A 55852-nucleotide genomic window follows, 5' to 3' on the forward strand; every position below is an offset into this window, starting at 1 on the left:
TGTAGAAATCGCTCTCGATCTGAAAATGGCCAGCGTCGACCGTGAAGGGGTTGAGAATCTTGCTGGGGCGCTCGGGCTCGAAAGCGCGCATGGCGTCGTTGGGCGTCGGATTGAAGAGGCTATACATGCTCTTGTCCGGCGGCGAGGCGTCATCGGCTCGCACATATTTCGTGGCGCTCGAGGCCATAAGAAGAAGCACGCCGATACGGAGCGGCGAACGACGCATTTTCCAAGCCATATTCGCTCCTTTCGCTCCGCGCTCTGGGACGCTCGCGGCGTTTTCGATGCGTCGAGTCTCCCGGCAAGCTTTCGCCTCGACGGCGGCGATTGAAATCGACGGCCGGCTTATTGCGCCCAGAGCCCGATACAGGTCAAAATAATCTGAATTCAGATGATCTGAAATAAGCAGTAAGGCCTGACGCGGAGATCGCGATCCGGTCCGGGAAGGGAGCGGCGCCGAAGCCATGGGCGTTCAATCGACGATTTTGTTCGTTGCCGATCCTTGTCCTCGGGTGCGGGCGGCGGCGGCGAGCCTCGCGCGGGAGCCGGATTATCGCGTCATCGTGGCGGAGCGGGGCGGCGACGCGGCCGAGGCGATCAATGACGCCCATGTGGATTTGATCCTCGCCGATGTCGACATGGCTGATTGCGACGTCATCGCTTTTTTGTCCCGCCTGCGCTTCACCCATCCCAATCTGGTGCGGATCCTCCTGGTCGAGGGCGAGTCTTGCGCGGGTTTGAATGAGGCGCTCACGCGCACCGCCGCCTATCAATATCTGACCAAGCCCCTGCAGGCGGAGCAGGCCTGTCTCGTCGTCAAGCGCGCCTTGGAGACCGGAGAGCTGGCGCGCCGCCACCGCCGGCTCGTTCGGGAGCTGAAGATTGGCGATGATTCGATTTTCCTCCAAAGCAAGCCGCCGGCAGGCGCAAGAGACGAGGCCTCGCATTTCGAGCGCTTGGTCTATGCGAGCGAATCCATGGCCGAGCTTTGCAGCCTCGCCCGCGAGGTCGCCCGCACCGATCTGCCGGTGCTGATCGAAGGCGAGACGGGGACCGGAAAGGAATTGCTCGCGCGGGCGATGCATTTTCATTCGCGTCGGACGTCGAGTCCCTTGATGGCGCAAAATTGCGGCGGCATGCGCGACGAACTGTTGCATTCCGAGCTTTTCGGGCACAAGCGCGGCGCGTTCACGGGAGCGATCAGCGATCGCCTCGGCCTGTTTCGGGCGGCGGACGGCGGAACCGTTTTCCTCGATGAAATCTCCGAAGTGTCGCCCTCGTTTCAGGTGAGCTTGTTGCGCTTTCTTCAGGAAGGCGAGGTCAAGCCGCTCGGCAGCGACAAGACGATGAAGGCCGACGTGCGGATCATCGCCGCCTCCAACAAGCCGTTGAAGCAATTGGTCCGCGCCGGGCAATTTCGCGAGGATCTCTATTTCCGCCTGAAAGGCTTCGACCTCGAGCTGCCGCCCTTGCGGGCGAGGCCTACGGACATTCCCGTTTTGACCGAATATTTCGTGCGCAAGCATGGCGGCCTGCTCAGCAACCGGGTGCTCGGCGTGTCGAATGACGTGATCGAGATCTTCAAGTCCTATCGTTTTCCCGGCAATGTGCGCGAGCTCGAGAACGAGGTGCGGCGCATGGTGGCGCTGGCGAAGGACGGCGAATATTTGACGCGGCGCCATCTTTCCCCCGCGCTCGCCGCCTTGCGGGCCGGCGCGCATGACCGCCTGGTTCTGAAGGCGGATGGCAAGACCTTGAAGGAAATGGTCGAATCGCTCGAGGGCCAGCTCGTCCGCCAGGTGCTGGAAAAGTGCCGCTGGAATCAGAGCAAGGCGGCGCGGGAATTGGGACTGTCGCGGGTCGGACTCGCCAATAAGATCCGGCGCTACGCCTTGGCCGAAGGCGCCGCGCGGGCCGGTTGATTCTCTTCGCTTCGTGTGCGGGATAGGGGCGTTTTGATGGCTGAGCAAGACGAAGGCGAAAAATCCGCGGCGATCCTGCGTTTTCCTCTGTCCCGCGCGACGCCGCCCGGCAGCGCCGGCGGCTTCGTCGATCTCGGCGTCGGCGCGATGGCGCGCCGGTTGGGCATGCGCGAGGGCCAAATGACCGGCCATTGGTGCAGCCGCTGCAAGGAGTCTGGTTCGGCTATGCGTTCGAGGTCGAATGCCCATGTTGCGGCAATAGGCATGGCTGAGAACAATGGTTCTCTATACCTGTAAACTTGATTTGCAAATGGAAACAAAGTTTCTATGCAATTCGGTTTTTTGGAACGGTATTTCTGCAATTAACTAACTGATAAATAGGAATAGTTTTCTCCTTTCCTTGCCGGCATGGCATTTGCGCATTCATTTCCAACGGCGATCTCCGCGACAATGAATGAAGAGACGCCGCGGGAGGAATTCAATGGCCAATCTTTTATGGCTCCAAGGCGGCGCCTGCTCCGGCAATACAATGTCCTTTCTCAACGCCGAGGAGCCGAGCGCCTGCGACCTCGTGACCGATTTCGGCATTAACGTCCTTTGGCACCCGTCCCTCGGGCTCGAGCTTGGCGACAACGTCAAGCAGATCCTCCTGGACTGCATCTCGGGCAAGATCCAGCTCGACATTTTCGTCTTCGAAGGCACTGTCGTGAACGCGCCGAACGGCACCGGCAATTGGAACCGGTTTTGCGGCCGGCCGATGAAGGATTGGGTCAAGGAACTCTCCGACGCCGCGCAATTCGTGGTCGCGATCGGCGATTGCGCCACCTGGGGCGGCATTCCCGCCACCGCGCCGAACCCGAGCGAATCGGTTGGGCTCCAGTTCCTGAAGCGCGCGCCCGGCGGTTCGCTCGGAACGTCGTTCAAGTCTAAGGCCGGCCTCCCGGTCATCAATATTCCGGGCTGCCCCGCCCATCCCGACTGGGTCACCCAGATCCTCGTCGCCGTCGCCTCGGGCCGCGCCGGCGATCTTACCCTCGATGAATTCCAAAGGCCGAAGACCTTTTTCACGAGCTTCACCCAGACCGGCTGCACCCGCAACATGCACTTCGCTTACAAGGTCTCGGCGACGGCCTTCGGCCAGCGCAAGGGCTGCCTCTTCTATGATCTCGGCTGCCGCGGTCCGATGACGCATAGCCCCTGCAACCGCATTCTCTGGAACCGGCAATCCTCCAAGACCCGGGCCGGCATGCCCTGCCTCGGCTGCACCGAGCCCGAATTCCCCTTCTTCGACCTCGCGCCGGGTACGGTGTTCAAGACCCAGACCGTCATGGGGGTGCCGAAAGACATGCCGGCGGGCGTCGACAAGACTGGCTATGTCAAGCTGACGGCGGCCGCCAAAGCCGCCGCCCCGGCCTGGGCGGAAAAGGACATTTTCGTCGTCTGACCAGAGGAATTAAGGCCGCCGGCGGGCCATGGGGTCCGCCGCGCAGCAGTTCGAGCCGAATTTTTGCGACGCGGACAGCCGCTGTCGCCGATCGGGAGGGGCCCAGAGCTCCCCGTCGCGTGTCATTGAGGAGCACCAGCATCATGGCCGAAGCAGCCGTACAGACGCTTGACATATCACCGGTGGGGCGCGTCGAGGGCGACCTCGACGTGCGCGTCGACATCGCCGACGGCGTCGTCGTCAACGCCTGGACCCAGGCGGAGCTTTTTCGCGGCTTCGAGATCATCCTGCGCGACAAGGACCCGCAGGCGGGCCTCGTCGTCACGCCCCGCGCCTGCGGCATTTGCGGCGCCTCGCACCTGACCTGCGCCGCTTGGGCGCTCGACACCGCCTGGGGGACCACGGTGCCGCGCAACGCGATTCTCGCGCGCAATCTCGGCCAGCTCGCGGAATCGCTGCAGAGCCTGCCGCGTCATCACTATGGCCTGTTCATGATCGACTACACGAACAAGGCCTATGCCGGCAGCCCCTATTACGAAGAGGCGGTCAAGCGCTGGTCGCCCTTCACCGGCGCGCATTACGAGGCCGGCGTCACGATTTCCGGCCGTCCGGTGGAGATCTATGCGCTGCTCGGCGGGCAATGGCCGCATTCGAGCTATATGGTTCCAGGCGGCGTCATGAGCGCGCCGACGCTCACGGACGTGACCCGCGCGTGGTCGATCCTCGAGCATTTCCGCCGCAACTGGATGGAGCCTATGTGGCTCGGCTGCTCGCTCGAGCGCTACGAGCAGATCCAATCCTATGACGATTTCCTCGCTTGGCTCGATGAGCGGCCGGAGCACGCCAATTCCGACCTCGGCCTGTTTTGGCGCATGAGCCTCGACATCGGCCTCGACAAATATGGCAAGGGCCTCGGCAAATATGTCACCTGGGGCTATCTGCCTCACGAGGACAAATACAACCATCCGACCATCGAGGGCCGCAACGCCGCCGTCATCATGAAAAGCGGTGTCTATGACGGCAAGACCGACACTCATAAATTGATGGACCAGTCCTTCACCCGCGAGGACACGCTGCACGCCTGGTACGACGAGGCGAGCCCGGTGCATCCGTTCGACCGCACCACCAAGCCGATCTCCAAGAACGATCTCGACCACAACGCCAAATATTCCTGGTCGACCGCCGTGGCCCATGTCGACAACGGCCGGCTCGAGGCCGGCCCGCTCGCACGCCAGCTCGTCGCTGGCGGCAAGCATGGCGAGAGTTGGCAGCATTACGATCCGCTGCTGCTCGACATGTATAAAAAGCTCGGCGGTGCAAGCGTGGTTTTGCGTCATTTCGCCCGCATGCACGAAGGCGTGAAAATCTATCGCGAGATGGAGCGCATCTTGCGCGAGCTGCGCCTCAACGACGAATGGTACATCAAGCCGACCGAGAAAGACGGCCGCGGCTGGGGCGCGACGGAGGCCATTCGTGGCGCGCTCTGCCATTGGATCGAGGTGCAGAACGGCAAGATCAAGAATTACCAGATGATCGCGCCGACGACCTGGAACGTGGGCCCCCGCGCCGAGACCGGCGAGCGCGGCCCGATCGAGGAGGCGCTGATCGGCACGCCGATCAAGGACAAGCACGATCCCGTTGAGGTCGGCCATGTCGCGCGCTCCTATGATTCGTGCCTCGTCTGCACGGTCCATGCACATGACGCCAAGACCGGCGCCGAGCTCGCCCGTTTCCGCACGGCGTGACGCGGGAGGAACCCCCCGCGCCGTTTCATGGCCGACGCCATTGCGCTCCGATCAGCAGCAGCCTGATCCTGGGCGCAATGGCTCGCGTCTTGAAACTGATCTAAACTCCGCCGACAGGATGTTGTATGCTTGCGACTTGCGCGCTGCGAGCGCGCGGTCCGGCTTGTCGGCCCTGCCCCCAATGGCGCGACAATGACAGGCTCGACCTGGTTCTTGAGGCTGGCGCCATGTCTGCTGCGGATACGAATGAAACCCTCGACAAGATCACCAAGCTTCTGGCGGGTGGATTGAAGACCAGGACCGAGGGCATTCCCGAGACCGAAAAGGAATTTGGCGAAATCTTGAACGAGTTGCGGGCGCTCGCCCCAGACGATCTGGAAGGCAAGCTCGTGATTGGCGGCTTCATCAACCATCCTTATGGCGAAGAGCAATATCGATGCATGGAGTGCATGTATTACCTCGTCCATCGGAAATGGTGCGATCTGCCCGAACTCGCCGTGCCGGTCGAGCCGGATTGGTGGTGCCGCCTTTGGCGGATTTAACGCGCTGGCCGAGGCGGCTGGCGCCTCGCGGAAATGTCCCATGTTGGCGGTGATTGGTTGCGGCAATCTCAATCGCTGCGACGACGGCGTCGGCGCGATCGTCGCGCAACGCTTGCTGTCGCGCGGCTATGAGTCTTCGGGTCGGCTAAGGATCTTCGACGCCGGGACCAATGGCATGGAAGTCCTGTTTCAAGCGCGCGGCGCAAAAAAGCTCGTCATTGTCGACGCTTGCGCCAGCGGCGCCGAGCCCGGAGCCGTTTTCGAGGCGCCGGGATCTTTTCTCGAAAACCATCCCGAGCCGAGCTTCACCTTGCATGATTTTCGTTGGGACCACGCGCTTTACGCCGGGCGCAGAATTTGGGCCGATGAATTTCCCGACGACGTGACGGTCTTTCTTGTTGAGGCGCAGACATTGGATTTCGGCCTCGAGCTTTCCGAACCTGTCGCCAAGGCGGCCGAGATCGTCGCCACGCGGGTATCGGCGATGATCGACGCCTATCTGGCGACGGAGCCCGCGCCGTGAGCGACGCGCAAACGGGGATCGACGTTTGGCGGCTGCGCGTCCACCGCGACCATATTTATATCGATGCGGCGGATTTCACCGCGCATTTGGCCAATGCCGGCAATGTGATCTTGCTGCGCGAGGGCGGCGATCTCTTGGTCTTGCCTCTGGTCAGCGCCGCAGCCGGCGGTTTTCTCGTCAAGCAGGTCAATGCGCGCGGCGATCGGGCCATTCATGCGGCGGATTTTTTCCGGTTGAACGGGATCGACGAGCGAGACGATCTCGTTGCGGAGGCCGTTTGGAGCGAGGCGCGCGCCGGCTATGTCATTGGCGGATTTTTCGCCGAGCGCCCCGAGTCTTGATCAGCTAACTAAGTTTGCAGGTCGAAAGTAAACTAGACTCTATCTACGCAAGCGCCTAATCGTGAACATTGGAGAGCCCGAGTTGAATCGGGTCGAGGTTTGGGAAGGAGCGCCGCCATGTCGACGCGCGCGGACGCGGATGTCGAAGCCGCCTTGGCGGCCGTGGAGGCCGAGGACGCGACCCTCGCGGAAAAGGTCGAGATGCTCATGGAAATGGCCATGGGCTTGCAGATCCGGCCGCGCTCTCCCCATGATTTGTTCCAATCCGTCAAGCTTTACGAGACCGCGCTCGGACTCTGCCCGTCCGAGCTAGGTCTTCTGCGCGGCCGGATCCATGCGCGTCTCGCGACTGCGCTCCAGTCCATTCCTTCCGAGGATCTCGAGCCTCTGCAGAGAGCCAAGGAGAATCTGGAGACCGCGCGGGATCTGCTTCAGCTCGGCGGCGCGCCCGAGGAGCTGGCGGAAATCGAGATGAATCTTGGCTTGGTTTTCCAAAGCCTCGCCGCGGCCCATGCGGCGCCGATCACTATGGCGATCTCCGCCTATCAGAGGGCGTTGCGCATATTCGACGCCCATGCGTTTCCGCGCGAATACGCGATCTTGCAGAACAATCTCGCGACCGCCTTTCTATCGATCCCTTTCTCGGACGAGCGCGCGAAAATGCGTGAGGCTCTCGCGGTGCAGGCCTTTCAGGATGGGTTGAAAGTGGTCAATATCATCGACCATCCAACCGAATATGCGATGCTTCAGAACAATCTCGGCAACGCCCTGCAATATGCGTCGTCGAGCCATGCGGTGGAAAATTGCCTGCGCGCGCTCGACGCCTATGACGAGGCGCTCAAGGTGCGCACGCGGGCGACGACTCCGGTCGAATTCGCCAACACGATAGCCAATAGAGCCAATTGCCTGCGCAACCTCCCGGACGACGTCGCTCGCCCTGAACGCGGCAATGCGGCCAATCTCGATGAGGCTCTGCGTTGGTACCGCGAGGCCGAGGACATATTCGCCCAGTTTGGCGAGCGCCAGAAGGTCGCAAGCGTCGCGGAAATGATCGCCGAGATCGAGGCTGAGGCGGCGCGGCAAGACCCGTCCGCAGCCGAGCGCGTCATCGACGCCCAACACATCACAGGCGTTCAATAGATCATGCGACGCTGGAATTCGATGACGGGGGAACGTTTATGATTTGGTCGTTTTTTCTTGGGCTTGTCGCCATCGTGCTCGGGGCCGCCTTTTCAGTCGCGGGAGGCGCGGTCGGAGGGATCGCAGTCGGCGGCAAAGCGCTCGGCAATGAACTCGCCGCCTGGCTCGGCGCCTTCTATGGACCGCTCGCCGGCGCCGTCGGCGTCCTTATCGGCGTCCTCCTCCTCGCCATCCTTTGAGAGGCCGCGTTCATGTTCGAAATGGTGAAATCATCCGCGCTGCTGTTCTTCCAGGGCAAGCTGTTTCAGGATCAGAACCTGGCCCTGCGCCAGCTCGGGATCGGGATTGGAATCACGGTCGTTGTGTTTCTGATCGTCGCATTGCTCTTTAACGTCGTGCTCGCCGGCATTGTGGCGGGCTTCGTTGGGGGAGCGGCGCAGCCCTATCTGTTCAAGGATTTGAAATACCGCTGAAGCGACTCGCCGTCCTGACATCGAGGGCGGGCCGCCTGGGAGACGATCGTGAATGCGCATGCGCAGCCGTCGGAAGAGGAAGCGCGGGGCGTCGATCAGCTCATCGACGATCTGGAGCGGCTTGAAGTTCTAATCGCCGGCTGGGACGAGTCCCAGCGCGTCATTGCGCTCGCTTATCGGCGCGCGATCGACGCTTTGCATGAAGGCGCGCTGCGCAAGCTGATCGCGGAGGTCAAGACGGCGCCCGGAGCGCTCGACGCATTGCGCGCAGCCGCTGCAGATCCGCTTGTTTATGCGGTCCTGAGGCGGCACGGCCTCGTCAAGCCGAGCCTGCAGGAAAGAGTCGAGCGCGCGCTCGCTTCCATCCGTCCGATGCTTGCCGCGCATGGCGGCGACGTCGAGCTCATCGCCTTTGATCCGCCTGACGCGGTCGAAGTCCGTTTTCTCGGCAATTGCGATCATTGCCCGTCCTCGACCCTGACCTTCGTCGCCGGGGTCAAGCAGGCAATCGAGGAGCAATGCCCCGAGATCAAGCATATCCGCCAAGCGAAGAGCGCCGGCGCGGTCGGCGCGAGCCTCGATTTCATTAGTCCCTTCGCCTCGAAGCGCGACGGCGGTTGGCGCTATGCGTCAGCGCTGGACGAGATCCCGGAGCAGGGCGTCAAATCCTGCGCCGTCAATGGCGTCCCGCTGATCTTGAGCCGCCTTGGCCGCGTCGTGGCCTGTTTCCGCGACGCATGCGCCCATCTCGGCTCGCCCATCTCCAGCGGCGCGGTCGCCGAAGGCCGGATCGTCTGTCCCCGCCACGGCTTCGAATATGATCTGATGTCTGGGGAATGTCTGACCGCGCCCCAGGCGCAATTGCAGCCGGTCGCCTGGCGCGTGGTCGGCGAGCGCGTCGAAATCAGGTTCGAGGATTGAAGCGATGCGCGTCTCGCTGAAAGCTCTCGCCGATCCGCCGCCTGCCGCTGCGGCTCCTGCGCCGCCGCTCCTCGACCCCGCCGGTCCCGAGACCGTCCTCGGCGTAATCTCCAGCGGCTTCGATCTCACCATCCCGGTCGCGCCGTCGGCGGCCTCGATGTTCGGCCCGCGCGGCGCCGCGCTCGCCGCGCCCGAGGGGCCGCTCTTCGTCGCCGACACTGGCCACCACCGGCTTCTGGCCTGGCGCCGGCGTCCCGCCGCCGATTTCGCGCCGGCCGATTTCCTCATCGGCCAACCCGATTTCGCGCATGAGGGGCGCAACGCCAAAGGCGAGCCCGGCGCGGCGACGCTGAACGTCCCGACTGGCGTTGCCGCGCGCCCCGACGTTCTGGTTGTGGCCGACGCCTGGAACCATCGGGTTCTGATTTGGCGCGGGCTGCCGACCGCCGACAACCTGCCGGCCGACATTGTCCTGGGCCAAGCTGATTTCACCGGAATGCTGGCCAATCGCGGCGGCGAAGTCCGCGCGGACACGCTCAACTGGTGCTATGGCGTGAGCCTGATCGGAGACGGCCTCGTCGTCTGCGATGCAGGCAACCGCCGTGTGCTGATCTGGCGAGAAATCCCAAGCGAAAACGGGACTCCCGCGGATTTGGTTCTCGGGCAGGCGCGCATGGATTGCCGGGATGAGAACGGCGGACGGGGCGTCGATGCGCGCGGCATGCGCTGGCCCCATGCGGCGGCGCTCGCCGGCGAGGCTTTGCTCGTCGCAGATTCCGGCAATAACCGCATCATGGTCTGGCGGCGCCTGCCTTGCGAAAATGGCGCGCCGGCTGATTTCGTGATCGGCCAGAACGACGTCTTCGCCTCCGAGCATAATCGGGCCCATTATCGGCCGGACGCCGCCTGCCTCAACATGCCTTACGGCTGCGCGGTGCTAGGAGAGAGTTTGATCGTCGCCGATACGGCGAACTCGCGCCTGCTCGGCTTTCCGCTCGACGCGCTCGACATGGGAGCGCCGGCGGAACGCCTCAGCGGCCAGCCCGATTTCACGTCCAAGGGAGACAATCGCTGGAAGGCGCCGGCGCGCGACAGCCTGTGCTGGCCTTATGGTGCGACGGCCATGGGAGATACGGCGGTCGTCGCGGATTCCGGCAATAATCGCGTCCTTCTATGGAGGGCTGCCCGATGAACTCCGCCTTCGGCGAGCCGACGGGCGCCGAGATCCGTGTGCGCGGCCGCGTGCAGGGCGTAGGCTTCCGTCCGACCGTCTGGCGGCTCGCCAATCGCCTGGGGCTCAGCGGCGAGGTGTTTAACGATGGCGACGGCGTCCTCATTCGCATTGCCGCCGGGCTCAAGATGGCTGAGCGCCTCGTCGCCGCGCTGAAGGACGAATGCCCTCCGCTCGCGCGGATCGATTCGCTCGATCTACGCCCCGCTCAAGCGCCTTGCGGCCTCGAGGGTTTCCATATTTCCGTGAGCGGCGGCGGCCCCATGAACACGCAGGTCGCGCCCGACGCGGCGACCTGCCCCGCCTGCCTTGCCGAGATCCGCGATCCCTTCGCAAGGCGCTTTCGCTATCCTTTCACGAATTGCACCCATTGCGGTCCGCGCCTCTCGATCGTCGCGCGCGCGCCCTTTGATCGCGCGCGCACGACCATGGCGCCTTTCGCCATGTGCGAGGCCTGCCGCTCGGAATATGAGAACCCGGAGGATCGCCGCTTCCATGCGCAGCCGATCGCCTGCCATGCCTGTGGGCCGAAAGTCTCCATCGCCAGAATGGGCGGCGGAGCGGTGGAGTTCTCGGCCTTCAGCATGCTTGACGACGCCGACGCCGTCGCCGGCATGCTGCTCAAGGGCCATATCGTCGCGATCAAGGGCATAGGCGGCTACCATCTCGCCTGCGACGCCACGAATGAGGAGGCCGTATCGCGGCTTCGCGCGCGCAAGCGGCGCTATGGCAAGCCCTTCGCCCTCATGGCGCGCGATCTCGACATCATCCGCCGCCATGCTGTGATCGGCGCGCGGGAAGAGGCGGCGCTCGGATCGACGGCGGCGCCGATCGTCCTCCTTGCCGCGCGGAGCGAGCCGCGGCTGCCGGATGCCGTGTCCAATGGTCTTTCGACGCTCGGCTTCATGCTGCCTTACACGCCGCTGCATCATCTGATCTTCCGCCGGCTCGACCGGCCCATGGTCATGACGAGCGGCAATCTTTCCGACGAGCCGCAAGTGACAGACGATGAAGAGGCGCGGGAAAGACTCGGCGCAATCGCGGATTTCATCCTGAGCCATGACCGGGAGATCGCGGTTCGGCTCGATGATTCGGTCGTTCGCGTCGCCAATGGCGAAGAGCGCGTGGTTCGTCGCGCCCGCGGTTTCGCGCCGGCGCCTCTCCCTCTCCCGGAGGGACTGCGCGCGAGGCCGCCGCTCCTCGCCATGGGCGCCGAGCTCAAGAACACGTTCTGCCTCGCCAAGGACGGCGAAGCCATGCTCTCGCACCACATGGGCGATCTCGAAGATGCCGCCGCCCTCGCCGATCTGGAGCAGACGCTTGCGCTTTACGAGACGCTCTACGAGCATCGGTCGGAGGCCGTCGCCGTCGATCTCCACCCCGATTATCTTTCGACCAAATTGGGCCGGCGGATCGCGCGCGACAAAGGCCTGCCGCTGATCGAGGTCCAGCACCACCACGCCCATATCGCGAGCTGTCTCGCCGAGAATGGCGTCGCCGCCGGGGAAGGCCCCGTGCTCGGCGTCGCGCTTGATGGGCTCGGATTCGGCGATGACGGCGCGCTTTGGGGCGGTGAGTTCCTGCTCGCGGATTATGCGGGTTACCGCCGCATAGGCACGTTCAAGCCGGTCGCCCTGCCGGGCGGCGCTCAGGCTATGCGGGAGCCCTGGCGCAACGCGCTCGCCCATATTCTCGCCGCGGTCGGTTGGCCGGCCTTCACCGCGAATTTCGCCGAGATCGAGCTTTACGATTATCTAAAGGCGAAGCCGGTCGAGACCATGGCGGCCATGATCAAGCAGGAGCTGAACGCGCCGCCGGCGAGCTCTTGCGGGCGCCTGTTCGACGCCGTCGCCGCCGCCATCGGCCTGTGCCGAGACGTCGCCTTGCATGAGGGCGAGGCGGCGATGCGCCTCGAGGCGCTCGTCGACGCCGACGCCCTGGCCGCCATCGACGAGGATCTCGCCTATCCTTTCGCTCTTCCTAATCTGAAGGGCTTAGGACTTCCCTATATCGAGCCGGCCGCCATGTGGCAGGCGCTTCTCGGCGATCTTTATGAGAAGGCGCCGCCTTCGGTCATCGCCGCGCGTTTTCACAAAGGGCTCGCGCGAGCGGTCGCCGCCATGGCTTGCAAAGTCGTGCGCGACGCCGGCGTCACAAGACGCGTCGCGCTGTCGGGCGGGGTTTTCCAGAATCGTCCTTTCACCGAAGAGATCGTCCGCCGCCTCGAGGCCGAGAATTTCGAGGTTCTCTTGCAGGCCAAGGCGCCAACCAATGACGGCGGCATCTCGCTCGGCCAGGCGGCCGTGGCGGCGGCGCGGCTCGCCGCAGATCGTGGAGGATAGGTCATGTGTCTCGGCATCCCCGGCCGAATCGTCGCTATAACCGACGCAAGCCGCAAATTGGCGACCGTCGACGTCGCGGGCGTCAAGCGCGAGATCAATGTCGCCTGCATCATCGGCGATCGCGCCGTCGAGGATTGCGTTGGCGATTGGGTGCTCGTGCATGTGGGCTTCGCCATGAGTCTGATCAATGAGGAGCAGGCGATCGAAACCCTGCGCATCTTGACCGAGCTCGGCGAGGCGCAACAGGAAATCGCGGCGATGCGCGCCTCAGGGCGAATGTAGCGCGGTCGGAGCGGCAGGAGGTCGGATCATGAAATATGTCGACGAGTTCCGCGATCCGGAAAGGGCCGCCGTCCTCATCGCGGCGATCGGCGATCTCGCGCGATCCCTCGACCGCGCCCGCGAGCGCCCACTCCACATCATGGAGGTCTGCGGCGGCCATACGCATACAATTTTTCGCTACGGCATCGCCAACATGCTGCCGGCGGAGATCGAGCTGGTGCATGGGCCGGGTTGCCCGGTCTGCGTGCTCCCGATGGGCCGGGTCGATGATTGCGTCGCCATCGCCGAGGCGCCGGGCGTGATCTTCGCCACTTTCGGCGACGCCATGCGCGTGCCGGGCTCCAGAAAAAGCCTGTTGCAGGCCAAGGCCGAAGGCGCCGACGTGCGCATGGTCTATTCGCCGCTCGACGCGCTCGCGCTGGCCCACGAAAATCCGCAGCGCGAAGTGGTCTTCTTCGGTCTCGGCTTCGAGACAACCATGCCCTCAACGGCCTTCACCGTGTTGCAGGCGGAGGCGGAGGGCGTCCGAAATTTTTCGCTGTTCTGCAACCACATCACCATCGTCCCGACGATGAAGGCGATTCTCGATTCGCCCGATCTTGAGCTCGACGGCTTTCTTGGTCCGGGCCATGTGTCCATGGTTACCGGCACGAGGCCTTATGAATTCATCGCGAGAGATTATTATAGGCCGCTCGTCGTCGCGGGCTTCGAGCCGCTCGACATTCTCCATTCCCTCTGGCTCGTCCTCAAGCAGATCGTTGAGGGTCGTTGCGAGATTGAGAACCAATATGGAAGAGTCGCGCCGCGCGACGGCAACTCGGCGGCGCAGGATGCGATCGGCAAGGTTTTCGAGCTTCGCGAATTCTTCGAATGGCGCGGCCTCGGCTCAATCGATCATTCGGGCGTGCGCATGCGCGAGGCCTACGCCGCCTATGACGCGGAGCGCAAATTCGCGATTCCCGCGCTTCATGTCGCCGATCCGAAATCCTGCCAATGCGGCGAGGTTCTGAAAGGCGCGATCAAGCCGTGGCAATGCAAGCTCTTCGGCGCCGGTTGCGCGCCGGAAACGCCGCTCGGCGCCTTGATGGTGTCGTCGGAAGGGGCTTGCGCCGCCTATTATCAATATGGCGATTTGGAGGGGTTGCGCGCGAAGCGCGCGGCCAATGCGGCATGAACAAGCCAGAACCCGGCAAGCTTCTGCGGCCCCAACGCAAATTGCGCGACGGCGTCCATGTCGCCAAAGTCACGCTCGCGCATGGCGGCGGCGGCAAGGCGATGCGCGACCTGATCGATGATGTCTTCGTCTCGGCCTTCGACAATCCGGTCCTGGCGCCGCTCGAAGATCAGGCGCGGATTTCTTTGGCGGATCTCGCGCTCCACGGCGACAGGCTCGCATTCACTTCGGACTCCTTCGTCGTCGATCCGCTCGAATTTCCCGGCGGAGACATCGGCAAGCTCGCAATTTGCGGCACGGTCAACGATCTCGCGGTCGGCGGCGCCAAGCCGCTCTATCTCTCATGCAGCGCGATCATCGAGGAAGGCGTCGAGGTCGACCTGTTGCGCAAGCTCGCGCGATCCATGGCCGAGGCTGCTGCTGCGGCGGGCGTCGCGATCGTCACTGGCGACACCAAGGTCGTCGGTCATGGCTCTTGCGACAAGCTCTTCATCAACACTGCTGGCGTCGGCGTGATCCGCGCCGGAATCGATCTCGGGGCTCATCGGGCCGAGCCCGGCGACGCGATACTGGTCAACGGCCTTCTCGGCGATCATGGCGCGGCCATTCTCGCCGCGCGGGGCGATCTGCGCCTCGAAACGCGGATCGAGAGCGATTGCGCGCCGTTGAATGGCCTCATCGACGCGCTGCTCGACGCCTGCCCCGAGGTCAAGTTCATTCGCGACGCCACGCGCGGCGGTTTGGCGACCGTGTTGAACGAGATCGCGGAGGCCTCAGGCGTCGGCGTGGAGATCGACGAGAACGCGCTGCCGCTGCGCGCGGAAGTCGCGGGCTTTTGCGAGATCCTCGGGCTCGATCCGCTCTATCTCGCCAATGAAGGTAAGATCGTCGTTGTCGCGCCGGCTGCCGTCGCCGAGAAGGCGCGAGCCGCGCTCACCGCGCATCCGCTCGGCCGGGAGTCCGCGATCATCGGGCTTGTTACAGATGGACCCGCAGGCCGCGCCTCGATGCGCACAAAGTTCGGCGGCAAGCGCGTGGTCGATATGCTGGTCGGCGAGCAATTGCCGAGGATTTGCTGAGTGTTTGACAGACGAGACCGGGCGATGCACGAGATGGGAATCACGCAATCGATCGTCGCCATCGTCACGGAGCAAGCCGCCGGCCGAAAGGTGACGCGGGTGACGCTCGAGATCGGCAAGCTCGCGGCGATCATGCCCGACGCGATCCGCTTCTGCTTCGATGTTGTCGCGCGGGGCGGTGCGCTCGACGGCGCGGCGCTCGACATTATCGAAGTGCCGGGTCGCGCGCATTGTCTCGATTGCGGCGGCGAGGTCGCGCTCATGGAAATTTTCGGCCGCTGCGCCTGCGGCTCTCGCCGACTCGAAAGATTGAGCGGCGAGGAGCTCAATATCAAAAGCATGGAAGTGGAGACGGTCTGATGTGCGGCACCTGCGGATGCGGCGACGACGCCAAGGTCACGATCACAAATCTCGAGACCGGCAAGGCGGAGCGAGCGGATTCCCTGCGCGCGCCGCATGAGCATGGCCATGACCACGATCATTCACATGAGCACGGGCATGGTCATCATCACGATCACGGACATCATCATCATGGCGATCATGCCCATAGCCATGCCGAACCGGCGCCGGTCGCCGCCTTGGCGGCTATGCACGCGGTCAACATCGACGTCGAGCGCGCTATCCTCGCCAAGAATGACGCGCTCGCCGAGCGCAATCGCGCCTGGTTCGACGGCCGCGAGATTCTGGCGCTGAACCTCGTGAGCTCGCCCGGCGCCGGCAAGACCTCATTGCTGGAGCGCACGATCCGCGACCTCGGGGCGGAGATGCCGATCTTCGTGATCGAAGGCGACCAGCAGACGTTGAACGACGCCGAGCGTATCAAGGCGGCCGGCGCGCCGGCCGTGCAGGTCAACACCGGCACGGGATGTCATCTCGAGGCGGATATGGTGCGCCGTGGCCTCGACGCTTTGCGGCCGGCCTTCGGCGCGGTTGTGATGATCGAGAATGTCGGCAATCTCGTCTGCCCGGCGCTGTTCGATCTCGGCGAGCGGGCCAAGGTCGTGGTGTTGTCGGTGACCGAAGGCGAGGACAAGCCGCTCAAATATCCGCATATGTTCAGAGCCGCCGAATTGATGATCCTGAGCAAGATCGATCTTTGTCCGCATGTCGATTTCGACATCGACCGCTGCGAGGCCTTGGCGCGCGAGGTCAATCCTGGCATTCGCGCGATCAGGCTCTCGACGCGCTCGGGGGAAGGCCTCAACGAATGGTATGATTGGCTGCGCGCCGCCCGCGCCAGTCGTGGGCAAGAGGCCGCGCAATAGGCCCGCCCGTCGGCCCTTTGTAGAATGCTGGAGTCGGATTTCTCCATTCAACTCACGGCGAGCCTGATCGACGAGACGGACTCGGCTCCGTCAAGGATGCGGAGCGCCGGTTGTGCCGGCGCAAGCAACGTTCGCATTCTAAACATGGTCGATCCGCTCGCCAAATTCTCCACCACCTGTTTAGGTCCGCTCATTTCACGACTGAAACTTCCTTCCCCCGCGGAGATTCCTTGCCCTGCAAGATCTCAGCGAGCTCGCGAAACGCATCCTTGCTCAGGCCTGAGCGCGGCGATTGCTGCAAGGCTTCGTAGATTTTTGGGACGAGCGCGACCGCCTGGTCGAGCTCGGGGTCTCCGCCTTCCTTGTAGCCTCCGATGAGCCGCAGATCGCGCGTATCCTCGTAGCGCGCGATGAGGCCGCGCAGCTGACGGACCAGCTTCTGTTGCTCGCCAGACCAGACCCATTGCGCCAAGCGTGAAATCGACGCCAAAACGTCGATCGCGGGGAAGCGTCCCTGATCGGAGATCGCGCGATCGAGCACAATATGGCCGTCGAGCGTGCCGCGAATGGCGTCGGCGACGGGTTCATTATGATCGTCGCCATCGACCAGGACAGAAAAGACGCCGGTAATGGAGCCCTTGCCTTCCTCGCCCGGCCCGGCCCTTTCGAGAAGTTTCGGCAGATCGCCGAACACGCTCGGCGCATAGCCGCGCGCGACCGCCGGCTCTCCGGCCGCGAGCGCGATTTCGCGCGCCGCATGCGCGAAACGGGTGATGGAGTCGACTACGAGGAGCACCGATTCGCCGCGGTCACGGAAATATTCGGCGATCGTCATCGCCGTCTTAGGCGCCAGACGCCGCATCGTCGGGCTTTCGTCTCCGGTCGCCGCTACGGCGACCGAAAGCGAGCGATTCGCCGCCAAGGCGTCGTCGAGAAATTCGCGGACCTCGCGGCCGCGCTCCCCGACGAGAGCGATGACGACGGCGTCGAAATCACGCGAAGCGGCCAGCATCGCCAAAAGGGTCGATTTGCCGACCCCGGATCCGGCGAAGATTCCGATTCTTTGACCGGCGCAAAGCGGCGTAAAGAGGTCGATCGCGCGCACGCCTGTTTTCAATGGCGCGTTGACGCGCGCGCGCCGCATTGCCGGCGGCGGCGCGGCCTCGATCGGATAGGCATTCTCGCCTTTTCGCAAAGGTCCGGCGGCGTCGATCGGAACGCCGAGCGCGTTGAGCACGCGGCCCTTCCAGCTCGGATGCGGGGCGAGGCGCAAGGGACCGACCCGATGGACTCGGTCGCCGAGCCGCATCGGAACGCCAGTCTCGAAGGTCTTGACGGTCACGGCTTCGGCGTCGATCCGCACGACTTCGGCGAGCTGACGTCGCTCGCCCGTCGCGAATTCGACGCACTCGCCGAGCCGCACGAAGCGAGAAAGGCCCCTCACCCTCGCAAAGGTCGGCGCAACCTCTGCGACGCAACCGGAAATGCGGAGTGGCGCCACCTCTTCCCGCGCCCGCTCGACGGCAAGCTCAAGGCGTTCTAAAGCGTTCTTCGAGCGAATGGGTTCGTTCGCTCGACCAGAAATCGCGCCGACCTCGAAGCCTTGGACATCTGGCCGACCCGGCTGGTTCGATCCGTTCGAATTATACTCCAGGGCGTCCGGCTTCATGACGTCGAGCCGAGAGTCTTGATCGCGTCCTTGAGCGAGGATTCAGATCCCGTCAGCGCTGTGTTGATATTGTCGAAGGCGCGCGAGATCGTGATCAACTTAGCCATTTCGAGCACCGGATTGACATTCGCGCCTTCGACATAGCCTTGCGCGACCCCATTGCGGGAAAAGTCGAGAACCGGCGTCCCCGCCTTGTTGGAAATGACCCCGGAATTGGAATAGCGCTTGAGCGTCGCCGACTCGTCGAGGTCGAACAAGCCGAGGGCCCCGATCTGCCGGCCGCTCTGCGAGATCATCCCGTCTTGCGCGATGGTCGGCGGCCCGCCGTCCGGCTCGAGCAAGATGGGGGCGTTGCCGACGTCCATGACCGGAAAGCCGTCGATGCTCACGAGGGCGCCGTTTTCCAACATGCGCATGCGTCCGTCGCGCGTGTAGACGGTTCCCGCCGGAGTCTGAAGAGCGAGCCAGGCGTCGCCTTGGACCGCAACGTCCAAAGGAGCGTCCGTCTTGGTCGGCACGCCGGCCCGACGGGAGAGATAAGTCTCGCCCTGCGAGGCGAAAGACACCGGGCTGTCGCCCGCGCGCGAGACGAGGGTCTTGAACTGGACCTCCTCGGCCCTGTAGCCCGGCGTGCTCTGGTTGGCCACATTGGCGGCGATGGTCGACAATCGACGCTCCAGCGAGATCTGAGCCGAAAGGGTGACATAGAGCCCGGATTGCATGGATTTAAGAGCCCCCAAGCTTCAGGGTTGCGAGTTGGAGAAGAAGGTCGAAGCTGATGCCCGGCGATGAGACGAGCAGAGCCGAAGTCGCCGACGTCGTCTGCGTATTGGCGTTTTGGGAATCATAGGTCGCGGTGTAGCGCTCGATGAACTTTTGTAGCTTGGCCGGATTCTGCAAGTCGCTGATCTTTAATGCTTTTGTGATTGCCTTGGCTTGTGTGTCGAGCGGCTCGGAGGACATGGACGACGAAAGCCCGAGCGCGGTTTGCACGACGTTCAGCAAGGTCTTGTCCGCCAGAATGCTGTAGGCGCTGGTGATGTTCGGCGCCATCCGTTGAAAATACAACGCCTTTTGCACCGCCGGGTTTTGCTTGCCGGCGTCAGTCTCGAGCGTTTGCTCGACATATTTTTCAACCGTGCCCTGTTGCGCCGCCGTCGCCTGCGTGGTCGCCGCGCCATTGGCCGCGAAGTTGAACGCTGTCGCCAGCGCCTTGTAGCGTGGATCGTTCAATGTATTGGCGAGGCTCTTATTGCTCGCGACTCCGCCTTCGAGAACCTTGCGGATCAAGCCTTTGGCGTTCATCATGTCGCTGAGGCCAAAGGCCTTCATGACGTAACTATAAAGCTTCGAATTGTTCAAAAGATCGTTTGCGGACTTCACATTGCTGATATTCGCGAGATAATATTTGGTTTCTCGCGAGACGGTAGGCTCTGCCGCGGTCGAGGCGAGGGTCTTTGAGTAATTTTTTACAAGTAGATTGTAATTTGTGGTGGCGGTAAGCATGGCGGCCCGCGTCGAGAGAGACGATGCGAACTCTCCGCCAAAAAGCTTGCTCGAGCCTTGCTCGAGCCGCCGTGCTTTTAGCAAAAAATTAATTGGTCTCGCGCGTACGACATGCGGCGAATCGCGACTCAGCTTCGCTGATCACGACGCGGAGAAGCGCAATCGAGATCAAACAGAGGAGAGCGCGATTTTGCACGGGAAAACCGAGGCGCTTGCCGCCTCAAGCCGCCGATGCAGGCAGCCGAGCCAAAGGGCAGGCCCCGATTGGCTCAGGCGACGAGCTTGTCCGGCATCTCCATCGGCCCGCTATAATAGTTAATGTAGCGCTGTTCGATGTCGGCAAGCGGCATGATGGTGAAAACGTCGGTCGTTCCGAATTGCGCGTCGATCACCGCGCCATCGCCGAACCGCGCCCCCACGCGCAGATAGCCCTTGAGCAAAGGCGGCAGGGCGGCGATTCCCTTGCGTGGATCGACGGCGGCCTTGTCTAAGATCGCCATCTCCACCCGGGCGGCGCAAGGGCGCACGCTCCATTCCTCGGAAGCCGCCGCTTCATAATGGAGGAAGCTCAACGGAAGCGCCAAAGCGAGCGGATTGACTCCGGGCAGGCTCGCGCAGCCGATGAGCACATCAATGCGATGGTGCTTCGCGTAAATCCACAGGCCGCGCCACAACAGCTCAATGACCCGCTTCGAGCGATATTTCGCGTGAACGCAGGAGCGGCCGAGCTCCAAGAATCGCTTATCCGCATGCCGGGCGAGCATCGGCCCGATCTCGAATTCACGTTGGCTGTAGAATCCAGGTCCCTGCGCCGCGACGTCGCCGCGCAGCAGGCGATAGGCTCCGACCACCTTCGGTTTGATGCGGCCGAAGCGATTGCGCGCCTCTTTGTCTATGACGAGCAGATGGTCGCAAAATGCGTCGAACGGACAGATGTCGCGCCGTATCAATGCGGCGCCCTGTTGCGGCGTCGCGCCGCCTTCCTCGTAGAAGACCTGATAGCGCAGGCGCTGGGCCATGCGAATCTCCCGCTTTGTGGCGGCGAGCCTAACCTCGAAGGATCCGAATTGCCCAAGCACGGCGGGCAGGCCGGCAAGATCTCGAATGACGCGACGGCGCTTGATAAGCCGGACCGGACGATGAACGATGCCGCCTAATGGCGCGCCGATGGGCCACATGATGATGTTGATCTCTCCGACAAAGCGTGAAGGATCAACGTAGAATGGCTGCGCGAAGCTTTCATGACGAACGCCGCCCGCCAATATGCGTCGAAATGACGTTCTGTTGTCACTAAACTGCAAGCTAATCGTATTATTATTAGCGGCGCATCGGGGCGCGGCCCCTCAGGATTTTAAGAGCCTCCGCCCATGGCCTATTGGCGCGCGACGATCATTTGTTTGTCTCTCATCGCCAGCTTCGCCGTTGCCGCGCCGCTGCAATGGGCCGCGAGGCGGCGCGGCTGGACGCTGCGCTTTTGGCTTCCGGTCTTCGTCAGCCGCGCGCTCATGCGCCTGCTGCGGGTCGAGGTTCACGCGCAGGGCGCGGCGAGCGGCGGCGGCGGTCCGCTTCTTCTCGCCGCCAATCACGTCTCCTGGATCGACATTCTCGCGGTCTCCAGCGTCGCGCCCGTCTGCTTTCTCGCCAAGAAAGAGGTGCGGGGCTGGCCGGTGATCTCGGCTTTCGCGCGGGTGCAGGAGACGGTCTTTGTCGATCGCACGCAGCGGCGCTCCATTCCAGGCGCCAACGCGGCAATCGCGTCGCGGATGCTCGCGGGCCGACCCGCGCTTCTCTTCCCGGAAGGCACGACCGGAGACGGACTCGCGCTGCGCAGATTCCACAGCTCGCATTTCGCCGCCGCGCGCGATCTTCTCGCCGAGGCGCAGGAGGTCGAGGCCGTGCGCGTGCAACCTCTCGCGATCCGCTATTCCTCGCCGGCCGCCGCCTGGTATGGGGACGCAACCCTGCTACCGCATCTGTGGTCGCTCTTGAAGGGCAAGCCCTTGCGCTGCGATCTGGTCTTCGGCGCGCCTTTGGCCTATGGGCGCGGGACCGACCGCAGGGCCCTGACGCGACAGGTCGAGGCCTCGGTCGCCGCCATGCTCGCTGAGTTAGGTCCGGCGGGAGAGGCGACGCCGCAACCGGCGGCCGAGGAACTTGAAGCTCTGGCGGCGCGCGCTTAAAGCGCCTTCTTAAATCATCTCCCGCTGCGGCCGCGCCTATGGCAAGATGGGGCGGGGAGCGTCCACGGCATGTCGAAGCGGCAGCGCGAATTTCGTTTGTCTCGCGCGAGGGCGCGAGCGGAGAAGGCCGCGGCGACACCGGACTCGACAGAAGCGCTCGCCGAAAAGGCTCACGATCTCGACGCCGCGCGCAAGACCTTGGAGGACGCGGCGACGGTCAGCGGGACGCTCTGGTTCAGCTATCTGTTCACGCTCTTCTATATCGCCATCGCGGCGGGCGCGGTCACGCAAAAGGACCTGCTGCTTGAAAATCCGGTCAAGCTGCCTTTTCTCAATGTCGAGTTGCCGCTCATCGCCTTTTTTGCTTTGGCGCCGATCCTGTTTGTAATCGCCCACGCCTATACGCTCATGCATTTCGCGCTGCTTGCCGGAAAGATCGGCGCCTATCACGCGCTTCTCAAGGAAAAGCTGCCGGACGAGGCTTCGGCGGAGACGCGGGATGGGCTGCGCCGCCAATTGCCGAGCAATATTTTTGTACAGTTCCTGGCGGGACCGCGCGAGATTCGCGACGGCGGGCTCGGGCGCCTGCTGCAAGCTGTCGCCTGGATTTCGCTCGTCGTCGGGCCGATCCTGCTACTGCTCCTGCTTCAGATTCAGTTCCTGCCCTATCATCTCGAATGGGCGACCACGGTTCAGCGTCTCGCTCTTCTCGGCGATCTCATGCTGTTGTGGCTTTTGTGGCCGGCGGTGCTTGCCGGCCGAAGCAAGATTGTTTCTCCGCCCCTCCGGCGGCATTGGGGATGGGCTTCGGGGAGCTTCGCCGCGCTCGCCTTCGCTTTCCTCGTCGCGACCTTTCCGGGCGAAGGGCTCGATGCTTGGGCGCAGAAGCCAAAATGGATCGCGACCAATTTCTTCGCTGTCGGAAATAAAAAGGAGGGAAAGCGCATTCGCCCCGAATGGGCGTCTTTGCGCGATGTCGTCTTCAACGGTGCGGTGGACTCGGTCACGCGACGGCGCAGTCTATTATCCAACACGCTGGTCTTGCCGGCCTTTGATTCGCTCGAGGCCAAGGGCGTCGACGACCAGAAAAAGCTCGATTGGGCGAAACATGTCCTGAGCCTGCGCGGGCGCGATCTTCGCGGCGCGATTTTCGATCACGCGGATTTGCGCAAGGCGGATTTTGACGGCGCCAAGCTTCAGGGGGCGTCGCTCGAATTCGCGCAGCTTCAGGGCGCGTCGCTCAATGTCGCGTCGATTCAGGGCGCGTCGCTCGATCTCGCGGAGCTTCAGCCGCTCAGCCAAGAGCATTTCGAGGCGCTGAAGAAAGAGATTACAGGCACGCCCGACGGCGTGTTAAAAGATGCCGCCCTGAAGCGCTTCGAGAGCGCCGACCCCAAAGTCGCCAACGGAAATGACGGCAAGATTGCGGATTGGTGGCGCGATCAAGCCAAACGTCCACCGTCCCGCGAAAATTTTGATCAAGTTGCTACCAAAGCCTGGCGCGAAGCTGGATGCAATCCCGACGGCGCGCCCTATGTCATCCGCGCTTTGACTCGACGACTTACGCCGTTCCACTTTGCGCAGTTCGCCAAGGCCTTTCTCGACCCGAAAACCTGCCCCGCCGCCGCCAAGCTCAGCGACGAGGACAAAGCCGCGCTGCAACGGATCGCAGACGAGTTCGCCCAAGCCGCCCCTTCTCCCGCGCCCGCTCAGCCAGTAGCGAAACCCAAAAAATAACCCTGTTTCACGGGAAACATATTGGTCCGGTCGGCGCGCCAAATCGGACAAGGCTCGCGCCATCGCCCTTGACGCGCAAGCTCGGCGCAGGCTTGCTGCTCCATCCTCGCTTCATGAGATGGCGCTCGACTCTTTTGCCTCAACTCGCTTTCCCTCTCCCGCCGCAGGATGGCCGCCAGTCCGAGACGGCGCTTCGTGTCGCGCGGGGAACGCGGCGGCTCTTGCGCCGGCTCCGATTCTCGACCGTCACCGAACTGCCGTTGCTCTCCGGGCGGCGCGCCGACCTTGTCGCCCTCGCCGAGGATGGCGCGATCCATATTATCGAGATCAAATCCTCGATCGCCGATTTCCGCGCCGATCAGAAATGGCCGGCCTATCGGGCCCATTGCGACCGGCTCTTTTTCGCCATCCCTGAATCCGTGCCGGTCGAGATCATGCCGGAAGACGCCGGCCTCATCCTCGCCGACGGCTATGGCGCGGAAATTCTGCGCGAGGCGCCCGAGCACAAGCTCGCCCCCGCCTCCCGCCGCGCCATGCTCTTGCGCTTCGCCCATGCCGCCGCACATCGGCTCCACGGCTTGACCGATCCCGAAATCCTGTCGCACGGTCCGCTCGGCTGAGCTGAAATCCGCCATGGCCGGCGCAAAAGCCGGTGGAACATCTGACGCGGAGCCTTGCAAATAGCTTTGGCCTCGGCACAATCATGATTCGTCGTGGAAACCGTCTGCGACGGCCTCCGGCCGCCACGAAACCCAAAGCCGCGCGCGGCGTTCGAGGCGATCTCACAATCAAGGCTTGACGCCCCGGACGCTCCCCATGGCGAATGACGACATCGGCCGGCTCTCTTCGCCCACGCTCTACCTTGCGCGGATGATCGCCTTTTTGATCCTTGTCGGCGTCTCGGCGCTGATCTTCCACAGCCGCATCGCCCCGGCCTTTTGGGCCAATCCCGCGCTCAATGGCCTGATCATGGTCTTGTTCGGCCTCGGCGCCGTCCTCACGCTGATGCAGGTCGCCGGCCTTTATCGCGAAACCGCCTTCGCCAATGCGCTGCTGCGCCGCGAGACTAAGCTCGCCAAGCCGCCGGCGCTTCTCGCGCCTCTCGCGCGTTTCTTCGGCGACGATCCTTTCGCCCGCGGAGTCTCGCCACAGGGCCTGCGCGCGCTTCTCGACTCGATCGCCGCGCGGCTTGACGGCGCGCGCGACGCCGCGCGCTATCTCGCCGGGCTTTTGATTGTGCTCGGCCTGCTCGGGACCTTTTGGGGCCTCCTCCAGAGCGCGGGCTCTATCGGCGGCGCCCTCAAGTCCTTGCAGGCGGAAGGCGACGCCGCCGCCATGTTCGAGGATCTCAAGGCTGGCGTCTCGGCGCCGATCGCCGGCATGGCGCTTTCCTTCGCCTCCGCCCTTTTCGGCCTCGCCGGATCTCTGGCGCTGGGCTTTCTCGATCTGCAGGCTGGCCAGGCGCAAAGCCGCTTTTTCTGCGAATTGGAAGACCGGCTGACAGAGGCCGCGGCGGCCGCGGCGGCGTCGGATGTGCTCGCAGGGCTCGACGGGCTGCCGGGGGAGCTCCGCGCGGCGCTCGAGAAAATCGCCGCCAGCGCGGACCAGACGCATGTCCGCTCGACGATGATCGCGGTCGCCAATCTCGCCGAGGGCGTTCAGGCTTTGGTTCAGCACATGCGCGCGGAACAGCAGATGCTCCGCGACTGGGTCGAGGCGGAAGCTGAGCAGAAGCGAGAGCTCAAGGCCGTTCTGGAAAGCCTTTCGGCGGAATTGAAGGATCGCGCGGAATGCGCCGCCGAATAACTCATTGCTTCGCGCGGGACATCGACGGAAAGCCGATTCCCGCTTTTCCTCGTCCCGCTTTGCCGAGGCAAATCTGATGGCGCTCGCCAAAGCCAAGCGGCCGCTCCGCCCGATCGATTATTGGCCGGGCCTCGTCAATCTCTTGTCGGCCCTGCTTCTCGGCATGATTTTTCTGCTGTCGGTTTTCATGCTGGCGCAGTTCTATGTCTCGCGCGCCGTGATCGGCAAGGACGCTGCTGTCTCGGCGCTCAACCGCCAGACCGAGGATCTAGCGGCCGCCCTCGCGCGGGAGCGGTCCGATAAAGCGGAGGCCCTAGCGAGCTTCGCGGCCGCCGAGCAAGACAGGGCTCGATTGCAAGCCTATGTCGATCGAGGGAAAGAAGACGGGGCGGCGCCGGAATTGCGCATCGCCAGCGCGGAAGAGAGGCTCGGCGCCGAGAAGCAGATTTCAGCGCGGGCCTCGGCTCAGGCGGAAACTCTAGCGGAGCAGGCCGCCGAGCTTCGCCGTCAGCTTTCAGCCCGCGAAGAGGCGCTCGCCGCGGCGGCGTCGCAGGATCGGGACCAGCAGGCGAAAATTGCCGAGCTCAATGCGAGGCTCGATGCGGCGCTCGAGCAAAAGGCGAAAGCGCTCGCCGCCTATCGCACTGATTTCTTCGCCCGCCTGCAGAGCGTGCTCGGGAGCCAGCCAGGACTCAGCATTGTCGGCGACCGTTTCATCCTGCAATCGGAAATTCTGTTCGGCTCCGGTCAGGCGACTGTCAACCCAGCCGGACGCGGCGAGCTCGACAAGCTCGCGGCCGCCCTGATCGAGCTCGACCATGCGATTCCGCCGGACATTCCCTGGCTCATGCGCATCGACGGCCATACGGACAAAAAGTCGATCCAATCCAAGCATTTCGCGTCGAATTGGGCGCTTTCTTCCGCGCGGGCGATCGCGGTCGTTCAATATTTGATCGGCAAAGGGGTCCCGCCGCAGCGCCTCGCCGCAGCGGGCTTCGGCGAATTTCAGCCGCTGGATCCCGGCGAAGGGGATGAGGCGTTCAAGCGCAACCGGCGGATCGAGCTGAAGATCACCGATAAATGACGCGCAGTTTCTTCGGCGATCGCCGTGCGCCTCTCCAAGTCCGGCGGACGAGGATCAGCCGTTTTCGAGAAGCTTAAGGTCGATCTTCTTCAATAGATCATCAAGCGCATCGATCTCTATCGCGCCTTCTATCCTCTGAACCAGCGTGGCGCTTTGCTTGGCCGCCTCTTCCAAGAGCATTTCGACGCGCTGCTTCAGGCTGCGCAGTTCGTCTAAGCTCATTTTGCCCAGATCCTCATCGCCGATGGACATTGGACTCCCCCATTTATCGTCATGCTTTGTGTTTGCCATAGCATGAGCGATTAGCTTGCGGCGAGCCCGGTCAAAAGGCAAAATTTAAGCTGATGCGCCGTCCGCTCCACGCCCGGACTTGACCCAGAGCGCAGGGTCCTGTCGCGGCGGGAAGCTCTAAAGCGCTTGCGCGAGCGGCGGGCTCGCCGGCGTGATCGCAACCGATTCGCCGCAACCGCAAGAGGAGGTCTGGTTAGGATTTTGGAAGGTGAAGCTCGCCTGAAACTTGTCCGTCTCGAAGTCGATCTTGGCGCCGAGCAGGAACATCAAATCTTTCGGTGCGACGAGGACTTTCACGCCCTGGTCCTCGACGATTTCATCGGCCGACTCGATCGCGTCGGCGAGCTCCATCGTATAGGCCATGCCGGCGCAGCCGCCGCTCTTGACCCCGACCCTGATCCCGGCGACGGGCCGGCCCGCGCCCTCGATGAGGCTCCGCGCCCGTGCGGCGGCGGCCTCGGTCAAGGTCAAGACGGCGAAATTGGACTGTCCCATTGTCTTCCTCCGAGCCGAAAGTTGAGCTTTGGGCCAAGCCCTATATGGCGCCTCGGCGCGAAATGTTTAGGGGGAGGGTGGGTGGGTCGGTTGGAATTTCCGCTTAACGCCGCAAGCGGGTATTCGGCCTGACGGTGAGCGTGGCGGAAATCGCCCGATTCCTGTCGGTCCACTTTTGGGAAACAATTTGGCGGCGGACGTTCGAAGTGGGTCGTGCGGACACAAGACAAGTGACCGCCGCATCCCAAAATCGCTGCGGCTCCGCCGAACGGCCGTGTTTTTGTCTGCGCGCGTCTGCGCGCTCGGACAGGGGACCGACGCCGTCGCCTAGGCCGGCAGGAGGATTACCTTGGTCTTGACCGGCGTGCGCTCATAGAGGTCGATCATGTCTTGTGTCAGGAGGCCGGTGCAGCCGCTGGTGACGCCCCTGCCGATCGACTCGGGATCGCTGGTGCTGTAGATCGTGCAGACCGTGTACTTGCCGTTCTGATAAAGATAGAGCGTGCGGGCGCCGAGCGGATTGTCGAGGCCTCCCGGCATGCCGCCGGCATATTTGCGCGCTTCCGGCTGGCGCTGGATCATCTCCTTGGGCGGGGTCCAGGTCGCCCATTCCGCCTTGCGCCCGACGTAAGCGTCGCCGTTCCACAGGAAGCCCTTGCGGGGAACGTTGGCGCCGTAGCGGGTGGCGTTTCCCTCGCCTTCGATGCGGTACACATAGTAGTTGGCGGGATCGATGATGATCGTGCCGGTCGCTTCCTTGCTGTCGTAGCGCACCGTCCGGCGAACATATTTCGGATCGAGCTTGGCGACGTCGACCGCCGGGATCGGGAATTTCTTGTCGGGCACGGGCCCGTAAAGCTTCGCCGCCGCCATGAGGGCCGCATCGTCGGTCGCGCAACCGGCGAGCCCGAGCGCGCCGAGACTGACGGCGGAGCCGAACAGAAACGACCGGCGGTTGAGAAATTCCGACCGAAGCGAGGGCGAAGCCGCGTCGCCCATCTCACCTTCCATCATCATAGTCTTGGTGTTTCTCATATCCTGTCGCCCGACGAGGGAATGCTCCGGCATATCCCCAACGAAAATCCTTGTTGAGCTGGAAATTGGCGTCAGGTCGCTTGATTGGCAAGCCCAAGCGGCGCTGAGCGGGGCTCGCCATGTGCGAAAGTCCGTCCATGTGGTCCCGCAGCCACACATCGCGCTGGCTTCGACGAAAACATGCAGACGTCCGCTTCGCGGGAGCGGCTCCCGTCGGCTCAACGACTGGTTTGGGCGCAGAGCCGCTATAGCCATTCGCCCCCGGAAATGTCGCTTTCTGGGTCAGAAGCCAAAATTCAGCCTAACCCCTCATCGACGCTTCTTCTCACGCCGCCTTCTTCATCGCGATCGCCGCCAGCGTCTGGAGGATCTGGCGCACGCCGTCGAGCCGCTCGGCCGTCTCGGCGAAGTCGCGGACGAAGACGATCTTCATGTCCTGGCGCACCTTGGCCTCGGAGCCCTGCTGCGCGACATAGCGCACGAGTCCCGGCGGATTGGCGAAGGAATTGTCGCGGAAGGCGATGATGACGCCCTTCGGCCCCGCCTCGACCTTCTCGACATGGGCCTGCCGGCACAGAACCTTGATGGCGACGAGCTTCATCAATTGCTCGACCTCGACCGGCAAGGGTCCGAACCGGTCGATCAACTCGGCCGCGAAGCTCTCGATCTCGGCGTCGGATTCGAGCGAGGCGAGGCGGCGATACAGGCCGAGGCGCAAGGGCAGATCGGCGATATAGGTCTCGGGGATGGTCACCGGCGCGCCGAGCGTGATGGTCGGCGACCAGGCCTCCTCGACGATGTCGTCGACGCCCGCCTTCAGCGCCTCGACCGCCTCTTGAAGCATTTGTTGGTAGAGCTCATAGCCGACCTCCTTGATATGGCCGGACTGCTCGTCGCCGAGCAGATTGCCCGCTCCGCGAATATCGAGATCATGGCTCGCGAGCTGGAACCCGGCGCCGAGCGAATCAAGCGATTGCAGCACCTTCAGGCGCCGCTCGGCCTGAGCCGTCAGCGTGCGGTTCGCGGGCACGGTGAAGAGCGCATAGGCGCGCACCTTCGAGCGCCCGACACGGCCGCGCAATTGATAGAGCTGGGCGAGGCCGAACATATCGGCGCGATGGACGATGAGCGTGTTGGCCGTCGGAATGTCGAGGCCGGATTCAACGATCGCCGTCGAGAGCAGCACGTCGAACCGGCCGTCATAAAAGGCGGCCATCTTGTCCTCGAGTTCGGTCGCCGGCATCTGCCCATGGGCGACGACGAATTTCACCTCGGGAACGTTCTGGCGCAGGAAGGCCGCCGCCTCGTCGATCTGCTCGACGCGCGGACAGACGTAGAAGCTCTGGCCGCCGCGATAGCGCTCGCGCAGGAGCGCCTCGCGCACCAGCAATTCGTCGAAGGGCGCGATGAAGGTGCGCACGGCGAGGCGGTCGACCGGCGGCGTCGCGATGATCGAAAGCTCGCGCACGCCAGTCAAGGCGAGCTGCAAGGTGCGCGGAATCGGCGTCGCCGAAAGGGTCAGCACATGGACCTCGGCGCGCAATTCCTTGAGCCGCTCCTTGTGCTTGACGCCGAAATGCTGCTCCTCGTCGATCACGACGAGGCCGAGATCCTTGAAATTCACCCCTTTGCCGAGCACGGCATGGGTGCCGACGATGATCTCGACGTCGCCGGAAGCCGCCCCCGCCTTGGCCACGCGCAGATCGGCGGCGCTCGCCATGCGCGACATTTGCGCGACCGACACCGGCAAATGGGCGAAGCGGGCGGAGAAATTCTTGTAATGCTGGCGCGCGAGCAGGGTGGTCGGCGCGATCACCGCGACCTGCTTGCCGTTGATCGCGGCGGCGAAGGCCGCGCGCAGCGCGACCTCGGTCTTGCCGAAGCCGACGTCGCCGCAGACGAGCCGATCCATAGGGCGGCCGGAGCCCATATCGTCGAGCACCGCGTCGATCGTGGCCTGCTGATCCTCGGTCTCATCATAGGGAAAGCCGGCGCAGAACTCCGCGTAAAGCCCTTCCGGCGGAACCAGTTTCGGGGCGGCTTTGGTCTCCCGCGCGGCGGCGATCTTGATGAGGCCCGCGGCCATCTCGAGGATGCGTTTGCGCATCCGCGCCTTGCGCTTCTGCCAGGCGCCGCCCCCGAGCCTGTCGAGCGCGACGTCGGTGTCCTCCGAGCCATAGCGCGACAAAAGCTCCAGATTCTCGACGGGCAGAAAGAGCTTCGCGCCCTCGGCGTAATGCAATTCGAGGCAATCATGCGGGCAGCCCGCCGCCTCGATCGCCTGCAACCCGACGAAGCGGCCGATGCCGTGATCGACATGGACCACGAGATCGCCCGCGGTGAGCGCGCCGACCTCGGCCAGAAAGTCCTGCGCCCGGCGCGCCTTCTTCTTGCCTCGCAACAGTCGGTCGCCGAGGATGTCCTGCTCGCTGACGACGGCGAGATCGCCGGCCTCGAAGCCCTGCTCGACGCCGATGACCGCGAGCGCGAGCGTCGCTTGCGGCAGCGCCAGCGCCTGAGCCAGGGAGGCGACAGGCGCGGCTTCGGCAAGGCCGTGATCGGCGAGCACATGGGCGAGGCGCTCGCGCGAGCCGTCCGACCAGCCCGCAACGACGACGCGCTTGCCGCCGGCCTGCAGCGCCCGGACATGGGCCACCGCCGCGTTGAACACATTGGCGTTTTCGTCGGCCCGCTCGGGCGCGAAGTTGCGCCCGGGCTTCGAGCCGCAATCGACGACGAGGCCCTTCGCCTCGCCCGCTTGGCCAAAGGGCGTCGCCCGCACGAGGCAAGCGGCGTCGAGCCGCCGCCGCCATTCCGCCGCCGAAAGATAAAGCAGATCGGGCGGCAGCGGCTTATAGGTCGAGCGGCCGGGGTCGAGATCATAGGCGCTTTTGCGCGCGTCGTAATAATCCTTGATCAGCGCGAGGCGTTCGCCCGCGGCGTCCTCCGCCAGCGAATCGAGAACCAGCGGCGCCGGCCCCGCGTAATCGAACAGAGTGTCGAGCTTGTCGTGGAACAGCGGCAGCCAATGCTCGAGACCCGGATGGCGGCGGCCTTCGCTGACCGCTTCATAAAGCCCGTCGCCCCGCGTCTGCGCGCCGAAAAGGCCGACATAGGCCTGACGAAACCGGCGCATGGTCTCGCTCGTGAGCTGAACCTCGCTCATCGGGACGAGATCGAGGCCGCGCATCTGGCCGATGGTCCGCTGCGTCTCGGGGTCGAAGGTGCGGATCGATTCCAGCGTGTCGCCGAAGAAATCGAGCCGAAGCGGCTGGGGCATGCCCGGCGGAAAGAGATCGAGAATGCCGCCGCGCACCGCATAATCGCCGGCGTCGCGCACGGTCGAGGCCCGGGCGTAGCCATTGGTCTCGAGCCAACGCGCCAGCGCGTCCATGTCTACCGCATTGCCGGGCGCGGCGGAGAACGTGTCTCCGGCGATCGTCTGCAAGGGCGCCACGCGCTGGACCAGGGCGTTGACCGTGGTCGAAAGAATGCGCGGCCGCTCCAGCGCCGTGCGCGTGCGGGCGAGACGCGAAAGAACGGTCATCCGCCGCGCGGAAACAGCGGCGTTAGGCGAGGAGCGATCGTAGGGCTGGCAGTCCCAGGAAGGAAAGTCGAGAATTTCTATATCGGGCGCAGCGAAGCCGAGCGCCTCGCCGAAGGCCCGCGCCCGCTGGCTGTCGCGCGCGACATGGACGAGAACCACGGCGCGGCTTTCGGCGTCGCGGGCGAGGCCGCGCGTGAGATCGGCGACGCAAAAGGCGTCGAAGCCGTCGGCGAGGTTCGAAAGCGTCAGGGAGCCGCCTTTGGCGAGCTCGGCAGTTACCCGTTTGAGATCAGTCACGATTGTGAATTTGGTCCAAAGGTTTTCGCCGGAAAGTGCGCGGGTGGATTGCGACAGATGGAAGCGGCCCGTGGGCGGAAAATCAGTTCCCGCTTTTCCTCATTCCGCGCCAGCCCGGTTCATGCATTTCAGGCGCTGTCGGCGCAGGTTAACTAGCCGCTTCCGCGCGCCGATTCAAATGTTCCCGCCATCCCAAAGCATTGCGCCCAAGCGTCACTCATGAAGCGGGCGGACATGGGTATGAAAGCGGAGGATCTTCTGGAAGACCGGGGTGTCATGGCGCGCCGGCGTTTTCTCCTCGCCCGTCACCCAGCTCAGGACGTCGCGATCCGGCTCGTCGAGCAGAACCTCCAGATCGTCGAGTTCGCCATCGTCGAGAGCGGCGATCTCAGCGTCGACGAAACGGCCGAAGATAATGTCCATCTCCAGCATGCCGCGATGATGCGCGCGGAACACGATGCGGCGGCGGCGGGCGTCGAGCGGCGCGCCGGTCGTCAGCGAGCCAGACATGGTTTAAGCTCCGAAGCTGAGACGATTCAGCTCTTTTGAGCCGACCGCCGCGACGCCCCGCGCGCGGCTCCGGCACTATAGCCTGCGCTCCCGTCCCTGTCAGCTCTCGCTCCCCGAACGCCTTTCCACATGCGGCCCTCTCTCCTCAATCCGCTCTTCGCCTCGGCCGCGAGCCTTCCGGGCGTCGGACCGAAGACCGGAAAGCATCTCGACCGGCTCCTCGGCGAGAACGGACGGGAGGCGCGCGTCCTCGATCTGCTCTTTCACCTGCCCTATGCCACGATCGATCGCCGCAACCGGCCGAAAATCGCCGATGCGCCGATCGGCGCGGTCGTGACGCTCGACGTCACAGTGGTCGAGCACAGGCCGCCGGGACCGCGCTCCAAGGCGCCGCATAAGGTTCTCGTCGAGGACGAGACCGGCGATATTCTGCTCATTTTTTTTCTCGCCAATCCGCAATGGATCGAAAAAAGCCTGCCCGTCGGTGCGCGCCGCTGGGTCTCGGGCAAGCTCGAGCTTTGGGAGGGCCATCGCCAGATGGTCCATCCCGATCGCGTGCTCGACGCCGAAGGCCTCGCCAAAATGGCCCCGATCGAGCCGGTCTATGCGCTGACCGAAGGGCTTTTTCCCAAAATCCTCGCCAAGGCGATCGCCGCCGCGCTTCCGCGAATCCCCGCGCTGCCCGAATGGCGCGACGAGAACCAGCCTTTGCTGCGGGGCCAGCCTTCTTTCGTCGAGGCCTTGCGCGCGATCCATCAGCCGGAAGACCCCGCGAGCGTCGGGCCCGAGGCGCCGGCGAGGCTCCGCCTTGCCTATGACGAATTGCTCGCCGGCCAGCTTGCGCTCGGCCTCACCCGCGCGCGCATGCGCCGGGCGGCCGGGCGTGCAAGTATTGGCGACGGGCGGATCGTGGAAAAAATCCTGGCCGCCTTGCCCTTTTCTCCGACCGCGTCGCAACGTAAGGCGCTGGTCGAGATAAAGGCCGATCTTGCTGGAGAAAACCGCATGCTGCGGCTGCTTCAAGGCGACGTCGGCTCGGGCAAGACGCTGGTCGCGCTGCTCGCAATGGCCTCCTGCGTTGAGGCCGGGCGGCAGGCCGCGCTGATGGCGCCGACCGAGATCCTCACGCGCCAGCACTATCAATCCTTACTGGCCTTCGCCCGCGAGTCCGGCCTGCGGTTCGCCCTGCTCACCGGGCGCGAGAAAGGCGCGGAGCGGGCGCGGATTCTCGAAGGGCTCGCCTCCGGCGCGGTCGATGTCGCGGTCGGCACTCACGCGCTCTTCCAGGAGAGCGTCGCCTTTCACGATCTCGGCCTCGCCGTCATCGACGAGCAGCATCGCTTCGGCGTGCATCAGCGCCTCGCCCTCGGCGACAAGGGCCTCGCCGCCGACATTCTGGTGATGACCGCGACGCCCATTCCGCGCAGCCTGGCGCTCACCTATTTCGGCGACATGGATATTTCGACGCTGACGGAAAAGCCGGCCGGGCGGCAACCGATCGAGACCCGCGCCTTGCCGTTGGAGCGCATGGACGAGCTCGTCGCGAGATTGATGCGCGCCGTCGAGGCCGGCGCCCGCGCCTTCTGGGTCTGCCCGCTGGTTGAAGAGAGCGAGGCGCTTGACGTCGCCGCGGCGCAGGATCGTTTCGCCCATTTGCGCGAGATCTTCGGCGACAGGGTCGGTCTCGTCCATGGCAAGATGAAGGGCCGCGAGAAGGACGAAGCCATGGCCGCTTTCGCCGCTGGCGCGACGCGCATTCTCGTGGCGACGACGGTCATCGAGGTCGGCGTCGACGTGCCCGAGGCGACGATCATGGTCATCGAGCACGCCGAGCGCTTCGGCCTTGCGCAATTGCATCAATTGCGCGGGCGCGTCGGGCGCGGCGCCGGCAAGTCGTCTTGCCTTCTGCTCTACAAGGCGCCGCTCGGTGAGACCGCCAAGGCGCGCATCGAGATCATGCGCGAGACCGAGGACGGGTTTCGCATCGCCGAGGAGGATCTTCGCCTGCGCGGCGAGGGCGACGTGCTCGGGGCGCGGCAATCGGGCCTGCCCGGCTTTCGCCTCGCCGATCTTTCCGCCCATGGCAGCCTGCTGACTTTGGCGCGGGACGATGCGCGCCGCATCGTCGCCGAGAATCCCCGCCTCGAAGGCCCGCGCGGGGAGGCGCTGCGGCTGCTGCTCAATCTGTTCGAGCGCGGCGAAGCGATCAGGCTGTTGCGTGGGGGGTAGCAGACGCCGTCACATGAACCTGCTCAGGTACAAGAAGGCGTCCATGTGGAGCCGGGCCTGTTTCATGCAGCGCGGGCTATTTTGGAAAAGCGGAGTCCGCTTTCAGCTCAATCGAGCTCACGCAGATTGATTCTAGTCAGCCGTCGGGCCTGCTTTGACATATGCGAATTGACGACGTTCATGGCGCTGGATTGATCGATGTAGAGACAATCGCGATCTTGCGGAACGTCACTCGACCGCGTCGACGAGCGCTGCATTGCCGCCGACGGCGGCAGTGTTGATCGTCACCGTCTGCTCGACGCAGAATCTTTCGAGATAATGCGGGCCGCCGGCTTTGGGCCCGGTGCCGGAGAGGCCGAAGCCGCCGAAGGGCTGCGTCCCGACGACCGCGCCAATCATGTTGCGGTTGACATAACAATTGCCCGCGAGGCGCCTCTCCATGATATGGGCGATCGTGGCGTCGATGCGCGAATGCACGCCGAGCGTCAGGCCGTAGCCCATCGCCTCCAGCTGATCGAGCAGGCGGTCGAGCTCGTTCGCCTTGTAGCGAACCACATGGAGAATCGGGCCGAACACTTCGCGGTCGAGATCCGTTGGCTGCGCAAGCTCGAAAATATGCGGCGCAACGTAAAACCCGTTTCGCGGCGCGCTGGTCGGAATCTCGCCTGCGTAACGGACGATGGCGCGCCGGCGCATCGCCGCGATATGCGCTTCGAGGCTCGTCTTGGCGGCGAGATCGATCACCGGACCGACATGAACGCTGAGATCTCGGGGATCGCCGACCAAAAGCTCGCGCGCCGCGCCGGCGATCATCGCGATGATCTTGTCGGCGGCGTCTTCCTGGATGCAAAGAAGTCGAAGCGCGGAGCACCGTTGGCCCGCCGAGCGAAAGGACGAGGCGAGAACGTCGTCGGCGACTTGCTCCGGCAAGGCCGTCGCGTCGGCGATCATGACGTTGACGCCGCCGGTCTCGGCGATGAGAGTGGCGATCGCGCCGTCCTTCGCGGCGAGCGCGCGATTGATTCGCACCGCCGTCTCCATCGAGCCGGTGAAGGCGACCCCCGCGAGCGCCGGCAGCGCGACGAGGCCTGCGCCGATCTCGCCGTCGCCCGGCAGGAGATGTAACGCCTCGACCGGCGCGCCGGCGCGATGAAAGGCGGCGACGATTGCGGCGGCGATCAGAGGCGTTTGCTCGGCGGGCTTGGCCAATACGCTATTTCCCGCCGCGAGCGCGGCGGCGACCTGGCCCGTGAAGATCGAGAGCGGAAAATTCCATGGACTGATGCAGGCGAAGACGCCGCGGCTGCGCCAGGAAAGCCGATTGTCCTCGCCCGTCGGCCCCGGCAGGACGACTGAGGCCGCAAAGAGCCGGCGCGCCTCCTGAGCGTAATAGCGGCAGAAATCGATGGCCTCGCGCCATTCGCCGACGGCGTCGTCGAGAGTCTTGCCGGCCTCGATCTGAAGAAGACGAAGCCATTTCGGCGCCTGCCCTTCGAGATCCTGCGCAACGCGCTCAAGGCATGAGGCGCGCGCTTCGACAGGGGTTTGCGACCAGAGCCGGAAGCCCGCGCGGGCCTCCCGCATCGCTTCGGTCAATATGCGCACGGGCGTTTCGCCAACGACCCCGATCGTTGCGCCGTCGATCGGGGAGGCCAGGCTGCGCAAGACGCCTTCGCGCCGCCGGCCGGAGACGATCGGCGCGGCCTCCGCGAGCGCGGCGGCCTTGCCGATGGCCTGCGTCAGCGCGTCGACCGCGCGCCGATCGCCGAATTCGATCCCCTGCGCGGTCTTGCGGGCGGGGCCGTGAAGATCTTGTGGGAGAGGCAGGCGCGCGGTGCGGGCGCGGCTGGCGTCGCCGATCACGGCTTGCGGCCGGACAAGAAGCGCGCGCGGCGCGACATGTGGATCGCCGAGCCGCGCGACGAAGGAGGAGTTCGCGCCATTCTCGAGCAGGCGGCGCACCAGATAGGCCAGCAAATTGGCGTGCGCCCCGACCGGCGCGTAAACTCGGCTCGAGAGGGTGGGGCGCTCGATGCGTAGCGCCTCGAACAGCTCCTCCCCCATGCCATGGAGGCGCTGGAATTCGAACCCGGCGTCGCCGGCCATCTCGACGATGGACGCGACGGTCAGCGCATTATGGGTGGCGAATTGCGGGAAAATAACGTCTCGCGCCGCGAGAAGGCGCCGCGCGCAGGCGAGATAGTTCAGATCCGTCATCGCCTTGCGGGTGAAGACCGGATAATCGGCGAGGCCGCGCTCTTGCGCGCGTTTGATCTCGCTATCCCAATAGGCGCCCTTGACCAGGCGCAGGGTCAAGCGGCGGTCGCATAGGCGCGCGGTGGCGACGACGTGGTCGATCGCCGCGGCGGCGCGCTTCTGGTAGGCTTGAACCGCGAGGCCGAAGCCATGCCAGCCGGCGAGCGAGCGGTCCGCGAGCAGGAGATCGACGATGTCGAGCGATAGCTCGAGCCGATCGGCTTCTTCCGCGTCGATCGTGAAAATGAGTCCATGCCGCCTGGCCGCGCGCGCGAGCTCCGCCACGCGAGGCGTGAGCTCGGCGAGGACGCGGCCGCGCGATTGCGGCTCGTAGCGCGGATGCAGGGCCGAGAGCTTGACTGAAATGCCGAGGCGCCCCGGCGCGGCGTCGCCGGCGGCTTGCGCGCCGATCGCCTCGATCGCATGGGCGTAGGCCGAAAAATAGCTGTCGGCGTCGACTTGCGTGCGGGCGCCTTCGCCGAGCATGTCGAAGGAAAAGCGCCAATTGCGCCCCTCGCGGGAGGCGGCTTGGCGCAGGGTTTGCTCTATGGTTTCGCCGAAGACGAAATGCGCGCCCATGAGCTGCACGGCCTGGCGCGCGGCGGCGCGCAGCGCGCCCATGCCGATCCGGCGTCCGAGCGCGGCGACGACGCCATGGGCGCTTTTGCCCTTCTCCATGACCTTTGCGGTGGTCCCGAGCGCCCAAGCCGCGGCGGAAACGAGCAACGCCTCCGATCCATCCGCATGGCTCGCCCAATGCGCCGAGGCGAGCCTATCCTCGATCAAGAGATCCGCCGTGAAATCATCGGGCACGCGAAGCAGCGCCTCGGCGAGGGTCATCAGGGCCAGTCCCTCCTCCGAAGAGAGCGAATATTCGCGCAACAGATCCTCGACCCCGCCGATGCGGAATTTTTGTTCGCGCGCCGCCTTGATGAGCCTTGTGGCGAGGGAATCGATTCGCGCCTCAGCCGCGTCCGAAAGGTCGGCCTGCGCCAGAAGCGCGGCGGCGACGCTCTCGTCGGCCGGGGCGTAGGGCGCGGAAAAAGGAGAAAGCGAGAGATCGGCGGTCATGGCGCGCTCCCTTTGGAGGGACGGCGGTCCTTTGAAATATAGGCGCCCCGAGCCCGCCCGCGAGGACCCGCCGGCTTTGCAATCTCAGGCTCAGGCCGGCGTCGGCCTCATAGGGCGTAGCTCGCCGCATGGGCCGGATGAACGTCCGCGAGCGCGTCCTGGAAGATCTCGATCGCCTGCAGCAGATCGGCCTCCTCGATGACGAGCGGCGGCGCGAAGCGGATCACCGTCGCATGCGTCTCTTTGGTGAGGACGCCGCGCCGCATCATGGCGAGACAAACGTCCTTCGCCTTCACTTTCGCGGGGTCCAGCTCGACGCCGACCCAAAGGCCCTTTCCGCGAACCTCGACGATCGCCGGATGATCGACCCTGGCCAGAGTCTCGCGCAGCGTTTTGCCGAGGAGAAGGCTGCGCCGCGCCAGATTCTCGTCCTGCAGAAGGCGCATCGCCTCGAGCGCGACGGCGGCGGCGAGCGGATTGCCGCCGAAGGTCGAGCCGTGGCTTCCAGGGTCGAACACGTCCATGACCGCGCGCCGCGCGACGAAGGCCGAGACGGGCAAAAGCCCGCCGCCGAGCGCCTTGCCGACAATGAGCCCGTCGGGCCTCGCGTTCTCGTGCTCGAAGCAGAAATTGCGTCCGGTGCGGCCGAAGCCGGATTGAACCTCGTCGAAAATCAAGAGGATTCCGTGCCGGTCGCAGATGCGCCTCAGCGCCGCCAGATAGCCTTCGGGCGGCACGATCACGCCCGCCTCGCCCTGCACCGGCTCGATGAGGACCGCCGCCGTATTGGGCCCGATCAGCGCCTCGAGCGCGGCGGCGTCGCCGTAGGGGGCGGCGAGAAAGCCGGGCCCGAAGGGGCCGAAGCCCCGTCGACAGGAAGGCTCTGTCGAGAAGCCGACGATGGTCGTCGTGCGGCCATGAAAATTGCCGGCGGCGACGATGATCTCGGCTTTGTCTTGCGGAATCGAAAGCCGGTCATAGCCATAGCGACGCGCCGCCTTGATCGCGGTCTCGACCGCCTCGGCGCCGGTGTTCATCGGGAGGCAGGCGTCGAGGCCCGAAAGCTTCGCGAGCGCCTCGCAAAACGCGCCGAGATTGTCGGAATGATAGGCGCGGGAGACGAGGTCTACGCGGCCGAGTTGGCGCGTGAGGGCGGCGACGAGGCGCGGATGCGAATGGCCGAAGCTCGCGGCCGAATAAGCGCTCATCATGTCGATGTAGCGCTTGCCCTCGACGTCGAACAGATAGGCGTCGCGCCCATGCGAGAGGACGACGGGAAAAGGCGCGTAATTTTTCGCGCTGAACCTGGCTTCGCGTTCGATGACGCTTTTGACGGGCATGGGAGATGCTCTTTTGGCCGCAGCGCAGCGTTTGCGCCGCCTGCGCCGCCGCTTTGTTTCCCGCATATAAATATCACATATGGGCCACGTTTTTTCTCCGGAAATCAGCAGCTTAGCCGCAGATTCTGCGCCTCCGCGAGGCGTTTGCGCGCAAAAATTCGCCGCGCGCGTTGGGAACGGGCGCCGCCGGGATTATTCTGTCCCGAATCGGGCGATCGCCGTTGGAGCCAGCGTCTCATGCCGCGCCGCCATATGGTCGATGAAATGGATCTCAAGATCATGCGGCGGCTTCAGCTCGACGCACGGATCAGCAATGTCCGCCTCGCGGAGGAGGTGCATCTTTCGCCGAGCGCCTGCCTCGACCGGGTGAAGGCGCTCGAGAAGGAAGGGTTGATCCGGCGCTATGTCGCCGATTTCGATCTAGCGAAAATCTGCAGCACGGTGATGCTGCTCGTCGAGGTCATTCTGGAAAACCACAGGGAGGCGGATTTCGAGCGCTTCCTCGCCGCCATCCGCAAGCGCGACGAGGTGCTCGAATGCTACAAGATCGGCGGTCGGATCGACTATCTGATGCGCGTGGTCTGCCGCGACATCGAGCATTACAACGAGTTGAGCGATTTCATGAGCCGGGGCGAGCTCGGCATAGAGAAATTCCACGGCCATGTCGTGCTGGCCGCGGACAAGAGTTTTAACGGTTATCCGCTCGATCTGCTGATCGAGCCGCAGAGGCGAGGGTGAGGCGGGGCAAGGACGGTGTGGTGGCGGGTCGTGTCTCGGTTTGATTTTTGCTTTTGGCCGGGAGCGGAATGGACGCATTGAACGCAGGATACAGCGATTCCGGACATTCCTGCGGCATCGTTCATTGAGCTGACAGAGCCCTGCCCGTTCCGTCGCGCGCCGCAGCTTGGCCCGGTGAAGGCAGAGCTTTATATTGGGGCGGAACCCCAATCCGGAGAGCGAGGAGTAAAGGATGGCCGAAATTGAAATGTATGCAACGCAGACCTGCGACTATTGCGCGGACGCGAGAGCCTTATTCAAAAAGAAAGGCGTGACATATAAGGAAATCGACGTTACCGGCTCGAAGGAGCTGCGCAAGGAGATGACCAAGCGCGCCAATGGTGGCGACACGGTTCCGCAAATCTTCATCGACGGAAAACATATCGGCGGTTACGACGACATGCGTGCGATGGACAAAAAAGGCTTGCTCGATTCGTTGCTCGGCAAGACCGCATAAACGCTTGCTTGATCGCCTGTTTGCTGATGAACGCAGGCAATGAAACAGTGGCCGACGTGGGCCGACAACGGAATGACGGTTTTCGGGTGGCCCAGGTGAAAAGCGGCCATTCCCCAATTTTTGCCTCTCGGCCCCGACCCCGTCTCCGCGACTCAGCCTTTGCGCTGGGAATGACCCTCCCGGTCCACCTGGAAGACCTGTTCCAGCCGCAGCGCATGCTGCGGCGTCGGAAGAAGATAACCGGTGAGGACGCGGTGTCACGCGACTAGACGTTTTGGTCGGCCTGACCGAAAACTCTGCGGTCGCCAGCAGCGTGCACGTGGATGGCAACGCTGCTCCGAAACCTATTCACCGAGAATTTTGGAAGTAGCTTTACCGCAGCAATAGTAGAGTTTCTTGCGGCGTTGCCGCCACGCCTCTTTGAGTTCGCGGCATTATGATGTCCCGGGTACACTGTGGACACCCAATCACTAATGATTCCGCCTTTAGGTAACGTGAAGTTGGCATCCTCGTCGACCGCGGCGGCCGATGAGGATCTGTCCTCCGAATACTCACGTTGCCGGAGTGTACGCGGTCACCACAGATGCGTTCATGTGTCGTACCGTTTAGCCGTAAGCGACGCCCGGCTTGCTTTGCCCAACTTCTATAATGTAACCATCAGGATCGCGAATGTAGCAGCGTGTCTCGCCGTACTTGTCCTTTGGTTCTGTGATAAACTCGGCTCCTCGATTTCGCCATAGCTCATAGGACGCATGAATATCTGCAACGCGGATATTCATAAAGCTGCTGACTGAATCGGGGTCGACGGGGACGCTAAGCGTTACCGATGGTTTATCGGGTGTCGGACCGCCCCCGACGTTGACGATGAGCCACGTGTTCGCAATCTGGATGTACCCCGGCGCGCCACTGCTGTCGCCACTGCTTAGAATGCGACCTCCAAAGACCGTTTCGTAAAATCGAGCCGATCGTTCTATGTCGGCGACGGTGAGAAAGTGCGCGACGGTAAACCCATCTTGCGGCGGCATCTGATAGCTTTTCTGCTCGACTTGTACCTGGTTCATAGCCGACTCCAATTCGGATATGATATTTCTCCGTTTGTCAGAATACGCCGGGCAGTGTGCTTTAGCAATGAACTGTGACCTACAACTAAAATTGCCAAATTTACCGCGATCCAGAGCTTCGCTTTGGCAATATTGCCGCCATTTGTTCATCCTTGCAGAAATTGTGGGACCGCTTTAGCCTTCTGTCGATGTTCCGCGATTGGCCTGTACCCGCTCCCCTTCACGCTTAGTCTCCAAAGCGGCTCTGGATTGCCACCGGGTCGCCTCCGACGCCAACGACTTTGAGGCTGAGCGCCAGATTTAGCGAGAGGATGCGGTGCTTGAATATCCTGCGCTTCACAGCGCACGGATTTTCCGCGCAGGCGATCTCTGCGTCACCGAATATGTCCTAACCTATGACGGGCGTCCGTCTCACACCGTGAGCATCATGGAGTTCATCGATGGGAAGGTGGCTCGCGAGACCCAGTATTTCGGCGATCCGTTCCAGCCCGGGCCTTCGCGCGCGCAATGGGTCGAGCGGACGCCCTGAAACCTGGCCGCCTTAACGATGTCCATCCGCCGCGTGCTTGCTCGCGTTGAGCTGCCGATTGATACGGTCTCTCTTGCTCGCTATCTCATTGGCAAGCTATTGGTGCGGGAGTTGCCTGAAGGCGTCGCCAGCGGTCGTATTGTTGAGACCGAGGCGTATGTCGTCGGCGACGAAGCCGGGCACGCCTACCGGGGGACGACTCGGCGTAATCGTTCGCTGTTTCTCGAGCGTGGGCGCGCCTATATATATCTCGCTTACGGCTGCTCATACATGCTGAATGTCTCAAGCGAGATCCCTGGGGTCGGAGCCGGCGTCCTGATCAGGGCGCTCGAGCCACTCGAAAGCATCCCGATCATGCGGCTAAATCGCGGCGTTGAGCGCTTGCGCGACTTAGCGCGAGGACCAGGAAGGCTCACTGCGGCGTTGCGGGTTGATCGTTCGCTCGATGGGCTCGATCTTTGCCGAGAAGGCCCTCTATGGCTCGGATGCGGCGACCACGAAGCCGGCGAAATCGGGCAGAGCATTAGGATCGGCATTTCTCGGGACGCGAACCGTCTCCTACGATTTTATCTTCGGGACAGCCCGTTCGTCAGCGGTCCAAAAACGCTGAAGGAATAAGAGACCGCAGTCGTCCTCCTCCTTTCTTAAAGGGAGTCGGAGGTCAAAGCCCCGTTTCCTCCACAGGCGATCCCGTTTCGCTGCATGAACTCCCAGCCGCGTACGAATGCGCCGGGCCTTTAGTGTCGCCCCAATGTCCGTTCATGGTGCGGCATGTGGGTCTGTGGCTCGATCCCAATGGCCGCTGTCCGCCCATTTCGCCGTGAATGCTTTCAGGATGGACATCCGCTTCGGAGCAGAGGCGATAATCGTCCAAACGACCGCCGTGGACGCCAACCTGACTTTGCTAAGCGTCGCCGGGCTTCATCTATCGGTCAAATTGAGACGGCGCCCCACGTAATCGGCGCCAAAATGCGCTATGAGACGCGCAGCTGTAAAATCCAAGCCGGAGAACGCCCGCATGTTCATCGCCATGAATCGGTTCAAGGTCCTCAAGGAGGAGCAAAAGGCCTTTGAAAATGTCTGGCTCACGCGCGACTCGCGGCTCGATGAGGTCAAGGGCTTTGTCGAATTCCACTTGCTGCGCGGCCCCGAGCGCGAAGATCATGTGCTCTATTCGTCGCATACGATATGGGCGAGCCAGGACGATTTCCTCGCCTGGACCAAGTCCGAGCATTTTCGCGCCGCGCATAAAAACGCCGGCGATCGCAAGCCGATGACGCTCGGCCATCCGGAATTCGAAGGATTCGAGGTCCTGCAGACGATCGAGAACCCGAATTTGCGCCGCTAGAGCGCGTTCCGTTTGGATGGACTCACGACAAGAACATGCTCCAAATCAAGAAATTGGAGCATGTTCAAATTGAAAAACATGCACGTTTGAAACAAAACCCGCGCAAGCCTATGAGGCGCTTGCGAATTGGTCGAGCAGAGCGTCCCGCGCCTCCGTGATGCGACGGTAATCTTCATCGCTGCCGCCTGCGTCTGGATGCGCGGTCTTGGCGAGCCGGCGGAAGGCGGCTCGGATTTCCGACGGCTCGAGAGCGCCCTCCATCGGCAGGTTCAGGACTTCGCGATGGGCCTGATCGTCGTCGGAGAAATCCATCCGCAACAAGAAGGCCCGGCGCTTTTCTCGCGCCTCGAGGCGCAGTTTGACTTGATCCTCGGTCCATTTCCGCCGGGACATGACGAGACATGCGCCAAAGGCGATCCGGCCCTCCGCTTCGAGCTCGTCGAGATTGAACGGCCCGACGACGCCATAGGGCGGCGCGAGAAAAGCGCTTCTGCCGCCTTCGCCTGCCTCGACATGGCCGATCGTCACTTTATCGAGGATTCCCAAGGAGCCATTCCAGACGACCCATTCCTCTATGTCTGCCATGCCCGCGCGCTTTCATGCATGAACCGGCGCCGCAACCCTATCTCATGCGTATGGAAGGGTTCGCGACAGCTGGGCCGCCAGCGCGGCTATGCATGTTCAGAGCCAAACGCGCGGCGTCTATGGCGGGGGATTGGGCGTGATGCAGCCGGCGACGCTGTCAAGCGTTTAGAAATCGCTCATCCACAGGCGTCCGATAGCCGTTCGCCAGACGATTGGTCTCGTTGGCGACGCCCGTCACCGCGAGCAGCTCGGCGAGTTGCGCGTCGGTCATGCCCTTGGCGCGCGCGGCCGCCGTGTGGGAGGCGATGCAATAGGGGCAATTATTGGTGACGCTGACGGCGATATAGATCATTTCCTTGGTCAAGGGGTCGAGCGCGCCGGGGGCCATGACCTCCTTGATCGTCGCCCACATGCGCCTCAAGGTCGGCGGATGGACGGCGAGGGCCTTCCAGAAATTGTTGATCCAGTCGATTTGGCGAGTTGCCTTGATGTCCTCATAGACCGCGCGCACCTCAGCCGAGGCCTCGCTTTCCTCGATCAAGCTCGTCATTTCATTCCTTTCCTCTCTTCACTTCGGCGCGTTGGTTCAGGCCGCGCGGCGCTTACGCCTTGGAGGATGGACCGGCGCAGCCGTAGCGAGAGAGAAAAAGGCTGACGGCCTCCTCGACATGGGCTTCGATCTTCGCCTCGCAGAAATCGTCCCGTCCCGGCGCGACAAGCTCCTGGATGACGCGGTTGGCGACGACAGCGCCGAGAAAAAGCCTCGCTGCGAGTTCGGCGTCCGGGCAGGAAAGCTCGCCGCGTCTCGTCGCGGCGGCCAGGTAGCCCGCGAGCTGCGCCGAGACATGCTCCGGGCCCTGCGCATAGAAAAGCTCGCCGAGCCCGGGGGAGCGCGCGCCCTCGCGAAGCACGATGCGAAGCATGGACAGCGAATTCTGTCCAAACAGGCATTGCAGCAGATTGCGGCCGACGCTGAGCAAGGTCTCGCGCGCCGGGCGTTCGGCGGGCAATTCGCCGTCCACTTCGCCGAGGATTTGCGCCGCGCAATTGCGCATGATCTCGGCCATCAAGGCGTCCTTGCTGCCGAAATGCCGGTAGAGCGTCTCCTTGGAGGCCCCGGCCTCGGCCGCGATCATTTGCATCGTCGTTTCGGAGTAGCCGCGCTCGATAAATATCCGCTCCGCGACGGCTGCAATCTCGTCTCGGCGCTTCTCGCCGCGCGGCACGCGGCGGCAAACGTATTCCTTCAAGAACGTTGACACATTGTAATCCTGAATATAACCGTACTCACAGGTTCGCTTAGTTCGGAGTGACGTCGACATGCGCCTTCCCCCATCACAAGGAGGATTTCGCCGCGCTATCGTACGGCCGCCCTTCAATGGACTCAACAGGCGGCCAAAACCATGAGCGATGGGCTATCGGACCAGGATGGCGGCGATGTGGCGCGCGAGCCGGCGCCTAAGAAAAGCGCGCCTTCGGGCGCCGCGGATGCTGAAGCCGTCCGAAAGGGCCGGCGGCCTTTCGTGCAGCGCGCGGCGATCGTCGGCGCCGCCGTGCTTGTCGCAGTCATCGGCTATTTTTGGCTGACGTCGCGCAATGTCGTTTCGACCGACGACGCCTTCATCGACGGCCGCGCCGTGACGATCGCGCCGCAAATCTCGGGGCAAGTGATGTCGCTCGACGTCACGGACAATCAGTTCGTCCGCAAGGGCGATCCGCTGATCCATATCGATCCGCGCCAATATGTGAACGATCGCGAGTCGGCTCAAGGCGCCCTCGACGTCGCCAAGGCGCAGCTCGCCGGCCAAAGGCTCGGCGCCGAAATCGCCCGCAAGAATTTCCCGGCCCTTCTCGAGCAGGCCCGAGCCCAGCTCGCAGCGACGCAGGCCGCGGAAGTCAAGGCGCAGGCCGATTACCAACGCCAGCGAAGCCTTCCCAAACAAGCGACGACTCAGCAAGAGGTGGACGCCGCGACGGCGGCGCTGCGCCAGGCGCAGGCCCAGGTGCGCCTCGCCGAGGCGCAGGTCCTTCAAAATGAACCCGCGCCCGAACGCATCGGCCAGGCGGACACGGAGGTCCATCAACTCGGCGGCCAGGTCGAGCAGGCGCAGGCGAAGCTCGATCAGGCGAATTTGAATCTCGAGTGGACGGTCGTGAGGGCGCCGCAAGACGGCTGGATCACCAAGCGCAATGTCGAGCTCGGCACTTATGTCACGCCCGGCCAGCAGATCTTCTCGATCGTCTCGCCGGAGGTTTGGGTGACGGCAAATTTCAAGGAGACGCAGCTTAACGGCATTCGCCCCGGCCAGCCGGTGAAGATCGGTGTGGACGCCTATCCGCGCCTCGATCTCAAGGGTCGCGTCGACAGCATCCAGCTCGGATCGGGCTCGAAATTCACTGCCTTTCCGCCGGAGAACGCCACCGGCAATTTCGTCAAGATCGTGCAGCGCGTGCCGGTCAAGATCGTCATAGAAAGCGGCCTCGATCCGGCGATTCCGCTTCCGCTCGGCCTCTCCGTGGCTCCAAAGGTCATGATCAAATGAGCGAGACGGCGGCGGCGGCCGACGCGGAACAGTGGAAGCCAGCGCATAATCCCTGGGCGATCGCCGTTGTCGTGACGCTCGCGGCCTTCATGGAGATCCTGGACACGACGATCGTCAATGTTGCGCTGCCGCATATCGCCGGCAGCCTGTCGGCGAGCAATGACGAGGCGACCTGGGCGCTCACGTCCTATTTGGTCGCCAATGGCATTGTGCTGACGATCTCGGGCTGGCTAGCCTCCGTCATCGGGCGCAAGCGTTATTTCCTGATCTGCGTCGCCATGTTCACCGTCTGCTCGTTCCTTTGCGGGATCGCGACCAGCCTGACGCAGCTCGTCGCCTTCCGGTTGCTGCAAGGATTTTTCGGCGGCGGCATGCAGCCGAGTCAGCAATCCATCATTCTGGACACATTCCCGCCGCATCGGCGCGGCGCGGCCTTTGGCGTCACCGCCATCGCGACCATCGTCGCTCCAGTGCTCGGACCGACCTTGGGCGGCTACATCACCGACATCTACAATTGGCGCTGGATCTTCTTCATAAACCTTCCGGTCGGCGCGATTGCGTTCTTTTTCATCTCGGTCCTCGTCGAGGATCCGCCATGGGCCAAGAAAGTGGCGCGCCATATCGACTTCATCGGCCTGTTCCTGATCGTGCTCGGCCTCGGCTGTCTGCAGCTCACGCTTGATCGCGGCGAGGACGAGGACTGGTTCAGCTCGCGCTTTATCCAGATCACGGCCGTGCTGGCGGGGATCGGCATATTGGGCGCGATCGGCTGGCTTCTCACGGCGAGAAAACCGATCGTTTCGCTCGAAGTGTTCAAGGATCGCAATTTCGCGATGGGATGCGTTTGCATCGCGGCCACGGGAGGCATTCTCTACGCCGGCGCGGTCGTCATTCCGCAATTCAGCCAGTCGTTGATTGGCTATGACGCGACTTGGTCCGGGCTTATCCTCTCGCCGGGCGGCGTCGCGATCATTATCCTGATCCCGATCGTCACCAGACTGATGCGATATGTCCAGACCCGGATTCTGATTGCGGTCGGGTTCCTGATCATGGGCGCGGCCTTCATCTATTCGAGCAAACTTACCCTGAGCATCGATTTCAACACGCTGGTCTTGATGCGGGCGGCGCAAACGGCGGGCCTCGCCTTTCTTTTCGTGCCGGTTAGCACGATCGCCTACACGACCTTGCCGCGCGAGCTGAACGGCGACGCGACCGCGCTTTTCGTCATGTTCCGCAATGTCTTCGGCTCGATCGGAATCGCGCTCGCGAGCAGCATGATCATCGAGCGCGGGCAAATCCACCAGGCCTATCTCTCGCAATGGGCGACGCCTTTCCATCAGCCCTACAACGATCTTGTCGAGCGCTACGAAAAGGCGCTGATCGCGATGGGAGAGGCGGCCCATTCCGCGCATGACGCCGCGGTCGGCAAGGTCTATCAGGCATTTCAAGCGCAGGCGGCGGTCCTCGCCTACTCTGACGTCTTCTTCTACGCCGGCCTTGTGGCGTTTGCGGTGGCGCCTTTCTGCCTCCTGCTTTCCGGCGGCAAAGGCGGCGGCGCCGCCGCTGTTCATTAGGCCTCAAATCGATGAATCTCGGTCAGCCTTCACGCCGCGCGGATCGCCCGAAGCGCGCCCTCTTGGGCGCCTTGGCGCTCGCGTCCATGCTTGCGGCCGCAGGCTGCTCGGTCGGCCCGGATTTCATGTCTCCCGATCCGCATCTGCCGCAGGCGTCTTTCTTCGGTCCGCCGAGTTCGGCGACGGAGACGGGCCTTCCCCCAGGCGGTCCGACCCGGAGCAATTTCGCGCAGGTCGATCCGAGATGGTGGGACAAATTCAACGATCGCGCGTTGAGCACGCTCGCTGACAAGGCTGCGCGCGTCAATCTCGACGTGCGAACGGCCAGCATCAGGCTCGCCGAAAGCCGCTTTCAGCGCGGCGTGACGGCGTCGGCCTTGTTTCCGACAATCAACGCCTCGCCGTCCTATCAGCGCGAGCAATATAGCGAGAACGGCGTCCTGAGCCTGGCCAGCGGCTTCACCGGCCAGCCCATTCATGTGCCGCCGGTCAGCGTCTACCAGGTCGGCTTCGACGCGTCCTGGGAGATCGACCTCTGGGGACATGTCCGGCGCCAGGTTGAGGCCGCTGAAGCCGAAGTGGAGAGCTCCGAGTACCAGCGCCGCGACGCCCTTGTCGCGACTCTCGCGGAGGTCGCGCGCGATTATGTCGAGCTGCGCGGGGTGCAGACGCAGATCGCCATCGCCAACGCCAATCTGGCGAGCTCGAACGACATCTTGCAGCTTACGCGGACCCGCGCGGAAAAGGGCCTGACGACAGGGCTCGACGTCGAGAATGCAGCCGCGCAGGTCGAAAGCGTGCGCGCTCAATTGCCGAGCTTAGAAAATCAGGAATCGGCCTATATCAACGCCCTGAGCCTGCTCCTCGACGAGCCGCCCGGCTCCTTGAAGGCCGAGCTTGCAAAGGCGAAGCCCATTCCTCCGACGCCGCCGCGCGCGCCCGTCGGCCTTCCCTCGGAGCTTGCGCGCCGGCGTCCGGACATTCGTCGGGCCGAGGCCGAGCTGCACGCCGCAACAGCCAATATCGGGGTCGCCGTCGCCGATTTCTATCCGAGCGTGAAATTCAACGGCAGCGCCGGCTTCAACGCGCTCGATCTGAAGAATCTGTGGAAGGGCAGCTCGCTGCAATATCAGCTCGGCCCGAGCATCACGCTTCCGATCTTCGAAGGCGGCCGCCTCAAATCCACGCTGGATCTCGGGGAGGCGCAGCAGCAGGAAGCCTATATCGCTTATCACAAGACAGTGCTCCAGGCCTGGCACGAGGTCGTCAACGCCTTGGTCGCCTATCGAACCGAGCAGGAGCGCCGCGCCCGGCTCAAGGCCCAGGTCGAGCATTCGCGCCAGGCGCTGTCGCTGTCGCGCTCACGCTATAACAATGGCGTGGGCGATTTCCTCAACGTGCTCGACGCGCAGCGGACGGTGTTGCAGGCCGAGCTTCAGCACGCACAGAGCGCGACGGCCGTCTCCACCGATTTCGTCCAGCTCTACAAGGCTTTGGGCGGCGGCTGGGAGCTCGCCTTTCCGGCCGAGGACGCAGCGAGCGTCGCCTCCGCCGCGCAATAGAGAAATGGCGTCTCGAAGGACGAGCGAGGCCCAAAAGCTGACGCCGTCGCAGACCTGGCCGCTTTTGAACAATTTTAGAATCTGATCTCGGCGACAGCCGAGATCAGCGGGACCTCTTGGCAGGAGGGCTTCGCCGCCCGAGCGTGGCTGTCGCCTTAATTCCCCGGCGGGATCGAGCGGAACGGAAGCGGCACGCAACCAGATTGCGAATCCGCGCGTTGCAGAAAGGAAAAAACCAAAGAGCTCGGCGGCGGCTTCAGCTCCGGTTCGCGCGGCGCGGCCGGGAAGGCGGGACCATGAACAAGCCATTTATGGATGAAGAGCTTCCGGTCATCGCGCGCTTCGAGTTGCGTCGGCGCGCCTATTTGGGGCCGGACGGCGTCCTTCACGGCCGGCCGCCGGCTTTCGCCTCGAATGTCGATCTCTTGATTTCTCTTTTGCGCGCCATGGCGCTCACCCGCGCCTTCGACCTGAAGGCCGTCGCCCTGCAGCGGACCGGACGGCTCGGCACCTATCCGGTCTCGCTCGGCGAGGAAGCCGTTTCTGTCGGGGCCGCGAGTGCGATGCGCGAGGAGGATGTGCTCTTGCCATCCTATCGCAACACCGGGGCGCAACTCTGGCGCGGCGTCAAGATGGAGGAGATCCTGCTGTTTTGGGGCGGCGACGAGCGCGGCAACGCCTTTTCCGGGCCTAAGCAGGATTTTCCGCTCTCCATCCCCGTCGCCTCGCAGACGTCCCATGCGGCAGGCGTCGCCTATGCGTTCAAGCTCAGAAAAGAGCCGCGCGTCGCGGTGTGCATGAGCGGCGACGGCGCGACCTCCAAGGGCGACATGTGGGAGGCGATGAATTTCGCCGGCGTGGCGAAGCTGCCTGTGGTTTTCATCGTCGGCAACAATCAATGGGCCATCTCGGTGCCGCGCAAATTGCAGACGGCCTCCGAGACCCTGGCGCAAAAGGCGATCGCCGCCGGCTTCGGCGGCGAGCAGGTCGACGGCAATGACGTCATCGCCGTGCGCGCGGCGACCGAGCGCGCCCTGGCGGCCGCCCGCGCCGGCGAGGGGCCTTTCCTCATCGAGGCCCTGACCTATCGGCTCGGCGACCACACGACGGCGGACGACGCGGCGCGCTATCGGTCGCCCGAAGAGGTCCAGGCGCGCTGGAAGGAAGAGCCCATCGCGCGCCTTCGGGCCTATCTTGTCGGCAAGAAGGCTTGGGGCAAAGAGGACGAGGAGCGCCTGGCCTCCGAGTGCCAGGCGCGCGTCGAGGCGGCCGCCGCAAGCTATCTCGCGACGCCGCCGCGCGCGCCTTCATCCATGTTCGATCATCTCTACGCCGAGCTTCCCCACGCCTATCTCGGCCAGCGCCGAGAGCTCGAAGGAGCCTCCGATGCCTGAGGCGACCCTTGTCGAAGCCGTCAATCTTGCGCTCGCCCGGGCCATGGCGGACGATCCCGACGTCGTCCTGCTCGGCGAGGATGTCGGCGTCAATGGCGGCGTGTTTCGCGCCACCGTTGGGCTGCAAAGCCGGTTCGGCTCCGATCGCGTGATTGACACGCCTCTGTCGGAAGCGCTGATCGGCGGTCTTTGCGTCGGCATGGCGGCCCAGGGCTTGAAGCCCGTCGGCGAGATCCAGTTCATGGGCTTTTTTTACCCGTGCATCGATCAGCTCGCCAATCATGCCTCGAGGTTGCGCAACCGCACGCTCGGGCGCCTCACTTGCCCGATGGTCCTGCGCGCGCCGTTCGGGGCCGGCATTCGCGCGCCGGAGCATCATTCGGAGAGCGCGGAGGCCATGCTCGCCCATATTCCAGGGCTCCGGGTGGTCATACCCTCCTCGCCCGACCGCGCCTATGGTCTGCTGCTCGCGGCGATCCGCGATCCGGATCCCGTCGTTTTTCTCGAGCCGACGCGCATCTATCGCGCCGTGAAGGCCGAGGTCGAGGACAATGGCGAGGCTTTGCCTCTCGACGTCGCCTTCGTCTTGCGGGAGGGGCGCGACGTCACGCTGATCAGCTGGGGCGCGATGCTGAGGGAGACTCTGGCGGCGGCGGAGGAACTGGCGGCCGAAGGAATGAGCGCTGAGGTGATCGATCTCGCCACGCTGAAGCCCTATGACGAGGAGGCCGTGCTGGCGTCGGTCGCAAAGACCGGGCGCTGCGTCATCGTGCATGAGGCCGCCCGAACTGGCGGCTTCGGCGCCGAGATCGCGGCCTGTATCGCCGAGCGGGGGCTTGCGTCCCTGCTCGCCCCCGTCCTCCGCGTGACCGGCTACGACGCCGTCATGCCGCTGCCGAGACTCGAGCAGAGCTATATGCCGTCCGTCGAGCGGATCGCCGCCGCCGCGCGCAAGGTCTGCGCGTATAATTGAAGCAAACCGGGTCCGTTCATGCGCGCATTTCTCCTGCCGGATCTCGGCGAAGGCCTCGAAGAAGCCGAGATCGTCGGCTGGCATGTCACCGAAGGGGATCATGTCGTCGCCGACCAGCCCCTCGTCTCGGTCGAGACGGACAAGGCGGTGGTCGAAGTCCCCTCGCCCGCAAGCGGGCGCATCCTGCGGCTTTTCGGCGTCAAGGGCGACATTGTGAAAGTCGGAGCTCCGCTTGTCGAATTCGCCGAGGGCAAGGAGCAGGATTCGGGCACTGTCGTCGGCGAATTGGCGGCCCCCGAAGCGAAGCGGGCGGAGCCTCCTGGCGCGCCGGGGCGCTCGCAAGGCGTTCAGGCCCTTCCGGCGGTGCGGGCGCTCGCCCGCAAGCTCGACGTCGACCTCAGCCTCGTGCCGGCGACAGGGCCGGGCGGATCGATCACGCGGGCCGATGTCGAGCGCGCCGCGGCGGCCGTCGCCGATGTCGGCCCCGCCGAGCCGTTGCGCGGCATGCGGCGGGCGATGGCGCAGCGCATGGCGGCTGCGCATGCGAGCGTGGTTCCGGCGGGCGTGACGGACGAGGCCGATATTGACGATTGGGCGAAAGGCGAGGACGTCACGACGCGGCTCATCCGCGCCCTCGCGGCAGGCTGCAAGGCGGAGCCCGCGCTCAACGCCTGGTACAGCGCCGAGGCAGAGGAAAGGCGGCTCATCGAGCGCATCGACGTCGGCGTGGCGGTCGATACGGAAGGCGGCCTTATCGTGCCGGTCATGCGCAATGTCGGCGCGCGCGACCCGAGCGATCTCCGCGCCGGATTGGACCGTTTGCGCGCCGACGTGGCGAAGCGCGCGATCCCGCCTGAGGAGCTTCGCGGCGCGACCATCACGCTCTCGAATTTCGGCATGATCGGCGGCCGCTTCGCTTATCTCGTCGTGGTCCCGCCGCAGGTCGCGATTTTGGGCGCGGGCCGGGTCGATCAGCGCGTCGTCGCGCGCCTCGGCCAAGCGGCGGTGCGGCGCGTGCTGCCTCTGTCGCTCACCTTCGACCATCGCGTCGTGACCGGCGGTGAGGGCGCGCGTTTTCTCGCGGCGGTCAAGGCTGATCTCGAGCGCGCCGCATGACGCTGGTTTTTGGGCCCGGCTGGCGATGAGCACGCGAAATTGGCGCGAGGTCAAAGGCGTGCTCCTCGATCTCGACGGAGTCGTCTATGTCGGCAAGCTCGCCTTGCCGGGCTCGCTCGAGGCGATCCGCCGGTTTCGAGACGCCGGCCTGCCGCTTAAATTCATCACTAACACCACGCGCCGTCCGCGCCGCCGGATCGTCGAGGATCTGGCGCGCCTCGGATTGGCCGTCGGCAACGAGGACGTATTCACCCCCGCCGCCCTGGCGCGGGGATTGGTCGAGCGTCGGGGGCTCGCCCCGTTTCTCGTCGTGCATCCGGATTTGCGGGAGGATTTCGCCGGCCTGGTGGAAGGGGGCGCCGAGGCGGTCGTCATCGGCGACGCGGGCGCGTATTTTACTTATGATCTCCTGAACCTAGCCTATCGCAAGATTCATCATGGCGCGGAATTTCTCGCCTTGGCGAAAAACCGCAATTTTCTCGACCATGACGGCGAGTTGAGCCTCGATCTCGGCGGCTTTGTCGCCGCGCTCGAATATGCGACGGGCAGAGAGGCGACCGTGCTCGGCAAACCTGCGCCCGCTTTCTTCAAGCTGGCGATCGAAAGCATGGGCCTTCGCCCGGAAGAGACCGTGATGATCGGCGACGACGCCGAAGCCGATGTCGGCGGCGCTATGGCCGCAGGCCTCGCAGCCATTCTCGTGCGCACCGGCAAATATCGTCCGGGATGCGAGGGCCGCCTCGCTGAGCCGCCCTCCGCCGTCGTCGACGATTTGCGCGCGGCGGCGGATCTGATCTTGGGGTGAGGCGCTGCTGCGTCTCAGCTGGTTCGATGCCGCCAAATGCGCTTGATCAATCCGCGCAGCAGAAAAATCAGTCCGCCGATCGCGAAAACCAAGGGGAAGAGCGTGAAAGAACTCAGCACCGGGATCATCCCGGCCGTGTAGGCGAAAGTTTCAAGGGCCGGCGTCTTGCAGGTCGCAAAGCCTTCGTTGATCGCCGAGCACAGCCCGCTCGATTCGAGGATGATGACCATTGCCAAAGAGCCGGCGAGCACAGCCAGCGCGACATAGCAGAGAATTTTGAAGCCTTGCGCCAGCGCCTTCGCGATCATGCCCTTGATCTCCTAAGCGCCGACGCGTCGAGCAGAAGACGCCCGCTCAAGCCGCCTTCTGCTTCGGCTGCACTTCGGCGGAATAATCGTCGATCAACGCGCGCGAGATCTGGCCCGGCGTGAATTTATAGGGGCCGATCTCGGAGACCGGCGTGACTTCGGCGCCGGTGCCGCAGATGAAGCATTCCTCGAAGCCGGCAAGCTCTTCCGGCAGGATCCGACGCTCGATCACCTCGACGCCGCGCCGCTTGGCGAGGTCGACCACCGTGCGCCTTGTGATGCCGTCGAGGAAGCAATCAGCGATCGGCGTGTGCAGCGCGCCGTTCACCGAGAAGAAGATATTGGCTCCGGTGCATTCGGCGACGCGGCCCTGCCAGTCGAGCATCATGGCGTCGGCGTAGCCGCGCCGCTCGGCGCGATGTTTGGAGATCGTGCAGATCATGTAGAGGCCGGCGGCCTTGGCGCGGCTCGGCGCCGTCGCGGGATCGGGTCGGCGATATTCGGCGATGTCGAGCCTGATGCCCTTCATCTTCTGCTCGATGTCGAACATGCTCGGCCAATCCCAGACCGCGACGGCGACATGGATCGTCGAGTTTTGCGCCGCGACGGCCATCATCTCGCTGCCGCGCCAGGCGACCGGCCGGACATAGCAATTCTGGAAATTGTTTTTTTCCACCACCAGCCGCTTGATGGCGTCCAGCTCGGCGACCGAATAGGGAATCTCGAAATCGAGCAGTTCCGCCGAGGTCCTGAAGCGCTCGGAGTGTTCGGTCGATTTGAAAATCACGCCGCCATAGGCGCGCTCGCCCTCAAACACCGAGGAGGCGTAGTGGAGGCCGTGCGATAGAACATGCAGCTTGGCGTCGGCCCAGGCGACAAGGGCGCCATCCATCCAGATATAGCCGTCGCGCTGGTCGAATGGCAAAGCCGCCATGGATCGCTCCTCCTCGAGCTTGGCATGTGGGCCGCGGTCTTGATCGAAGCGCGCGAACCCGCCCGTCTAGACCGTCTTTTCCCAGTTCCGAACAATTCAATAGGGGACAAGCGTCGCCGTTCGCCCCAAAAACATTGCAGTCCAGGATTGCCGGACTCACGAAATCCTGCAAGACTTCGCAAAGCTCCCTTGAGCCTGCTTTCGTCTTGACGCCTAACAATTTTCCTGAAATATGTCAACGATGCTGCCATAAGGGCCTTGACTTGGACTCGACGCAGACCAGAAGGACGGCTCTTCAAGGCGCCGCGCAGGAGGCGCAACGAATTGCTGATCCTGTGGTTGGCGCCGGCGAGCCTATGTTCGACCTGATTGAGCTCATGTTTTTCGCCTACAGGGATTTTGTCGGCGA

General features: G+C 63.8%; 54 protein-coding genes and 1 pseudogene (2 of these 55 cut by a window edge). 37 read left to right on the plus strand and 18 right to left on the minus strand.

The features are described from left to right. Window positions 1-226, minus strand: partial view of a transporter gene (locus METAC_RS0115825; RefSeq protein WP_198017233.1) — the beginning only. It extends 653 nt beyond the left edge of the window; only the first 226 of its 879 coding nucleotides appear in the window; it begins with the start codon at window positions 224-226; its stop codon lies off the left edge, out of view. A 238-nt stretch (window positions 227-464) separates the two neighbouring features. Between METAC_RS0115825 and METAC_RS0115830 the strand changes: the two genes are divergently transcribed. The 18 genes from METAC_RS0115830 (at window position 465) to hypB (ending at window position 16424) form a co-directional block, all read left to right on the plus strand. After that, on the plus strand, window positions 465-1922 hold the full coding sequence (locus tag METAC_RS0115830; protein ID WP_026607799.1) for a sigma-54 dependent transcriptional regulator: 1458 nt from the start codon (window positions 465-467) through the stop codon (window positions 1920-1922). Between the two features lie 36 nt (window positions 1923-1958). Then, the gene (locus tag METAC_RS23995) at window positions 1959-2219 is read left to right on the plus strand and encodes a hypothetical protein (RefSeq protein WP_245257505.1); all 261 of its coding nucleotides are present in this window, start codon (window positions 1959-1961) and stop codon (window positions 2217-2219) included. 184 nt (window positions 2220-2403) lie between these two features. Continuing rightward, window positions 2404-3366, plus strand: coding sequence for an NADH-quinone oxidoreductase subunit B family protein (locus METAC_RS0115840; RefSeq protein ID WP_026607800.1), 963 nt, complete (start codon window positions 2404-2406; stop codon window positions 3364-3366). A 143-nt stretch (window positions 3367-3509) separates the two neighbouring features. Then, window positions 3510-5111 (plus strand): nickel-dependent hydrogenase large subunit, encoded by a 1602-nt coding sequence (locus METAC_RS0115845; RefSeq protein WP_036255661.1) that lies wholly within the window; start codon window positions 3510-3512, stop codon window positions 5109-5111. A gap of 227 nt (window positions 5112-5338) precedes the next feature. Beyond that, entirely contained in the window at window positions 5339-5653 is a 315-nt protein-coding gene (locus METAC_RS0115850) for a hypothetical protein (protein ID WP_026607802.1), read from the plus strand. 40 nt (window positions 5654-5693) lie between these two features. Next, window positions 5694-6176: a hydrogenase maturation protease gene (locus METAC_RS0115855; protein ID WP_026607803.1), complete on the plus strand. Its 483-nt coding sequence runs from the start codon at window positions 5694-5696 to the stop codon at window positions 6174-6176. Beyond that, window positions 6173-6517, plus strand: a complete 345-nt coding sequence (locus tag METAC_RS24000) for a hypothetical protein (protein WP_051335623.1) — start codon at window positions 6173-6175, stop codon at window positions 6515-6517. The genes METAC_RS0115855 and METAC_RS24000 overlap by 4 nt, the downstream gene beginning before the upstream one ends. A gap of 117 nt (window positions 6518-6634) precedes the next feature. Continuing rightward, window positions 6635-7657, plus strand: a complete 1023-nt coding sequence (locus METAC_RS24005) for a hypothetical protein (protein ID WP_036255664.1) — start codon at window positions 6635-6637, stop codon at window positions 7655-7657. A gap of 38 nt (window positions 7658-7695) precedes the next feature. Next, complete coding sequence (locus tag METAC_RS0115870) at window positions 7696-7896, plus strand: hypothetical protein (protein WP_026607804.1); 201 nt, start codon at window positions 7696-7698, stop codon at window positions 7894-7896. A gap of 12 nt (window positions 7897-7908) precedes the next feature. Further along, window positions 7909-8130, plus strand: a complete 222-nt coding sequence (locus METAC_RS0115875; RefSeq protein ID WP_026607805.1) for a hypothetical protein — start codon at window positions 7909-7911, stop codon at window positions 8128-8130. A 48-nt stretch (window positions 8131-8178) separates the two neighbouring features. Then, window positions 8179-9051 carry a NifU family protein gene (locus tag METAC_RS0115880; RefSeq protein ID WP_026607806.1) on the plus strand — a complete coding sequence of 291 codons (873 nt, stop codon included), beginning with the start codon at window positions 8179-8181 and terminating at the stop codon, window positions 9049-9051. A 4-nt stretch (window positions 9052-9055) separates the two neighbouring features. After that, window positions 9056-10243, plus strand: coding sequence for an NHL repeat-containing protein (locus METAC_RS0115885; RefSeq protein ID WP_026607807.1), 1188 nt, complete (start codon window positions 9056-9058; stop codon window positions 10241-10243). Continuing rightward, the gene (hypF, locus tag METAC_RS0115890; protein WP_026607808.1) at window positions 10240-12624 is read left to right on the plus strand and encodes a carbamoyltransferase HypF; all 2385 of its coding nucleotides are present in this window, start codon (window positions 10240-10242) and stop codon (window positions 12622-12624) included. The genes METAC_RS0115885 and hypF overlap by 4 nt, the downstream gene beginning before the upstream one ends. A 3-nt stretch (window positions 12625-12627) precedes the next feature. Beyond that, a complete protein-coding gene (locus METAC_RS0115895; RefSeq protein ID WP_026607809.1) occupies window positions 12628-12906 on the plus strand; it encodes a HypC/HybG/HupF family hydrogenase formation chaperone in 279 nt (92 codons plus the stop codon). A gap of 28 nt (window positions 12907-12934) precedes the next feature. Beyond that, complete coding sequence (gene hypD, locus METAC_RS0115900) at window positions 12935-14080, plus strand: hydrogenase formation protein HypD (protein WP_026607810.1); 1146 nt, start codon at window positions 12935-12937, stop codon at window positions 14078-14080. Then, window positions 14077-15159 (plus strand): hydrogenase expression/formation protein HypE, encoded by a 1083-nt coding sequence (gene hypE / locus METAC_RS0115905; RefSeq protein ID WP_026607811.1) that lies wholly within the window; start codon window positions 14077-14079, stop codon window positions 15157-15159. The genes hypD and hypE overlap by 4 nt, the downstream gene beginning before the upstream one ends. Then, window positions 15160-15519 (plus strand): hydrogenase maturation nickel metallochaperone HypA/HybF, encoded by a 360-nt coding sequence (locus METAC_RS0115910; protein ID WP_342446950.1) that lies wholly within the window; start codon window positions 15160-15162, stop codon window positions 15517-15519. Continuing rightward, window positions 15519-16424 (plus strand): hydrogenase nickel incorporation protein HypB, encoded by a 906-nt coding sequence (gene hypB / locus METAC_RS24010; RefSeq protein ID WP_036255665.1) that lies wholly within the window; start codon window positions 15519-15521, stop codon window positions 16422-16424. Before METAC_RS0115910 ends, hypB begins: the two co-directional genes overlap by 1 nt. Before the next feature lie 190 nt (window positions 16425-16614). On the opposite strand, the gene fliI is transcribed toward hypB, so the two are convergent. The 4 genes from fliI to olsB all read right to left on the minus strand — a co-directional run bounded on the left by fliI (window position 16615) and on the right by olsB (window position 20861). Beyond that, window positions 16615-18093 carry a flagellar protein export ATPase FliI gene (fliI, locus tag METAC_RS0115925; RefSeq protein ID WP_084143699.1) on the minus strand — a complete coding sequence of 493 codons (1479 nt, stop codon included), beginning with the start codon at window positions 18091-18093 and terminating at the stop codon, window positions 16615-16617. After that, entirely contained in the window at window positions 18090-18815 is a 726-nt protein-coding gene (gene flgF, locus METAC_RS0115930) for a flagellar basal-body rod protein FlgF (RefSeq protein WP_026607814.1), read from the minus strand. Before flgF ends, fliI begins: the two co-directional genes overlap by 4 nt. A 4-nt stretch (window positions 18816-18819) precedes the next feature. Next, window positions 18820-19599 carry a DUF1217 domain-containing protein gene (locus METAC_RS0115935; protein ID WP_026607815.1) on the minus strand — a complete coding sequence of 260 codons (780 nt, stop codon included), beginning with the start codon at window positions 19597-19599 and terminating at the stop codon, window positions 18820-18822. Window positions 19600-19868: 269 nt separating this feature from the next. Continuing rightward, on the minus strand, window positions 19869-20861 hold the full coding sequence (gene olsB / locus METAC_RS24015; protein WP_245257506.1) for a l-ornithine N(alpha)-acyltransferase: 993 nt from the start codon (window positions 20859-20861) through the stop codon (window positions 19869-19871). Between the two features lie 105 nt (window positions 20862-20966). Here olsB and METAC_RS24020 point away from each other — a divergent pair, with 105 nt between their 5' ends. The 5 genes from METAC_RS24020 to METAC_RS0115965 all read left to right on the plus strand — a co-directional run bounded on the left by METAC_RS24020 (window position 20967) and on the right by METAC_RS0115965 (window position 26406). Further along, on the plus strand, window positions 20967-21779 hold the full coding sequence (locus METAC_RS24020) for a lysophospholipid acyltransferase family protein (protein WP_051335624.1): 813 nt from the start codon (window positions 20967-20969) through the stop codon (window positions 21777-21779). A 69-nt stretch (window positions 21780-21848) separates the two neighbouring features. Next, a complete protein-coding gene (locus METAC_RS25305) occupies window positions 21849-23516 on the plus strand; it encodes a pentapeptide repeat-containing protein (RefSeq protein ID WP_051335625.1) in 1668 nt (555 codons plus the stop codon). Between the two features lie 113 nt (window positions 23517-23629). Beyond that, window positions 23630-24136 (plus strand): MmcB family DNA repair protein, encoded by a 507-nt coding sequence (locus tag METAC_RS0115955; RefSeq protein WP_051335864.1) that lies wholly within the window; start codon window positions 23630-23632, stop codon window positions 24134-24136. Window positions 24137-24332: 196 nt separating this feature from the next. After that, a complete protein-coding gene (locus METAC_RS0115960; RefSeq protein ID WP_026607817.1) occupies window positions 24333-25322 on the plus strand; it encodes a hypothetical protein in 990 nt (329 codons plus the stop codon). A 76-nt stretch (window positions 25323-25398) separates the two neighbouring features. Then, window positions 25399-26406 (plus strand): peptidoglycan -binding protein, encoded by a 1008-nt coding sequence (locus tag METAC_RS0115965; protein ID WP_026607818.1) that lies wholly within the window; start codon window positions 25399-25401, stop codon window positions 26404-26406. A gap of 54 nt (window positions 26407-26460) precedes the next feature. Here METAC_RS0115965 and METAC_RS0115970 read toward each other — a convergent pair whose 3' ends face one another. The 5 genes from METAC_RS0115970 to METAC_RS0115990 form a co-directional block, all read right to left on the minus strand. Further along, complete coding sequence (locus METAC_RS0115970; protein ID WP_156898248.1) at window positions 26461-26658, minus strand: hypothetical protein; 198 nt, start codon at window positions 26656-26658, stop codon at window positions 26461-26463. 156 nt (window positions 26659-26814) lie between these two features. Next, window positions 26815-27192, minus strand: coding sequence for a HesB/IscA family protein (locus tag METAC_RS0115975; RefSeq protein WP_026607820.1), 378 nt, complete (start codon window positions 27190-27192; stop codon window positions 26815-26817). 327 nt (window positions 27193-27519) lie between these two features. Next, on the minus strand, window positions 27520-28209 hold the full coding sequence (locus METAC_RS0115980) for a L,D-transpeptidase (RefSeq protein WP_026607821.1): 690 nt from the start codon (window positions 28207-28209) through the stop codon (window positions 27520-27522). 343 nt (window positions 28210-28552) lie between these two features. After that, on the minus strand, window positions 28553-32071 hold the full coding sequence (gene mfd / locus METAC_RS0115985) for a transcription-repair coupling factor (RefSeq protein WP_026607822.1): 3519 nt from the start codon (window positions 32069-32071) through the stop codon (window positions 28553-28555). 213 nt (window positions 32072-32284) lie between these two features. Further along, on the minus strand, window positions 32285-32581 hold the full coding sequence (locus METAC_RS0115990) for an FAD assembly factor SdhE (protein ID WP_026607823.1): 297 nt from the start codon (window positions 32579-32581) through the stop codon (window positions 32285-32287). Window positions 32582-32710: 129 nt separating this feature from the next. Between METAC_RS0115990 and recG the strand changes: the two genes are divergently transcribed. Continuing rightward, window positions 32711-34810 (plus strand): ATP-dependent DNA helicase RecG, encoded by a 2100-nt coding sequence (gene recG, locus METAC_RS0115995; protein WP_026607824.1) that lies wholly within the window; start codon window positions 32711-32713, stop codon window positions 34808-34810. Between the two features lie 228 nt (window positions 34811-35038). Here recG and putA read toward each other — a convergent pair whose 3' ends face one another. Next, window positions 35039-38137, minus strand: coding sequence for a bifunctional proline dehydrogenase/L-glutamate gamma-semialdehyde dehydrogenase PutA (gene putA / locus METAC_RS0116005; RefSeq protein ID WP_026607825.1), 3099 nt, complete (start codon window positions 38135-38137; stop codon window positions 35039-35041). Window positions 38138-38244: 107 nt separating this feature from the next. Then, window positions 38245-39477, minus strand: a complete 1233-nt coding sequence (rocD, locus tag METAC_RS0116010; RefSeq protein WP_026607826.1) for an ornithine--oxo-acid transaminase — start codon at window positions 39475-39477, stop codon at window positions 38245-38247. 237 nt (window positions 39478-39714) lie between these two features. Here rocD and METAC_RS26830 point away from each other — a divergent pair, with 237 nt between their 5' ends. Together METAC_RS26830 and grxC are read left to right on the plus strand one after the other, a co-directional pair. After that, the gene (locus METAC_RS26830) at window positions 39715-40215 is read left to right on the plus strand and encodes an Lrp/AsnC family transcriptional regulator (RefSeq protein WP_026607827.1); all 501 of its coding nucleotides are present in this window, start codon (window positions 39715-39717) and stop codon (window positions 40213-40215) included. A gap of 232 nt (window positions 40216-40447) precedes the next feature. Continuing rightward, the gene (grxC, locus tag METAC_RS0116030; RefSeq protein ID WP_026607828.1) at window positions 40448-40711 is read left to right on the plus strand and encodes a glutaredoxin 3; all 264 of its coding nucleotides are present in this window, start codon (window positions 40448-40450) and stop codon (window positions 40709-40711) included. 605 nt (window positions 40712-41316) lie between these two features. On the opposite strand, the gene METAC_RS0116040 is transcribed toward grxC, so the two are convergent. Next, on the minus strand, window positions 41317-41772 hold the full coding sequence (locus METAC_RS0116040) for a VOC family protein (RefSeq protein WP_026607830.1): 456 nt from the start codon (window positions 41770-41772) through the stop codon (window positions 41317-41319). A gap of 199 nt (window positions 41773-41971) precedes the next feature. Between METAC_RS0116040 and METAC_RS24030 the strand changes: the two are divergent. From METAC_RS24030 to hmuQ, 3 genes and pseudogenes are all read left to right on the plus strand, one after another. After that, a pseudogene (locus METAC_RS24030) lies at window positions 41972-42301 on the plus strand (nuclear transport factor 2 family protein). Window positions 42302-42319: 18 nt separating this feature from the next. After that, the gene (locus METAC_RS0116050) at window positions 42320-42919 is read left to right on the plus strand and encodes a DNA-3-methyladenine glycosylase (protein WP_026607831.1); all 600 of its coding nucleotides are present in this window, start codon (window positions 42320-42322) and stop codon (window positions 42917-42919) included. A 400-nt stretch (window positions 42920-43319) separates the two neighbouring features. Then, entirely contained in the window at window positions 43320-43649 is a 330-nt protein-coding gene (gene hmuQ, locus METAC_RS0116060) for a heme-degrading protein HmuQ (protein ID WP_026607832.1), read from the plus strand. 108 nt (window positions 43650-43757) lie between these two features. Here the strand turns inward: hmuQ and METAC_RS0116070 are convergent, their stop codons facing one another. The 3 genes from METAC_RS0116070 to METAC_RS0116080 form a co-directional block, all read right to left on the minus strand. After that, on the minus strand, window positions 43758-44234 hold the full coding sequence (locus METAC_RS0116070; protein WP_026607833.1) for a J domain-containing protein: 477 nt from the start codon (window positions 44232-44234) through the stop codon (window positions 43758-43760). A gap of 157 nt (window positions 44235-44391) precedes the next feature. Continuing rightward, a complete protein-coding gene (locus METAC_RS0116075) occupies window positions 44392-44784 on the minus strand; it encodes a carboxymuconolactone decarboxylase family protein (protein ID WP_026607834.1) in 393 nt (130 codons plus the stop codon). A 52-nt stretch (window positions 44785-44836) separates the two neighbouring features. Next, the gene (locus METAC_RS0116080; protein ID WP_198017234.1) at window positions 44837-45496 is read right to left on the minus strand and encodes a TetR/AcrR family transcriptional regulator; all 660 of its coding nucleotides are present in this window, start codon (window positions 45494-45496) and stop codon (window positions 44837-44839) included. Window positions 45497-45637: 141 nt separating this feature from the next. On the opposite strand from METAC_RS0116080, the gene METAC_RS24035 reads away from it, so the two are divergent. The 7 genes from METAC_RS24035 to METAC_RS0116115 all read left to right on the plus strand — a co-directional run bounded on the left by METAC_RS24035 (window position 45638) and on the right by METAC_RS0116115 (window position 54201). Further along, window positions 45638-46777: an HlyD family secretion protein gene (locus tag METAC_RS24035; RefSeq protein ID WP_084143705.1), complete on the plus strand. Its 1140-nt coding sequence runs from the start codon at window positions 45638-45640 to the stop codon at window positions 46775-46777. Next, window positions 46774-48351: a DHA2 family efflux MFS transporter permease subunit gene (locus METAC_RS0116090; protein WP_026607836.1), complete on the plus strand. Its 1578-nt coding sequence runs from the start codon at window positions 46774-46776 to the stop codon at window positions 48349-48351. The genes METAC_RS24035 and METAC_RS0116090 overlap by 4 nt, the downstream gene beginning before the upstream one ends. Before the next feature lie 11 nt (window positions 48352-48362). Then, complete coding sequence (locus METAC_RS24040; RefSeq protein ID WP_051335626.1) at window positions 48363-49913, plus strand: efflux transporter outer membrane subunit; 1551 nt, start codon at window positions 48363-48365, stop codon at window positions 49911-49913. Between the two features lie 296 nt (window positions 49914-50209). Next, window positions 50210-51307, plus strand: coding sequence for a pyruvate dehydrogenase (acetyl-transferring) E1 component subunit alpha (gene pdhA, locus METAC_RS0116100; protein WP_051335866.1), 1098 nt, complete (start codon window positions 50210-50212; stop codon window positions 51305-51307). Then, window positions 51300-52280, plus strand: a complete 981-nt coding sequence (locus METAC_RS0116105) for an alpha-ketoacid dehydrogenase subunit beta (RefSeq protein ID WP_026607838.1) — start codon at window positions 51300-51302, stop codon at window positions 52278-52280. The genes pdhA and METAC_RS0116105 overlap by 8 nt, the downstream gene beginning before the upstream one ends. Window positions 52281-52298: 18 nt before the next feature. Then, on the plus strand, window positions 52299-53396 hold the full coding sequence (locus METAC_RS0116110) for a dihydrolipoamide acetyltransferase family protein (RefSeq protein WP_026607839.1): 1098 nt from the start codon (window positions 52299-52301) through the stop codon (window positions 53394-53396). Window positions 53397-53421: 25 nt separating this feature from the next. Continuing rightward, window positions 53422-54201 carry a TIGR01458 family HAD-type hydrolase gene (locus METAC_RS0116115; RefSeq protein WP_026607840.1) on the plus strand — a complete coding sequence of 260 codons (780 nt, stop codon included), beginning with the start codon at window positions 53422-53424 and terminating at the stop codon, window positions 54199-54201. Between the two features lie 14 nt (window positions 54202-54215). On the opposite strand, the gene METAC_RS0116120 is transcribed toward METAC_RS0116115, so the two are convergent. Beyond that, a complete protein-coding gene (locus METAC_RS0116120; RefSeq protein WP_026607841.1) occupies window positions 54216-54509 on the minus strand; it encodes a hypothetical protein in 294 nt (97 codons plus the stop codon). Between the two features lie 46 nt (window positions 54510-54555). Further along, on the minus strand, window positions 54556-55443 hold the full coding sequence (locus tag METAC_RS0116125) for a branched-chain amino acid aminotransferase (RefSeq protein ID WP_026607842.1): 888 nt from the start codon (window positions 55441-55443) through the stop codon (window positions 54556-54558). A 356-nt stretch (window positions 55444-55799) separates the two neighbouring features. Between METAC_RS0116125 and METAC_RS26530 the strand changes: the two genes are divergently transcribed. Next, a protein-coding gene (locus METAC_RS26530; RefSeq protein ID WP_156898249.1) for a MarR family winged helix-turn-helix transcriptional regulator crosses the window boundary here: on the plus strand, window positions 55800-55852 show its beginning. 421 nt of this gene lie beyond the right edge of the window; only the first 53 of its 474 coding nucleotides appear in the window; its start codon is at window positions 55800-55802; its stop codon lies off the right edge, out of view.

The organism is Methylocapsa acidiphila B2 (genome assembly GCF_000427445.1).
GTDB classification, from domain to species: Bacteria; Pseudomonadota; Alphaproteobacteria; order Rhizobiales; family Beijerinckiaceae; genus Methylocapsa; species Methylocapsa acidiphila.

What these genes read in the sequence shown, in the direction of transcription:
- METAC_RS0115830 (WP_026607799.1), top strand. Translation starts at nt 465, where the DNA reads ATGGGCGTTCAATCGACGATTTTGTTCGTTGCCGATCCTTGTCCTCGG.
- METAC_RS23995 (WP_245257505.1), top strand. Translation starts at nt 1,959, where the DNA reads ATGGCTGAGCAAGACGAAGGCGAAAAATCCGCGGCGATCCTGCGTTTT.
- METAC_RS0115840 (WP_026607800.1), top strand. Translation starts at nt 2,404, where the DNA reads ATGGCCAATCTTTTATGGCTCCAAGGCGGCGCCTGCTCCGGCAATACA.
- METAC_RS0115845 (WP_036255661.1), top strand. Translation starts at nt 3,510, where the DNA reads ATGGCCGAAGCAGCCGTACAGACGCTTGACATATCACCGGTGGGGCGC.
- METAC_RS0115850 (WP_026607802.1), top strand. Translation starts at nt 5,339, where the DNA reads ATGTCTGCTGCGGATACGAATGAAACCCTCGACAAGATCACCAAGCTT.
- METAC_RS0115855 (WP_026607803.1), top strand. Translation starts at nt 5,694, where the DNA reads ATGTTGGCGGTGATTGGTTGCGGCAATCTCAATCGCTGCGACGACGGC.
- METAC_RS24005 (WP_036255664.1), top strand. Translation starts at nt 6,635, where the DNA reads ATGTCGACGCGCGCGGACGCGGATGTCGAAGCCGCCTTGGCGGCCGTG.
- METAC_RS0115870 (WP_026607804.1), top strand. Translation starts at nt 7,696, where the DNA reads ATGATTTGGTCGTTTTTTCTTGGGCTTGTCGCCATCGTGCTCGGGGCC.
- METAC_RS0115875 (WP_026607805.1), top strand. Translation starts at nt 7,909, where the DNA reads ATGTTCGAAATGGTGAAATCATCCGCGCTGCTGTTCTTCCAGGGCAAG.
- METAC_RS0115885 (WP_026607807.1), top strand. Translation starts at nt 9,056, where the DNA reads ATGCGCGTCTCGCTGAAAGCTCTCGCCGATCCGCCGCCTGCCGCTGCG.
- hypF (WP_026607808.1), top strand. Translation starts at nt 10,240, where the DNA reads ATGAACTCCGCCTTCGGCGAGCCGACGGGCGCCGAGATCCGTGTGCGC.
- METAC_RS0115895 (WP_026607809.1), top strand. Translation starts at nt 12,628, where the DNA reads ATGTGTCTCGGCATCCCCGGCCGAATCGTCGCTATAACCGACGCAAGC.
- hypD (WP_026607810.1), top strand. Translation starts at nt 12,935, where the DNA reads ATGAAATATGTCGACGAGTTCCGCGATCCGGAAAGGGCCGCCGTCCTC.
- hypE (WP_026607811.1), top strand. Translation starts at nt 14,077, where the DNA reads ATGAACAAGCCAGAACCCGGCAAGCTTCTGCGGCCCCAACGCAAATTG.
- hypB (WP_036255665.1), top strand. Translation starts at nt 15,519, where the DNA reads ATGTGCGGCACCTGCGGATGCGGCGACGACGCCAAGGTCACGATCACA.
- fliI (WP_084143699.1), bottom strand. Translation starts at nt 18,093, where the DNA reads ATGAAGCCGGACGCCCTGGAGTATAATTCGAACGGATCGAACCAGCCG.
- flgF (WP_026607814.1), bottom strand. Translation starts at nt 18,815, where the DNA reads ATGCAATCCGGGCTCTATGTCACCCTTTCGGCTCAGATCTCGCTGGAG.
- METAC_RS0115935 (WP_026607815.1), bottom strand. Translation starts at nt 19,599, where the DNA reads ATGCTTACCGCCACCACAAATTACAATCTACTTGTAAAAAATTACTCA.
- METAC_RS24020 (WP_051335624.1), top strand. Translation starts at nt 20,967, where the DNA reads ATGGCCTATTGGCGCGCGACGATCATTTGTTTGTCTCTCATCGCCAGC.
- METAC_RS25305 (WP_051335625.1), top strand. Translation starts at nt 21,849, where the DNA reads ATGTCGAAGCGGCAGCGCGAATTTCGTTTGTCTCGCGCGAGGGCGCGA.
- METAC_RS0115955 (WP_051335864.1), top strand. Translation starts at nt 23,630, where the DNA reads ATGAGATGGCGCTCGACTCTTTTGCCTCAACTCGCTTTCCCTCTCCCG.
- METAC_RS0115960 (WP_026607817.1), top strand. Translation starts at nt 24,333, where the DNA reads ATGGCGAATGACGACATCGGCCGGCTCTCTTCGCCCACGCTCTACCTT.
- METAC_RS0115965 (WP_026607818.1), top strand. Translation starts at nt 25,399, where the DNA reads ATGGCGCTCGCCAAAGCCAAGCGGCCGCTCCGCCCGATCGATTATTGG.
- METAC_RS0115970 (WP_156898248.1), bottom strand. Translation starts at nt 26,658, where the DNA reads ATGTCCATCGGCGATGAGGATCTGGGCAAAATGAGCTTAGACGAACTG.
- METAC_RS0115975 (WP_026607820.1), bottom strand. Translation starts at nt 27,192, where the DNA reads ATGGGACAGTCCAATTTCGCCGTCTTGACCTTGACCGAGGCCGCCGCC.
- METAC_RS0115980 (WP_026607821.1), bottom strand. Translation starts at nt 28,209, where the DNA reads ATGATGATGGAAGGTGAGATGGGCGACGCGGCTTCGCCCTCGCTTCGG.
- METAC_RS0115990 (WP_026607823.1), bottom strand. Translation starts at nt 32,581, where the DNA reads ATGTCTGGCTCGCTGACGACCGGCGCGCCGCTCGACGCCCGCCGCCGC.
- recG (WP_026607824.1), top strand. Translation starts at nt 32,711, where the DNA reads ATGCGGCCCTCTCTCCTCAATCCGCTCTTCGCCTCGGCCGCGAGCCTT.
- putA (WP_026607825.1), bottom strand. Translation starts at nt 38,137, where the DNA reads ATGACCGCCGATCTCTCGCTTTCTCCTTTTTCCGCGCCCTACGCCCCG.
- rocD (WP_026607826.1), bottom strand. Translation starts at nt 39,477, where the DNA reads ATGCCCGTCAAAAGCGTCATCGAACGCGAAGCCAGGTTCAGCGCGAAA.
- METAC_RS26830 (WP_026607827.1), top strand. Translation starts at nt 39,715, where the DNA reads ATGCCGCGCCGCCATATGGTCGATGAAATGGATCTCAAGATCATGCGG.
- grxC (WP_026607828.1), top strand. Translation starts at nt 40,448, where the DNA reads ATGGCCGAAATTGAAATGTATGCAACGCAGACCTGCGACTATTGCGCG.
- METAC_RS0116040 (WP_026607830.1), bottom strand. Translation starts at nt 41,772, where the DNA reads ATGAACCAGGTACAAGTCGAGCAGAAAAGCTATCAGATGCCGCCGCAA.
- METAC_RS0116050 (WP_026607831.1), top strand. Translation starts at nt 42,320, where the DNA reads ATGTCCATCCGCCGCGTGCTTGCTCGCGTTGAGCTGCCGATTGATACG.
- hmuQ (WP_026607832.1), top strand. Translation starts at nt 43,320, where the DNA reads ATGTTCATCGCCATGAATCGGTTCAAGGTCCTCAAGGAGGAGCAAAAG.
- METAC_RS0116070 (WP_026607833.1), bottom strand. Translation starts at nt 44,234, where the DNA reads ATGGCAGACATAGAGGAATGGGTCGTCTGGAATGGCTCCTTGGGAATC.
- METAC_RS0116075 (WP_026607834.1), bottom strand. Translation starts at nt 44,784, where the DNA reads ATGACGAGCTTGATCGAGGAAAGCGAGGCCTCGGCTGAGGTGCGCGCG.
- METAC_RS24035 (WP_084143705.1), top strand. Translation starts at nt 45,638, where the DNA reads ATGAGCGATGGGCTATCGGACCAGGATGGCGGCGATGTGGCGCGCGAG.
- METAC_RS0116090 (WP_026607836.1), top strand. Translation starts at nt 46,774, where the DNA reads ATGAGCGAGACGGCGGCGGCGGCCGACGCGGAACAGTGGAAGCCAGCG.
- METAC_RS24040 (WP_051335626.1), top strand. Translation starts at nt 48,363, where the DNA reads ATGAATCTCGGTCAGCCTTCACGCCGCGCGGATCGCCCGAAGCGCGCC.
- pdhA (WP_051335866.1), top strand. Translation starts at nt 50,210, where the DNA reads ATGAACAAGCCATTTATGGATGAAGAGCTTCCGGTCATCGCGCGCTTC.
- METAC_RS0116105 (WP_026607838.1), top strand. Translation starts at nt 51,300, where the DNA reads ATGCCTGAGGCGACCCTTGTCGAAGCCGTCAATCTTGCGCTCGCCCGG.
- METAC_RS0116110 (WP_026607839.1), top strand. Translation starts at nt 52,299, where the DNA reads ATGCGCGCATTTCTCCTGCCGGATCTCGGCGAAGGCCTCGAAGAAGCC.
- METAC_RS0116115 (WP_026607840.1), top strand. Translation starts at nt 53,422, where the DNA reads ATGAGCACGCGAAATTGGCGCGAGGTCAAAGGCGTGCTCCTCGATCTC.
- METAC_RS0116120 (WP_026607841.1), bottom strand. Translation starts at nt 54,509, where the DNA reads ATGATCGCGAAGGCGCTGGCGCAAGGCTTCAAAATTCTCTGCTATGTC.
- METAC_RS0116125 (WP_026607842.1), bottom strand. Translation starts at nt 55,443, where the DNA reads ATGGCGGCTTTGCCATTCGACCAGCGCGACGGCTATATCTGGATGGAT.